At 31.9% G+C, this 57,671-nt stretch carries 34 protein-coding genes and 13 pseudogenes (2 of these 47 only partly in view); 14 read left to right on the forward strand and 33 right to left on the reverse strand.

Annotation, left to right across the window (positions count from 1 at the left end; translation table 11 throughout):
• From lgt to fakB1, 14 genes and pseudogenes are all read right to left on the reverse strand, one after another.
• Nucleotides 1-551, reverse strand: partial view of a prolipoprotein diacylglyceryl transferase gene (lgt, locus tag DYE57_RS09355; RefSeq protein ID WP_115313798.1) — the 5' portion only. 289 nt of this gene lie to the left of the window's left edge; only the first 551 of its 840 coding nucleotides appear in the window; its start codon is at nt 549-551; its stop codon lies beyond the left edge, outside the window.
• Between the two features lie 5 nt (nt 552-556).
• The gene (gene hprK, locus DYE57_RS09360; protein ID WP_115313799.1) at nt 557-1,489 is read right to left on the reverse strand and encodes an HPr(Ser) kinase/phosphatase; all 933 of its coding nucleotides are present in this window, start codon (nt 1,487-1,489) and stop codon (nt 557-559) included.
• A 305-nt stretch (nt 1,490-1,794) separates the two neighbouring features.
• The gene (uvrA, locus tag DYE57_RS09365) at nt 1,795-4,629 is read right to left on the reverse strand and encodes an excinuclease ABC subunit UvrA (RefSeq protein ID WP_115313800.1); all 2,835 of its coding nucleotides are present in this window, start codon (nt 4,627-4,629) and stop codon (nt 1,795-1,797) included.
• Between the two features lie 7 nt (nt 4,630-4,636).
• Complete coding sequence (uvrB, locus tag DYE57_RS09370) at nt 4,637-6,622, reverse strand: excinuclease ABC subunit UvrB (RefSeq protein ID WP_115313801.1); 1,986 nt, start codon at nt 6,620-6,622, stop codon at nt 4,637-4,639.
• Between the two features lie 290 nt (nt 6,623-6,912).
• Nucleotides 6,913-7,149: a CsbA family protein gene (locus DYE57_RS09375; protein WP_115313802.1), complete on the reverse strand. Its 237-nt coding sequence runs from the start codon at nt 7,147-7,149 to the stop codon at nt 6,913-6,915.
• Between the two features lie 5 nt (nt 7,150-7,154).
• Nucleotides 7,155-7,796, reverse strand: coding sequence for a YfbR-like 5'-deoxynucleotidase (locus tag DYE57_RS09380; protein WP_115313803.1), 642 nt, complete (start codon nt 7,794-7,796; stop codon nt 7,155-7,157).
• A gap of 163 nt (nt 7,797-7,959) precedes the next feature.
• A pseudogene (locus tag DYE57_RS09385) lies at nt 7,960-8,746 on the reverse strand (COG3942 and LysM peptidoglycan-binding domain-containing protein).
• A 335-nt stretch (nt 8,747-9,081) separates the two neighbouring features.
• Nucleotides 9,082-10,198, reverse strand: a protein-coding gene (gene prfB / locus DYE57_RS09390) for a peptide chain release factor 2 (protein WP_115313804.1) whose coding sequence is annotated in 2 segments (ribosomal slippage) — nt 9,082-10,125 and nt 10,127-10,198 — 1,116 coding nt in all. Because the reading frame shifts where the segments join, the coding sequence is not laid out codon by codon here.
• Nucleotides 10,199-10,411: 213 nt separating this feature from the next.
• Nucleotides 10,412-12,946 carry a preprotein translocase subunit SecA gene (gene secA, locus DYE57_RS09395; RefSeq protein ID WP_115313805.1) on the reverse strand — a complete coding sequence of 845 codons (2,535 nt, stop codon included), beginning with the start codon at nt 12,944-12,946 and terminating at the stop codon, nt 10,412-10,414.
• A 566-nt stretch (nt 12,947-13,512) separates the two neighbouring features.
• Nucleotides 13,513-14,292, reverse strand: a complete 780-nt coding sequence (locus DYE57_RS09400; RefSeq protein WP_115313806.1) for an N-acetylmuramoyl-L-alanine amidase — start codon at nt 14,290-14,292, stop codon at nt 13,513-13,515.
• 339 nt (nt 14,293-14,631) lie between these two features.
• The gene (gene hpf / locus DYE57_RS09405) at nt 14,632-15,207 is read right to left on the reverse strand and encodes a ribosome hibernation-promoting factor, HPF/YfiA family (RefSeq protein ID WP_115313807.1); all 576 of its coding nucleotides are present in this window, start codon (nt 15,205-15,207) and stop codon (nt 14,632-14,634) included.
• Nucleotides 15,208-15,269: 62 nt separating this feature from the next.
• A pseudogene (locus DYE57_RS09410) lies at nt 15,270-15,942 on the reverse strand (ComF family protein).
• Nucleotides 15,935-17,196: pseudogene (locus DYE57_RS09415) on the reverse strand (DEAD/DEAH box helicase family protein). The pseudogenes DYE57_RS09410 and DYE57_RS09415 overlap by 8 nt, the downstream one beginning before the upstream one ends.
• A 153-nt stretch (nt 17,197-17,349) precedes the next feature.
• Complete coding sequence (gene fakB1 / locus DYE57_RS09420) at nt 17,350-18,216, reverse strand: fatty acid kinase binding subunit FakB1 (RefSeq protein ID WP_115313808.1); 867 nt, start codon at nt 18,214-18,216, stop codon at nt 17,350-17,352.
• A 143-nt stretch (nt 18,217-18,359) separates the two neighbouring features.
• Here fakB1 and DYE57_RS09425 point away from each other — a divergent pair, with 143 nt between their 5' ends.
• Nucleotides 18,360-19,001 carry a YigZ family protein gene (locus DYE57_RS09425; protein ID WP_115313809.1) on the forward strand — a complete coding sequence of 214 codons (642 nt, stop codon included), beginning with the start codon at nt 18,360-18,362 and terminating at the stop codon, nt 18,999-19,001.
• Nucleotides 19,002-19,354: 353 nt separating this feature from the next.
• On the opposite strand, the gene DYE57_RS09430 is transcribed toward DYE57_RS09425, so the two are convergent.
• A complete protein-coding gene (locus tag DYE57_RS09430) occupies nt 19,355-20,440 on the reverse strand; it encodes a glycosyltransferase family 4 protein (RefSeq protein WP_115313810.1) in 1,086 nt (361 codons plus the stop codon).
• A 405-nt stretch (nt 20,441-20,845) separates the two neighbouring features.
• On the opposite strand from DYE57_RS09430, the gene gdpS reads away from it, so the two are divergent.
• From gdpS to pepT, 4 genes are all read left to right on the forward strand, one after another.
• Nucleotides 20,846-21,916, forward strand: a complete 1,071-nt coding sequence (gdpS, locus tag DYE57_RS09435; RefSeq protein ID WP_115313811.1) for a GGDEF domain-containing protein GdpS — start codon at nt 20,846-20,848, stop codon at nt 21,914-21,916.
• A gap of 217 nt (nt 21,917-22,133) precedes the next feature.
• The gene (locus tag DYE57_RS09440; protein ID WP_115313812.1) at nt 22,134-22,895 is read left to right on the forward strand and encodes a threonine/serine exporter family protein; all 762 of its coding nucleotides are present in this window, start codon (nt 22,134-22,136) and stop codon (nt 22,893-22,895) included.
• 15 nt (nt 22,896-22,910) lie between these two features.
• The gene (locus DYE57_RS09445) at nt 22,911-23,405 is read left to right on the forward strand and encodes a threonine/serine exporter family protein (protein ID WP_115313813.1); all 495 of its coding nucleotides are present in this window, start codon (nt 22,911-22,913) and stop codon (nt 23,403-23,405) included.
• Between the two features lie 21 nt (nt 23,406-23,426).
• Entirely contained in the window at nt 23,427-24,659 is a 1,233-nt protein-coding gene (gene pepT, locus DYE57_RS09450) for a peptidase T (protein ID WP_115313814.1), read from the forward strand.
• Nucleotides 24,660-24,741: 82 nt separating this feature from the next.
• On the opposite strand, the gene DYE57_RS09455 is transcribed toward pepT, so the two are convergent.
• From DYE57_RS09455 to DYE57_RS09465, 3 genes are all read right to left on the reverse strand, one after another.
• Nucleotides 24,742-25,860 carry a glycerate kinase gene (locus DYE57_RS09455; protein WP_115313815.1) on the reverse strand — a complete coding sequence of 373 codons (1,119 nt, stop codon included), beginning with the start codon at nt 25,858-25,860 and terminating at the stop codon, nt 24,742-24,744.
• Between the two features lie 257 nt (nt 25,861-26,117).
• Nucleotides 26,118-26,438, reverse strand: a complete 321-nt coding sequence (gene ytxJ, locus DYE57_RS09460; RefSeq protein ID WP_115313816.1) for a bacillithiol system redox-active protein YtxJ — start codon at nt 26,436-26,438, stop codon at nt 26,118-26,120.
• A 139-nt stretch (nt 26,439-26,577) separates the two neighbouring features.
• Entirely contained in the window at nt 26,578-27,468 is an 891-nt protein-coding gene (locus tag DYE57_RS09465) for an EMYY motif lipoprotein (protein ID WP_115313817.1), read from the reverse strand.
• Nucleotides 27,469-27,586: 118 nt separating this feature from the next.
• Between DYE57_RS09465 and DYE57_RS09470 the strand changes: the two are divergent.
• From DYE57_RS09470 to DYE57_RS09480, 3 genes and pseudogenes are all read left to right on the forward strand, one after another.
• Nucleotides 27,587-28,106 (forward strand): annotated as a pseudogene (locus DYE57_RS09470) (GrpB family protein).
• A 132-nt stretch (nt 28,107-28,238) separates the two neighbouring features.
• A complete protein-coding gene (gene murB, locus DYE57_RS09475; RefSeq protein WP_115313818.1) occupies nt 28,239-29,171 on the forward strand; it encodes a UDP-N-acetylmuramate dehydrogenase in 933 nt (310 codons plus the stop codon).
• Nucleotides 29,172-29,193: 22 nt separating this feature from the next.
• Nucleotides 29,194-29,500 (forward strand): annotated as a pseudogene (locus tag DYE57_RS09480) (CHY zinc finger protein).
• 155 nt (nt 29,501-29,655) lie between these two features.
• On the opposite strand, the pseudogene DYE57_RS09485 reads toward DYE57_RS09480, so the two are convergent.
• The 7 genes and pseudogenes from DYE57_RS09485 to nrdI form a co-directional block, all read right to left on the reverse strand.
• Nucleotides 29,656-30,669: pseudogene (locus DYE57_RS09485) on the reverse strand (ferrated catecholamine ABC transporter substrate-binding lipoprotein SstD).
• 103 nt (nt 30,670-30,772) lie between these two features.
• A pseudogene (locus tag DYE57_RS09490) lies at nt 30,773-31,558 on the reverse strand (iron ABC transporter ATP-binding protein).
• Nucleotides 31,555-32,515, reverse strand: a pseudogene (locus DYE57_RS09495) (iron chelate uptake ABC transporter family permease subunit). Before DYE57_RS09495 ends, DYE57_RS09490 begins: the two co-directional pseudogenes overlap by 4 nt.
• Nucleotides 32,499-33,467 (reverse strand): ABC transporter permease, encoded by a 969-nt coding sequence (locus tag DYE57_RS09500; protein WP_115313819.1) that lies wholly within the window; start codon nt 33,465-33,467, stop codon nt 32,499-32,501. Before DYE57_RS09500 ends, DYE57_RS09495 begins: the two are co-directional and overlap by 17 nt.
• A gap of 250 nt (nt 33,468-33,717) precedes the next feature.
• Entirely contained in the window at nt 33,718-34,689 is a 972-nt protein-coding gene (gene nrdF / locus DYE57_RS09505; protein ID WP_115313820.1) for a class 1b ribonucleoside-diphosphate reductase subunit beta, read from the reverse strand.
• A gap of 117 nt (nt 34,690-34,806) precedes the next feature.
• Nucleotides 34,807-36,912: a class 1b ribonucleoside-diphosphate reductase subunit alpha gene (gene nrdE / locus DYE57_RS09510; RefSeq protein WP_115313821.1), complete on the reverse strand. Its 2,106-nt coding sequence runs from the start codon at nt 36,910-36,912 to the stop codon at nt 34,807-34,809.
• Nucleotides 36,875-37,273, reverse strand: coding sequence for a class Ib ribonucleoside-diphosphate reductase assembly flavoprotein NrdI (nrdI, locus tag DYE57_RS09515; protein WP_115314138.1), 399 nt, complete (start codon nt 37,271-37,273; stop codon nt 36,875-36,877). The genes nrdE and nrdI overlap by 38 nt, the downstream gene beginning before the upstream one ends.
• Nucleotides 37,274-38,034: 761 nt before the next feature.
• On the opposite strand from nrdI, the gene DYE57_RS09520 reads away from it, so the two are divergent.
• The 5 genes and pseudogenes from DYE57_RS09520 (at nt 38,035) to adhE (ending at nt 45,313) form a co-directional block, all read left to right on the forward strand.
• Nucleotides 38,035-38,901, forward strand: a complete 867-nt coding sequence (locus DYE57_RS09520) for a DMT family transporter (RefSeq protein ID WP_115313822.1) — start codon at nt 38,035-38,037, stop codon at nt 38,899-38,901.
• 13 nt (nt 38,902-38,914) lie between these two features.
• Complete coding sequence (gene queF / locus DYE57_RS09525) at nt 38,915-39,415, forward strand: preQ(1) synthase (RefSeq protein WP_115313823.1); 501 nt, start codon at nt 38,915-38,917, stop codon at nt 39,413-39,415.
• Nucleotides 39,416-39,734: 319 nt separating this feature from the next.
• The gene (locus tag DYE57_RS09530) at nt 39,735-41,240 is read left to right on the forward strand and encodes an S-Cys-Gly-3M3SH uptake peptide MFS transporter (protein ID WP_115313824.1); all 1,506 of its coding nucleotides are present in this window, start codon (nt 39,735-39,737) and stop codon (nt 41,238-41,240) included.
• 213 nt (nt 41,241-41,453) lie between these two features.
• Nucleotides 41,454-42,385, forward strand: a pseudogene (locus DYE57_RS09535) (diacylglycerol/lipid kinase family protein).
• Between the two features lie 318 nt (nt 42,386-42,703).
• Entirely contained in the window at nt 42,704-45,313 is a 2,610-nt protein-coding gene (gene adhE, locus DYE57_RS09540; protein ID WP_115313825.1) for a bifunctional acetaldehyde-CoA/alcohol dehydrogenase, read from the forward strand.
• Nucleotides 45,314-45,386: 73 nt separating this feature from the next.
• Here the strand turns inward: adhE and DYE57_RS09545 are convergent.
• The 6 genes and pseudogenes from DYE57_RS09545 to DYE57_RS09570 form a co-directional block, all read right to left on the reverse strand.
• Nucleotides 45,387-45,897: pseudogene (locus DYE57_RS09545) on the reverse strand (5' nucleotidase, NT5C type).
• Between the two features lie 128 nt (nt 45,898-46,025).
• Nucleotides 46,026-47,072, reverse strand: a pseudogene (gene hisC / locus DYE57_RS09550) (histidinol-phosphate transaminase).
• A 206-nt stretch (nt 47,073-47,278) separates the two neighbouring features.
• The gene (locus tag DYE57_RS09555; protein ID WP_115313826.1) at nt 47,279-48,793 is read right to left on the reverse strand and encodes an ABC transporter permease/substrate-binding protein; all 1,515 of its coding nucleotides are present in this window, start codon (nt 48,791-48,793) and stop codon (nt 47,279-47,281) included.
• Complete coding sequence (locus tag DYE57_RS09560; RefSeq protein WP_115313827.1) at nt 48,786-49,763, reverse strand: ABC transporter ATP-binding protein; 978 nt, start codon at nt 49,761-49,763, stop codon at nt 48,786-48,788. The genes DYE57_RS09555 and DYE57_RS09560 overlap by 8 nt, the downstream gene beginning before the upstream one ends.
• Nucleotides 49,764-50,003: 240 nt before the next feature.
• A complete protein-coding gene (recQ, locus tag DYE57_RS09565; protein ID WP_115313828.1) occupies nt 50,004-51,785 on the reverse strand; it encodes a DNA helicase RecQ in 1,782 nt (593 codons plus the stop codon).
• 10 nt (nt 51,786-51,795) lie between these two features.
• Nucleotides 51,796-53,682, reverse strand: a pseudogene (locus tag DYE57_RS09570) (ABC-F family ATP-binding cassette domain-containing protein).
• A gap of 121 nt (nt 53,683-53,803) precedes the next feature.
• Here DYE57_RS09570 and DYE57_RS09575 point away from each other — a divergent pair.
• Nucleotides 53,804-54,613 (forward strand): annotated as a pseudogene (locus tag DYE57_RS09575) (ZIP family metal transporter).
• 234 nt (nt 54,614-54,847) lie between these two features.
• Here DYE57_RS09575 and ltaS read toward each other — a convergent pair.
• Together ltaS and DYE57_RS09585 are read right to left on the reverse strand one after the other, a co-directional pair.
• A complete protein-coding gene (gene ltaS, locus DYE57_RS09580) occupies nt 54,848-56,788 on the reverse strand; it encodes a polyglycerol-phosphate lipoteichoic acid synthase LtaS (protein ID WP_115313829.1) in 1,941 nt (646 codons plus the stop codon).
• 582 nt (nt 56,789-57,370) lie between these two features.
• On the reverse strand, nt 57,371-57,671 hold the 3' end of the coding sequence (locus tag DYE57_RS09585; protein ID WP_115313830.1) for a 5-oxoprolinase subunit C family protein. It continues 704 nt past the right edge of the window; only the last 301 of its 1,005 coding nucleotides appear in the window; its start codon lies off the right edge, out of view — the gene reads right to left on this strand; it ends in the stop codon at nt 57,371-57,373.

The following is a 57,671-nucleotide window of genomic DNA, read 5'->3' on the forward strand; positions in this document are numbered from 1 at the left end:
GATTCGTATAAAAATGTAGGATGATAGTATTGCCCTTCTATGTACATATTTCTAATAATAAAATCTGGCAAATGAAGATTATCCAGAAAAGTTTTAGAAACTGGCCCACCATGAGCTTCGTGATTCATAAAATTACCCCATCGTCCTATACCTTGGGCTAAGATAATGCTCGGAGCTACGATATCACCAATCTGTAAAGGGTGAAGGTTTTTCACTTTACACATGATAATTCCAGTAATAATTCCACCTATGAGACCACCATGAATGGCAATCCCTCCATGCCATATCTTAGGTATTTCAGCTAAATGGTGCATATAATACGGCCACTGGAATATTACAAAATATAATCGAGCAATAATGAAACCAAATATAGCACTATAAAAAATAATATCGACAAGCGTATCTTTATGTAAACCAACTTTTTTTAATGCTGCTTGAGCAATAAAATATCCTAATAAAATACCACAAGCAATGATAATACCGTACCAACGTACGTGTATTGGTCCAATACTAAAGGCAACAGGATCAATATATCTTATAGTTAAACCCATTCATACTACTCCTCACTTTTATAACTGTTTCGTACAATTTCTTCATTTAATCTCTCGTTAAATTCTACCGCTGTGTTAATTCCCATGATATTTAAACGATAATTCATTGCAGCGACTTCAATAATGACTGCAACATTTCGTCCTGGTCTAACAGGAATTGTTTTCTTGGTAATTTCGGTATCTAGAATTTTTAATGTTTCTTCATTGAGACCTACGCGATCATATAGTTTATTTTTATTCCAATTTTCTAGATTTATATTTAATTGAATTTGCTTTTCAGTTAAGATAGATCCTGCACCAAATAGAGTCATTACATTGATGATTCCAAGACCACGAATTTCTAACAAATGTTCGATAAGTTTCGGTGGCTTTCCGACAAGCTCATCTTTAGTAATCTCTTTAATTTCTACATTATCATCAGCCACGAGTCTATGGCCACGTTTAACCAACTCTAATGCAGTCTCACTTTTCCCTATACCTGAATCTCCAGTAATTAATACACCAACTCCGTAGACATCTACTAGTACACCATGTAAAGAGGTGGTCTTAGCTAGTTCATGTTCTAAAAAGGTAGTCAATCGGCTCATAAGGCTTGTCGTTGCATCTTTGGCCACAATAATAGGTGTATGTGTTCCTTTAGAAGCACTAATTAGTTCTTCAGGAGGTTCTAACCCACGTGTAACAATAATTGCAGGCGTTTCAGGTCGACATAACTTTCTCATTCTTCCTTTCTTATCTTCATCAGGAAGCAAATTATAAAATGATAATTCAGTAGTCCCTAATAATTGAATTCTATCAGATGCATAGTGTGAAAAATATCCTGCCATTTCTAGACCTGGACGTGAAATATCTGTATTTTTAATTGGTCTATGCAAACCTTGTTCCCCAGTTAGTAATTCTAAATTAAGCGTATTTACTAATCTTTCTGTTGTTAACATGGATTCACCTCAAATTTCATTAACCCTTCGTATCTATCTCTTTTCTATTATCATATCAAAAATCAACTCATAATTTATATTAAAATGATGGGTTGAATTTTAAAAAAACTTAAAAAACTATTAAACCTAACTCAAAACTAATTTTCAAAAAGTGAATTGCAAGACGACAAATTATCATAAAAGAACAGTAACATATTAAAATGATATAAAAAATATAGGTATACATTTCTATAAGTTGACGTAAAGAATTCGGACTGAAACCCATAGATTTGTCTCAGCCCGCTTAATTATATTTTATTTAATTATCATTCAACACAATCTCTCAAAAGAACAGGTTTTAAATATTTTCCAGTATACGATTCTTCGTCTTGCGAAATTTCTTCTGGCGATCCGGTAGCAACAATGGTACCACCGCCTTCTCCTCCTTCAGGTCCAAGATCAATGATATAATCTGCTGTTTTAATGACATCAAGATTATGTTCAATGATGACAACCGTATCACCATTTTCCACTAGTCGATTTAATACCTTTAATAAACGGCTAATATCATCTACATGAAGACCGGTTGTTGGTTCATCAAGAATATAAATAGAACGTCCTGTCGAGCGTTTGTGCAATTCTGACGCTAATTTAACACGTTGAGCTTCACCACCTGAAAGTGTTGTTGCCTGCTGGCCTAACGTAATATAACCTAAACCTACATCAACTAATGTTTGAAGTTTACGCTCAATTTTAGGTATATTTTCGAAGAAGTGCGTTGCTTCTTCAACAGTCATCTCCAACACATCTGCGATATTTTTACCTTTATATGTGACTTCTAATGTTTCACGGTTGTAACGTTTTCCATCACACACTTCACATGGAACATAAACATCGGGTAAGAAATGCATTTCAATTTTAATGATTCCATCACCTTTACAAGCCTCGCAACGTCCACCTTTAACATTAAAACTGAATCTACCTTTTTGATACCCACGAATTTTAGCTTCGTTTGTTCGTGCGAAAACATCACGAATATCATCGAACACACCAGTATAGGTTGCTGGATTAGAACGTGGCGTTCTGCCAATTGGCGATTGATCAATATCGATAATTTTATCTAATTGGTCTACACCTTTAATTTCATCATAGTCACCCGGTTTAACTTTAGATTTATTGATTTTTTGCGCAAGAGATTTGTAGAGAATTTCATTTACTAATGAACTTTTACCTGAACCAGACACGCCAGTTACTACGGTCATTACTGAAAGTGGAAAATCAACATTTACATCTTTTAGGTTATTACTTCTAGCGGCTTTAATACTAATCTTTCTATTAGTAACTTCACGTCTATGTTCAGGAATATTTATCCGTTTCTTTCCGCTTAAATATTGTCCTGTCAGTGATTTTTTATCTTTCATCACTTTACTTGGTGCGCCACTAGAAACAATTTCACCACCATGATTACCTGCACCTGGTCCAACATCCACTAAATAATCTGCTGCCCGCATCGTATCATCGTCGTGTTCTACAACAATAAGTGTATTACCTAAATCACGCATTTCTTTTAAAGTATTAATCAAACGATCATTATCCCTTTGATGTAGACCAATTGATGGCTCATCTAATACATATAATACTCCAGTAAGTCTTGAACCTATCTGAGTAGCTAATCGAATACGCTGAGCTTCACCACCAGAAAGCGTACCCGATGACCGATTCAATGTTAAATATTCTAATCCGACATTATTTAAGAAAGATAATCTTGAAATAATTTCTTTAAGAATTTGGTCTGCTATAGATCTATTTTGATCACTTAATTTAATATTATCATAGTGTCTAAGTGCATCTTTAATAGAATATTCCACGACGTCCCCAATATTATAACCACCAATATAAACAGATAATGCTTCCTGACTTAAACGTTTACCGTTACATGTTTCACAAGGTAGTTCAGTCATATACTTACTCATCATCTCACGAGTATATTCTGATGGAGATTCATGATAACGGCGGTCAATATTGGGTATGACACCTTCAAAGACCATTTTACGTTTTCTTGTGCCTCCGTTACGTTGTGTGAATGTAAATTCAATCTCTTTATCTCCTGAACCGTGCATTAAGATATTTTTTTGTCTATCTGTTAACTTTTTATACGGTTTATCCATATTAATTTTATAAACTTCACATACTCGTTTTAATAAAGTGGGATAGAAATCTGAACTTGTGGGTTCCCATGGCTCAATTGCTCCCTCATTCAATGTTTTGTTTTTGTCAGGGACAACTAAATCTAAGTCTACTGTTAATTTTTGTCCCAAACCATCACAAGTTGGACATGCACCAAACGGACTATTAAAACTAAACATTCTCGGTTCTAATTCACCTATAGAAAAACCACATATTGGACATGCATGATTTTCAGAGAACCTCAATTCATCTCCATCAATAACATCTACTGTCAGGTTGCCTTCAGCAAGTTCTAAAGCCGTTTCTATAGAATCTGCTAAGCGTGTTTCAATCCCCTCTTTAACAACCAGTCGGTCCACTACGACTTCGATAGTGTGATTTTTATTTTTGTCTAATTCTGGTACCTCATTAACATCGACGATTTCTCCATCCACACGTAAACGTACATATCCTTTTTTACCAATATCTTCAATTAACTTTTCATGACTACCTTTTCTATGAGAAATAATCGGTGCAAGTAACTGAATTTTTGTACGTTCCTCAAGTTCTAAAATTCTATCAACCATTTGTTGAACAGTCTGTGATTCGATTTCTATTCCATGATGAGGACAATATGGCTTACCTACACGTGCATATAATAAACGAATGTAATCATAAATTTCAGTCACTGTAGCTACTGTAGAACGGGGATTTTTACTTGTCGTTTTTTGGTCAATAGATATTGCAGGAGATAGTCCTTCAATTGTATCAACATCAGGTTTATCCATTTGTCCTAAAAATTGACGTGCATAGGCACTCAAAGATTCAACATATCGTCGTTGTCCTTCTGCGTAAATCGTATCAAATGCTAGTGAGGATTTACCTGAACCTGAAAGTCCAGTCATAACAATAAGTTTATTCTTAGGTAGTTCAATATCTACTCCTTTTAAATTATGTGCTCGCGCACCTTTTACTACTATTGACGGCCCTTTCATTTAATCGTCACCCTTCTGCTTTTAATTCAAATAGCATGTCTCTTAACTCTGTTGCTCGTTCAAAATCTAAGTCCTTTGCTGCTTTTTTCATTTCTTTTTCTATATTTTCAATCGTTTTTAGTCTTTCTTTTTTAGTCATTTTCTTAGGAAGTTCGGTTTGATGTTGCTCATTTGTTTCATCACTATCAACAGTGGCACTAATGACATCATGTATCTTTTTATTAATTGTTTTAGGGGTAATACCATACTTTTCATTATGTGCAGTTTGAATATCGCGACGTCTTTGCGTCTCATCAATAGCGTACTGCATAGAGTCGGTTATTTTATCTGCATACATAATTACTTCACCCTTATCATTACGTGCAGCTCGACCGATTGTTTGTATCAAAGAACGATCTGAACGTAAAAAACCTTCTTTATCGGCATCCAAAATAACCACTAATGAGACTTCAGGTATATCTATACCCTCTCTTAATAAATTAATACCGACAATAGCATCATAAGTACCCATACGTAAATCACGAATAATCTCTATTCGCTCTAAAGTTTTAATTTCTGAGTGCAGATAGTTTACCTTTATGCCTGCTTCTTTCATATATGTTGTTAAATCTTCACTCATTTTTTTTGTTAATGTCGTAACAAGTACACGTTCATCTATATCCACGCGTTCTTGAATTTCACTTAAGAGGTCATCGATTTGATTTTCTGTAGGCCTAACATCGATTTTAGGATCTAATAAACCTGTAGGACGAATGATTTGTTCTACCATTTCATCTGTGTGTTCTAATTCGTACGGTCCAGGTGTTGCAGATACATAAACTAGTTGTTTAGTCTTCTCTTCAAATTCTTTAAATTTAAGTGGTCTGTTATCTAAAGCACTTGGCAAACGGAATCCATGGTCAATAAGTACCTGTTTACGCGCTCTGTCGCCATTATACATACCACGAATTTGAGGCAGTGTCACATGTGACTCGTCTATCATCACAAGCCAATCATCACCGAAATAATCAAGCAATGTATAAGGAGTTGAGCCTAACGGCCTTAACGTCAAGTGAACAGAATAGTTTTCGATTCCTGCGCAAAATCCCATTTCTCTCATCATTTCTAAATCATAATTTGTTCGTTGTTCAAGTCTCTGTGCTTCTAATAATTTATTATCATCACGTAATTCTTTTAATCGTTCTTCTAGTTCTTTTTCGATACGTTCAATCGCAACTTTCATTTTTTCTTCACGCGTTACGAAGTGAGATGCTGGGAAGATAGCAAAGTGTTCACGTTCACGTATCACTTCACCAGTTAAATAATTGACTTCTCTAATACGATCAATTTCATCTCCAAAAAATTCTACTCGAATACACATTTCTTCTCTTGAGGCAGGAAATATCTCAACGACATCACCTCTTACTCTGAAAGTCCCACGTTGGAAATCTATATCATTTCGTGTGTATTGCACGTCTACTAACTTTCTTAACAATTCACTTCGATCCATTTCCATACCAACACGCACACTAACAACTAAATCTTTATATTCTTCTGGATTTCCCAAACCATAAATACAACTTACACTTGCAATGATAATGACATCATCTCGTTCAAACAAAGCACTTGTAGCAGAATGTCGAAGTTGATCAATTTCTTCATTAATAGAGGCATCTTTCTCAATAAAAGTGTCAGTTGATGGAACATAAGCTTCAGGTTGATAGTAATCATAATAGCTTACGAAATATTCAACTCTATTTTCAGGGAAAAACTCTTTAAATTCACTATAAAGTTGTCCTGCTAACGTTTTATTATGAGCAATAATAAGCGTTGGTTTCCCAACTTCTTTAATAACATTGCTCATGGTGAATGTTTTACCAGTACCTGTTGCCCCTAATAAGGTTTGATGACGTTTTCCTTTATTTACACCATCAACAATCTTTTTTATAGCTTGTGGTTGGTCACCCTGTGGTTCAAATTCAGAATTCAATTTAAATGGAACGTGTTCGACCATTCTGACATGCGCCTCCTAAAGTATTTATCGTTTTAAAAAGTGTAACATGATAGTTAACTCATTGTAGCTTAGTGTGTTTATTACGTTTTATTTTAACAAATATATATCACCAAAGACAAACATTTGTTCGCTTATGATTAAATCTTTAAAAATAAAAACAAACATAGCTACATACTATGCTTGTTTAAAAAGTTAATTAATTTAAGTCTTTATCGTGTAAATATACTATAAAACAAACGCCTCAAAGCTTCAATGAATTTGATTATACATGGTTCAACTTATACAACTATCTAACGCGAATCATCTTGATTCTTATGAAATTCTAATTTATCTATAATTAAATAACCTGCTAAAAGACTCACTACATCCAAAAATATAATCCATTCATTGTGAAAAAACCCTTTATAAACAGAAGTCCCTATTAATAAAAGCGTAAGTATTGTTCCTATCCATTTACTTCTTGTTACAACACTAAATAATACGACCAATATACAAGGAAAGAAGGCAGCACATGCGTACCATATCATTATCTTCACCCATTTCTTCTGTTTAAAATTGTCATTGTTGTTTCACGTAACTCGGTTCTAGGAATGAAGTTTTCAATCAGCATTTCCGGAATAACGTTTTCAATAAAATCTTTAACAGAATCTAAGTGATCAAACTGAATAATGGTTTCTAGACTCATTTCATATATCTCGAAAAATAAAGGTTCAGGGTTACGTTTTTGTATTTCACCAAATGTTTCATAGAGTAAATCAATTTTATCTGCTACGGAAAGAATTTGACCTTCTAATGAATCATCTTTACCTTCTTGCAGGCGTTCGCGATAAACACTTTGATATTGTACAGGTATTTCTTCAGTAATAAATGTTTCTACCATTTCTTCTTCAACATGAGAAAAAAGTTTCTTTAATTCTCCACTAGCATATTTAACTGGTGTTTTAATATCTCCAGTGAAAACTTCTGCGAAATCGTGATTTAACGCTTTTTCATAAAGACTTTTCCAATTAATTTCATTACCATGAAATTCTTCAACTGTTGCCAAATATTGAGCAATTTTTGTAACTTTAAATGAATGTGCAGCAACATTGTGTTCAAAATATTTGAATTTCCCAGGTAATCTTATTAACTTTTCTAAGTCTGATAATCTTTTAAAATATTGGTGTACGCCCATATCACGACACCTCCTTGTAATTGAAGTTATTCTATATACTTATTGTTATTATATCAATCAATTTTGTTAAAGAAAGTATATTCTCATGTTAAAAAATTTAATTTTAAAAAAGAAAAACCCTAAATCTACGTAGCATAGATTTAGGGCTATATAACATTGTTGTCTAGTGAATATAGTTATATGAACTAGGGCTATAAATCGTTCTATATGATTTGACGTTTACGCCACCATTCCAGTTCATTTCTGAAACAGTTACTGTTCCATTTGAATTAATAGATTCAACGACACCCACGTGTCCATAAGCACCTGCACCATTTTGACCCGGTCCACTTTGGAACACTGCTCCTACTTCTGGTGTATTATTCACATTAAAACCTAATTGGCTAGCTGATGCAGCCCAATTACTCGCATTACCCCATAAACTACCAATGAATGGGTTTACCTAATTCTGCACGACGGTCAAACGCATAATACGTACATTGACCTGTTGTATATAAATTGCCAGAATTTGAAGTACTTCTTAAACCACTATAAGAAGTTTGACTAACATATATAGGTGTTGAATCATTTTCGTAAACAGTTTCAATTGATGCTGACTCATTGTAATCCTGAGGCAATGTTGCTTCATAACTTTCTTTAGTAACTGTATTATAAGGTAGTTGAGATGCTTCTTCAGAAACCACAATTTCATCTCCAGGAAATATCAAGGGTTGTACTCCTGGATTTAAAGTATATAATTCATCTAAAGTGAGGTTATGTTCTAAAGCAATTTTATATAAACTATCACCAGGTTGTACGATATAAATTCCTAAGTCTGATTGGTCGGTAATTGCTATACCTTCTGAATTTACATTCTGTTGAGATGTTCCTGATTCTTGAGCGTTAGCTGCAGTGTTGATTGCAAAAAATGCTGCAATCGAACTTAAAGTTACAGTTAGAGTTTTTTTCATCTAGTTGTCATTCCTTTGCTAGTTTATTCTAAATTTTCAAGTCTAAATATAGCACATACTTTTTTTGCTATGTTAGATGTTATAACGATGTAATACAACAGTTAATAAGTGTATTTTTACTTTATTGTACATAAATCATATCTAAGTATTACAAGTACAATGATATAGAGGAATGTTCAAAAACTATTTAAATAATAAGAAGAACATGTTGGTAACATTATAAATTGCAGACTACATATACTTAGTAAAACTTTTTCAAATTAAATTGAAAAGCTAATTACAAAAACCGTCCATATTTGTCCGTTAATGAACGAGTATATTATAGACGATTATACTTAAGTCTCTTTATTATCCATTTCTTTGCGAAGGTATGCTTCAATAAAAAGACCAATTTCTCCATCCATCACTGAGTCAACCTTACCTGTTTCTTTATTTGTACGATGATCTTTTACCATTGAATACGGATGAAAGACGTATGAACGTATCTGACTGCCCCAACCAATATCTTTTTGTTCCCCGCGTATTTCAGCCATTTCTTGTTCTTGTTCTTCAAGTTTTAATTGATACAACTTTGATTTTAGCATTTTCATTGCTGCCTCACGGTTCTTAATTTGGGAACGTTCGTTTTGATTGTTAACAACAATACCAGTGGGGCGGTGCGTAATTCTAACTGCAGACTCTGTTTTATTAATGTGCTGACCACCTGCACCTGATGCTCTAAATGTATCAACAGTTATATCATCTAAATTAATTTCTATTTCAATTTCATCATTATCAAAGTCAGGAATCACGTCACATGAAGCAAATGAGGTATGACGTCTACCTGATGAATCAAAAGGTGATATTCTGACTAAACGATGAACGCCTTTTTCTGCTTTCAAATATCCATAAGCATTATGCCCTTTGATCAATAATGTTACACTTTTTACACCTGCTTCATCCCCAGGTAAATAATCAACAGTCTCTACATTAAAGCCGTTTTGTTCACAATATCGCTGATACATTCTAAGTAACATACTTGCCCAATCTTGTGATTCTGTGCCACCTGCACCGGGGTGAAGTTCTAAAATAGCGTTATTTGCATCATGAGGACCGTCAAGAAGTAACTGCAATTCATATTGATCAATTTTTTTTCTAAATTGCTCCACATCCTGCTCTAATTCGACCTTTATATCTTCATCATATTCTTCTTGAAGCAATTCTCTTGTGGCATTCATATCATCAACTTCATTCAATAAATTATAGTATTCGTTGACGATAGATTTTAAGGCATTATTTTTATCAATAGTACTCTGAGCCTTATTTTGATTATTCCAAAAATCAGGTTCTGCCATCATTTCTTCGTATTCTTGAATATTTGTCTCTTTATTTTCTAAGTCAAAGAGACCCCCTAATTTGATTTAAGTGATTTTGATATTCATCTATATTTCTTTTAATTTCTGATAGTTCCATTGATTTTCTCTCCTATTATCTAAATATTTATTTTCTCATATCGTTTAATATCATACATGAAATTCTTACTATTTAAAAATTCAACCTCAGCAATGGCCTTGACTACAACGTCCTATATATAAGTATTTTAAATTATTAAAGACTGAGTCATCCTTTTTTTGAATGTCTCAGTCTAAAATATAATCACACTTAGTATTTATTACATGAAAGATTTTATGCTTTACCATGACAATTTTTATATTTTTTACCACTACCACATGGGCATGGGGCATTTCTGCCAACTTGGTCTCCCTTAACAATTGGTTGTGGCTTAACTTTTTCTTTACCATCTTCAGCTGTTACATGTTTAGCTTCACCTAAATCTTTCGTTTTTTCACGTTCAATATCATCTTCAAATTGTACTACTGATTTTAAAATATATTTACATGTATCTTCTTCAATATTTTGCATCATAATATCGAAAAGTTCATGACCTTCATTTTGATAATCACGTAATGGATTTTGTTGTGCATATGAACGCAAGTGAATTCCTTGACGCAATTGGTCCATTGTATCGATGTGATCAGTCCAGTGTGTATCGATAGAACGTAATAATATCATACGTTCAAATTCACTCATTTGGTCACCTAATGTTTCTTTTTGTTTTTCGTATGCCTTTTCAATTTTAGCCCACACAACTTCAAAGATACCCTCAGAATCTTTACCTTTAATTTCCGCTTCTTTCAAGTCGCCTTCTTGTAAAAATACATCGTTAACATAGTTGATAAATGGTGTGTTATCCGGATTATCATCCTCATCATGAACAAAATAATTGATGGCACGTTGTAAAGTTGAACACAAGATCGCATTCACTACTTGGGAACTATCTTCACTATCAATAATTTCATTACGCTCATTGTAAATAATTTCACGTTGTTTACGTAATACTTCATCATATTCAAGTATACGTTTACGGGCATCAAAGTTATTACCCTCAACACGTTTTTGCGCTGATTCTACAGCACGTGATACCATTTTTGATTCAATAGGTGTTGAATCATCCATACCTAAATGATTCATCATTTTCTGTAAACGTTCTGAACCAAATCGTACCATCAATTCATCTTGGAGTGATAAATAGAATCGGCTATCTCCTCTATCACCTTGACGGCCTGAACGACCGCGCAATTGATCATCAATACGACGTGACTCATGACGCTCTGTACCGATAACAGTTAATCCACCTAATTCTTCCACGCCTTCAGCTAGCTTAATGTCGGTACCACGACCTGCCATGTTTGTTGCAATCGTTACTGCACCTTTTTGACCAGCGTTAGATACAATTTCTGCTTCACGTTCATGATTTTTGGCATTAAGCACGTCATGTCTAACACCACGTTTTTTCAGTAAGTTAGAAATGTATTCTGATGTTTCAACAGCAACAGTACCTAGTAAAACAGGTTGTCCTTTTTTATGCTTTTCAACTACATCTTCAACTACTGCATCAAATTTACCTTTTTGACTGATATAAATTAAATCTGATTTATCAACACGTTGAACAGGTTTATTTGTAGGTATTTGAGTTACAGTCATATTATAAATATTACGAAATTCTTCTTCTTCTGTTTTAGCTGTACCAGTCATACCTGCTAACTTATTATACATTCTAAAATAATTTTGGAATGTAATAGAAGCCATTGTTTTAGATTCATTTTGAATTGTTACGCCCTCTTTGGCTTCAATCGCTTGGTGTAACCCTTCAGAAAAACGACGTCCAGGCATAGTACGACCTGTAAACTGGTCAACAATTAATACCTCGCCATCAACTACCATATAATCTACATCACGTTGTAACGTTACATGAGCTCTTAATGCAGTATTAATATGACTAATCACTTCTACGTTTTGAACATCATAAAGATTATCTACTTTAAACATGCGCTCAGCTTTATCAGCACCCTGTTCTGTTAAATGAACAGCTTTTGTTTTTTCATCATAGTTATAATCATCTTCTACTTTAAGCATTTTTGCAAAAACATTCGCTTGAGTATATAAAGAGGTAGATTTTTCAGCTTCTCCTGAAATAATTAATGGTGTTCTTGCTTCGTCAATTAGTATAGAATCGACCTCATCAATAATCGCAAAATGTAATGGACGCATTACCCGTTCTTCAGCATAATTCACCATATTATCTCTTAAATAATCAAATCCAAGTTCATTATTTGTGCTATAAGTAATATCCTGAGCATAAGCTTCTCGTTTTTCTTCAGTAGACTTACTGTTTAAATTAAGCCCAACTGATAAACCTAAGAAATTGTATAATTCAGCCATTTCTTCACTTTGGAAACTTGAAAGATATTCATTGACTGTAATAACGTGTACACCTCGACCAGCTAATGCATTCAAATAAGTAGGCATTGTTGCAGTCAACGTTTTACCTTCACCAGTTCTCATTTCTGCTATGTCACCTTTGTGAATAGCAATACCACCCATTACTTGTACTTTATAAGGAATCATGTTAAATACACGTTTTGATCCTTCACGCACAAGTGCATATGCTTCAGGTAATATTTTATCTAAATAATCATTTTGTTTTTTTACATCTTCAATTTCTGATAATTCTTTTTGAAACGCCTTTGTTTTTTCTCGAATTTCTTCATCAGTAAATAATGCAGTATCTTCCTCGAGTGCAAGTACTTTATCTGCTAATTTACTTAAGCGTTTCGTTTCTTTTTTATTGCCGTCAACAATTTTCGATAAAAATCCCATTACATGTGTCGCTCCTTTAGCTAAAATTGTTTAGCTTACAACAATTTATCTTATCATTTATAACGTTAAAATAATACTTATATACTCAATTGTCTTAGTTAAATAAGATGATTCCCCTTCACAAATATATCATTAATCATGGACATTTTAATACTTCATTTGTTTTGATTGATACACAATATAAATGAAATCATTCTTCAATTGAAATCCTATCAATTAGCAACATATTTATTTTAACACGTTACAAACAATTTTTTCTCGTGATAAATAAATAATTTACTAATAAATTATTTATAGCCCAATTTAACTATTATAAATACAAATAATTGAATTTAATCGTCAAGTCACAGTAGCACATCATTGTTAATGTGTCTATCAATTCTTGTTAAACAGAGTTTAAAAACGCTCTTTGAAGAAAGCCATTATTCATAAAGTTTGGTGGACTTGACTCAGTATATAATTTTGCACACAAAAAAGAACTAAATTAGAAGTTTGTAATTACAATTTCTAATTTAGTTCTATATCTATTTTAAATGAAAAATGGTTATGTAAAATAAAATATATTTCTACATATGGTTATAATGATATTTGATGAGTTCTAACATCTGATGCATGTCATAACCCCATCTTGCATAATAAGCAATAGGATCAACATGGTCTGTTCCGCCCCAATATCTACTTACACCATTATGGCTTATTACAGATCCTTTACCTTCATTATCATCAGCAAGAATTGGTGGTATACCATTTTGTTTTAACATATAAGCTGCTAACCACGCTTGATTATTAACTGATTTTGCAAAATCTTCAAACGTGTACATACGTACAACTTCTATTTGATAAAAATATGGATTAGCTTTTGCTCCACACCCCCATACGTAATATTCAGAAGGTGCTGTGATATGGATTTCATTATTGTCGACAAACGCATGCACAAAAGCAGTTGTATATGTTTTGTACATATTATCTACCCATTGCTGTAGTGATTGGTGATCTACTCCTACTTCATGGATAACTACACCCATATAAGTACCGTGCTTATATGCTAATTTAGGTAAACTATCCATACGTGGATCTTTCACAACTTTAGAATGAGGAAGATGGTGATCAATAATATACTTATTGACACTTGGAAAATGAGACGGAATTGGATCATTTGGATTAGTTGGATCATCACCTGGAGTGGCACTACGATTACCTAATTGAGGCGAAAGATCTGAATGGCTCAAGATTGCTGATTCAGGTTGAGAAGGTGGTGAATTTTTGGCATGAGTGACGGGCGCAAAGCATAATGCCACTGACATTAAAATAATAGACGTGGAAAATGTAGTAAACATTTTCATCATGGTAAATCACTCCTTTCAAAAAATTAATACTTAAAAAGTATATAATATTTGTTTACATCTTTAATATGTATAAAAATTAATTTAAAGTCAAGTGTCATATTACTATAAAAGTGAATTATTTGTGTACTTTATTTCCCTTAACTACTTAATTTAAATAGTAAATAGGTACTATTCTTAATTATTTTCATTTTTATATAAGTGAATGAAATTAAAAAAGTACACTTACGTTGTAAATATTTACCAAAACCAATAAAAAAAGAGATTTCTACCCTAATTTGATAGAAATCTCCTTAAACTACTGATGAGAACTCAATTCTTCTCTTATCTATTTAAAGATAATTATTCAGTTGTTTCGATAAGACCGTATTTACCATCTTTACGTCTATACACAATACTTGTGCCATCTGTTTCTCTATCGGTAAAGATAAAGAAATCATGTCCTAAAAGATTCATTTGTAATACCGCTTCTTCTGAATCCATAGGTTTTAGGCTAAATTGTTTAGAGCGAATAATTTCAATATCGCTATCATTTAGTTGTTCTTCGGCACCACTAACCTCTTCTGGCTGTGCTTCTTGAACTTCGGCTACAAATATATCTTGATCACCACGATCTCTATGTTTACGATTGACACGTGTTTTATATTTACGAACTTGTCGTTCTAATTTGTTAGTAATTAAATCAATACCTGCATATAAATCGTCATGTCTTTCCTCAGCTCTTAATGTGACATCTTTTAAAGGAATAGTAACTTCAATTTTAGTTGTTGAATTAGAATAAGTTTTAACTTTTACATGTGCAACAGCATTAGGCACATTATTAAAGTAACGTTCCAACTTACCAATTTTGTCCTCAATATAATTGCGAATTGCATCTGTGATAGTGAGGTTATCTCCATGAATTTCAAATCTAATCATAGCCATCTCTCCTTTAACCTCTTTGTATTGGTAATGCTTACTTATATTTTATCATGTTTATTCTATCGTGCAAACGCAAACACTTTGAATTTTCTGACTTTTGATGATAATAATTTACACCCAGCATGGTGTATTGTTAACCCGGTTGTATAAATATCATCAATGAGTAAAATTGTCTTATTTTCTAAATTATATTCTGTCTCTCTAATTTAAAAAGGATTAGGCGCTTGCGCACGTTCTATTTTACCTAATTCAGATTGTTTTGGGCGTAAATCTGTTCCAAGAATATTTATATAACTTACACTCATTTTATCTTGCGGTAACGGGATTAAATGTACTTTCAATATCACGTTCAATTGGTGAAGGAATAGGTACAATTATATCATAAGAAGTTTTAGGTAACTTTAACTTTTTTGCAAAAACTGTCGCTAAATCATAATCACGCATAAATTTAAATTGATGCAACAGCTCTTTCATTACTCCTTGATATTTAAAATCACAATGAAGTGGATCCATTAAATGGAACTTCTTTTTTAAAAACTGACAATCGAAGCACAGTGACTCAGACGATACTTTTATATTGAGACATTTTGGACATCTCTCTTCTTTATTTAAAAGACGACTCATTTCCCAATCTCCCTCACACTGATTACAAAACAATCGAGGTAGGTTAAACAAATTATAAACATTTAGCACTTCATGAATGGGTGTCATACATTGAATACACTTACGCATCTAACCATCCTCGTTCTTTACCAAGTTGATTCATTGAAACTATATCTTTTTTGCGAATATCATCGATAGACTAACACCTTCATGTAAGAATAGTACTAAACCTGTCGGAGCTACCTGTTTGCGCCCAACTCTCCCAGCAATTTGAACTAAAGATGCTTTTTCGAAAGTACCAGCGTTGATAACTATGACATCAAGATTAGCCATAGTAAAACCTCTTTCTAGTATCGTCGTTGTAAACACAATTGCGTGCTCACCTCTTCTTAAAGCTTCTACCTTTTCAAATCTTAGGGCACCCTCACTATGCACACATATTAAATTGTCTATATCATTCTTATAAGTAAGATAGGTTTCGTGCATTTCTTTAATATTATTAAAAAATACTAAGGTATACCGTTGATTAATAAGTTGCTTTTTAAAAATACTCAGTAATTGAGACTGCTTCCTTCGTCGATTCAATTTAAAGTATTTAAAGTTTGGAACAGGTAACGGATACCTATGAAAACGTGCAGGAAGTTTAATAATACTTTTAGTGGAAAAAGCATTTAACAAATGACGTGGAGGGGTAGCTGTCATATAAATATGAGTATGCTTACTTTTTGAGGCAAAGACAATCGCTTGTTGTAATTGCGGTCCATTGAAAGCGGAAAAGCATCTACTTCGTCAACAAAAATAGTATCAAAGTGATCTTTAATCTTTAAAACAGAATAATTGATGTACTGTAGCAATGACAAAATGGCCTTTATATTTTTGTGAACTCGATTGATGTAGAGTATCAATTTGCTCATTCATAAAAGCATCCTTAATTCGTTGACTAATTTCAATCACGACATCTACTCTTGGTGAGAGTATAGCTACATTATGTCCTTTTTGACATGCTATTTGAATACCTTCAAACATCATTTCAGTTTTACCTGCGCCTGTCACTGCATATAGTAATAAATTTTCAGCACGTTTTATTGCTTTTACAACAGCTTTTGAGGCGTATTGTTGTTGTTCAGAAAGTTGGAAAGGTAATTCGTAATGAGCACTCGAAGGTTGTTGAGCACTTTTAATAATTCGATAGTCAGTGATGCTATCCATTCTTTCTAAATGAATACAACGGCGACAATAAACAATATTTTGTTTCACAAATTCAGAATAGTATTTTATAAAGTATTGACTATCTTTATTACCACATTGGATACAATGATAAAAGTGAGCATTTATCACTACACCTTTAGAAACTCGTGCAATGTGTTCCTCGCTTAATTGTATTGAGGGATGAACAAGTTTGCCATAATATTTAATTTGGTATCACTACTTTCAAAAAATAGCCTAAAACATATGAATAAGCAAAATAGTGCTAATACTTTACTGTAAAAACACTACCTTCACTCTTATCATTGCTCCTGACTATCTTATATTGTATTAATTAATATCAATTTTTCTTGGGAAATAACCTAATCCTAAACCACCAGATCCTAAGTGAGAAGCAATAACCGGACCAAACTCACAATATTGAATAAGCACATTTGGATGCTCTTCTTCTAATTGCTTTACGAATGACTTACCGTCTTCAGTTTTATCTCCATTAATAACAAATACTGTGACTTCCTCCAAGTCTTCAATTTCTTCGAAAATATTAATTTCTAGAGATTTAAGCGCACGTTTTTTAGTACGTACCTTCTCTTTTGGATATATTTTCCCATCTTTTTCAAAGTAGAGAACGGGTTTCATCTTTAATAAAGTCCCGACCCAAGCTTGTGCTCCAGTAATACGACCACTTTTTTGTAAATTTTTTAAATCATCTACAATAAGGTGCGCACCTATCTGTTCTCTAATTTCTGTTAATTCATGAATGATATCATCAGGCGTACGTCCTTGTTCAATTAACTGACTAGCATAGATTGCAAAGCTACCTTCAATCATTGCAGCGAGTCGTGTATCAAATGTATGCACGTTCACACCCTCAACCATTTCGCCAGCTTGTGTTGCGGATGGGTAACTTCCACTAATACCACTAGATAAATTGATGACTATAATATCAGTGTATCCTTGGTCTCTTAACTTCTCGTAATTTTCAATCCATTCACCAATTGCAGGTTGACTAGTGGTAGGAATTGTTTTAGATGACGCCATTTTTTTATAAAAGTCATCGATTGAAAAATCATCACTTTCAGTAAAATTAACGCCATCATCAAAAGTAACACTTAATGAAGCAACAGGTATGTTATATTTATCAATAATAAGTTGCGGTAGATAACTTGTAGAATCGGTCATTACTGCAATCTTCATAGTAGTCCTCCTCAAATATACTCATTGCCATAATACAATAATTTTTTGAAAAAGAAAATCTTATTTAAAGGATTTAGACTCTGTAAAGTTATGTGTATAATATTATTATTGAAAATGAACGGAATTGTAGGTGACATAAACAAATGGAAAAAACAATTGTTACAATTAAACAAGCCCACTCCATCGAGAATGTGGTTAATAAATCTAGATTTATAGCTTATATCAAACCAGTTTATTCCGAAGACGAAGCTAAATCATTTATAGACGAAATCAAAACACAACATAAAGATGCTACCCACAATTGTTCCGCATATACCGTAGGTCCTGAAATGAACATTCAAAAAGCAAATGATGATGGTGAACCGAGTGGTACTGCTGGTGTGCCAATGTTAGAAATATTGAAAAAACTTGAGATACATAATGCTTGCGTTGTTGTTACAAGGTATTTTGGAGGTATTAAATTAGGTGGCAGTGGCTTAATAAAAGCATATAGAGGTGCTGTCAGAGACGTTATCTATGATATTGGGAGAGTTGAACTACGTCCAGCCATACCTGTCACTGTCACATTAAATTATGATCAAACAGGTAAATTTGAATACGAATTGGCATCTACTACTTATTTATTAAGAGATCAGTTTTATACTGATAAAGTAAGTTACCGAATAGATGTCGTCAAAGATGAATATGAAAATTTTATCAATTTTTTAAGCCGCATAACTTCAGGCAACTATGAATTAAATGAAGAAGAGTCTAAATTATTACCATTTGATATTTCTACGAATTAAGTCTTAAATCAAATATAAACTTAAAATTACACTGAATTTAGGACATATTCAGCCTAGGTCATCAAATAATTAAATTGTGAGAAATGCATTTATTTTCCAAACTATATTAGTATAAAATTATTTTTAGATGAGTAATATTTATGATCGAAGGCCTGAAATTACTGTGCTTATCTAAGAGCGAGGTTAATAAAGCATCTCAAGAACAAAAGGTCATTTAATATGAATAGATAAGTAGCAGTAAAAATGATTTTTAATTAAAATCACCTTACTGCTACTTTTCTGAGGAATTATGCTCCAATCTCTTATTATTGCGAATGAATGTCCAAGACTCAATATAGTACTTTTGCTATATCTTATGATTTTGGATGCTGTTGTTCATCATAGTGATGTTGTTTATGATCATCCTTTTTAGTAATTAAATTTAAAATTGGTCGATAACTATCGTCAATTAGACCAGTAAATTCAACGATTAATTCAATTGTAAACACAATAAGAATAAACATCATTAGAGCACCAAGCGGCTGAGATAAATAAAGAATAACACTTGATAGACTAAACATAATTGCTATAGCATAAATCAACAACACCGTTTGTCTATGCGTATAACCCAATGCTAATAATTTATGGTGTAGATGTGATTTGTCAGCTTGCATGATATGTTGACCATTTTTCATACGACGGATCATTGCAAATAACGTATCAATGAATGGAACTGCTAAAATAACTATAGGGAAGAATAAGGCAATAAATGTAATATTCTTGAAACCTAATAAAGATAAAAATCCTATTATAAACCCAATCATTAATGCTCCGCTATCACCCAAGAAAATTTTAGCTGGATGAAAATTATAAAATAAAAATCCTAAAAGTGAACCTAAAAGTACGCAACAAATCATAATAATAAAGATATTGACTTGTAAAATGGCAATAAATCCTATGGTCATTAGTCCAATTGCTGACACTCCTGATGCAAGACCATCTAAACCATCTATTAAATTAATTGCGTTAGTTATAGCTACAATCCAAATCACTGTTATCGGTATACTTAATATTCCAAAATGAATGGTTGGACCCATAGGTAAAGAAATAAAGTCAATCGTAATGCCATATAAAGTTACAATTAAAGCTGCAACGATTTGTCCTGCAAGTTTCATATAAGGTTTTAAATCATAAATGTCATCTATTAAGCCAACCGTGTACATCACAATTGCTCCCAAAATAAGTGGCTTAATTTCACGTTCAATAGGATGACCTAACCATATTCCTATTAAAAATGAGAATAATATGACTGTTCCTCCCATTACAGAAATAGGTTTAGTATGTACTTTTCTAAAATTAGGTCGATCTACCAAGTCTAATTTTTTAGATACAGCAATAATAATAGGTGTAATTATTAAACTGACTATCATAGTTAATGCAATAAGTAGTAGTGTATACATCAGTTCACCTTCATTAAATAAGTTATCAATACTGTTAAATCTGTCATTACATTTTCTTTTTACATTGATCTCATACCTTTAATTTAATTTCATTATGAGTTTATATAATAATTATACAAATTGTCGTTTAAAGAGAAAGCTTTTATTTGTAAAATTTCAACTCGAATGTTCGAAACATTCTTTCCAATCATTCACCTAATATTTAGTGTTTATTAATGACCGTTTCTTAAAAATTGTCATCTCCGTAGTCCTCTTTATCGGTATACATTTTTTCTATCATACCATTTAAGAAACTATTTTAACATCAAATACCATTGTTTGTATCGATTTTCTACTACTAAGTGATGACAAATTGTAAGTTTTCACTTACAATAGCTAATGGTTAATGAAGGAGTCGGTATAGAAATGTTTGAAGCAATCATATATAACATATCTGTCATGGTTGCAGGTATATATTTATTTCACAGACTACAGTATTCTGAGAATAAAAGAATGATTTTCTCTAAAGAATACGTAACAGTTTTAATGACACTCGTTTCTTTACTCTTAGCTGCATACCCTATTCCATTTCAAAATGCATATCTCGTACACTTAACATTTGTACCATTGTTATTTTTAGGGCGATATACAAATATGATTTACACATTAGCTTCTGCTTTTATAGTTAGCTTAGTAGATGTATTTATCTTTGGAAATTCAATTATTTATGGCATTACTTTGGTAGTGATTGCGGGTATTGTTAGTGCAATAGGACCATTTTTAAAGCAAAATGATATCATTTCCTTACTTATTTTAAATCTAATAAGTATCATTATATTGTTATTCCTTGCGTTATTCAGCCCTATTTATGACTTGATTGAGATACTAGTGTTAATTCCTATCTCTTTCACCATAACAATTGCATCTGCTATTACTTTTGTAGATATTTGGCATTTCTTTTCGTTAGTTAATCGCTATGAAAATGAAGATAAGTATGATTATCTTACAGGTTTAGGTAACGTTAAAGAATTTGACAGACACTTGAATGACGTTTCAAGTAAAGCTGAAGAAAAAAATCAAAGTTTAGCACTACTACTTATTGATATTGATGGTTTCAAAGATGTAAATGACAATTACTCACACCAATCAGGCGATGCTGTACTTAAACAAATGTCACAGCTTTTAAAAAATTATGTGCCAAATCAATTTAAAATATTCAGAAATGGTGGCGAGGAATTTTCTGTTATTATTAGAAATTACACATTAGATCAAAGTGTTAAATTAGCAGAAAATATACGATCTGGTGTTGAAAAATCATCTTTCCATTTACCTAATAAAGAAGTTATTAAACTTTCTGTATCTATCGGCGTTGGCTACCTAACACAAGATGATCGTAAATCTCAACGTAAAGTGTTTAAAGATGCTGATGATATGGTACATGTTGCTAAAAGTGAAGGACGAAATAAAGTCATGTTTAACCCTATTGTTAAATTATAAAGTAAGGAATCTAACTGCTATCATTAATGTATAATTAATCACTTTTTGATTACGTTACATTAACGTATAGCAGTTTTTTACTTATTTAAATATTTATTTTCAATAATCATTCAATATTATCTTTTGTCAAAATAATAATGTCTATTGAAAGTTAAGTAATCAAGTTGTAAACTTCAATTGTTCATAAAAATAAAATTGTTATTGGAGGTGAAGTGGGGTGTCTGATTCAATCACTATCATTGATGAGAATAAGGTGATTGATGTAGTTTTAATTGCTGGGCGCATCCTACTAGAAGCGGGTGCTGAAACGTATCGTGTTGAAGATACCATGAATCGTATCGCACACAGTTATGGCTTACATGATACATATAGTTTTGTAACATCGACAGCAATTATTTTTTCATTAAACGATCGTACGAGTACAAGGCTTATTCGAATCCGTGAACGTACAACAGACTTAGAAAAAATTGCTTTAACTAATAGTCTCTCGCGTAAAATTTCTAGCAATCAACTTACTATCGATGAAGCCAAAAATGAGTTACTTCACCTTAAACGTGCATCTCTTCAATATTCTTTCTTAATGAATTTACTCGCTGCATTCATTGCATGTGGTTTTTTCCTGTTCATGTTCGGAGGCGTCGCATCTGACGCATGGATTGCTTGTATCGCCGGAGGTGCTGCATTTTTAACTTTTAGTTTTGTTCAAAAATATATTCAAATTAAATTCTTTTCTGAATTTGTAGCATCTGCTGTCGTGATTAGTATTGCGGCAATTTTTATTAAACTCGGAATCGCTAAGAACCAAGATATCATTACCATCGCTAGTGTTATGCCACTGGTACCTGGAATCTTAATTACCAACGCGATAAGAGATTTATTAGCAGGTGAATTATTGGCTGGTATGTCCCGTGGCGTTGAGGCTGCACTTACTGCATTTGCTATCGGTGCCGGTGTCGCAATTGTATTACTATTATTATAAGAAAGGCTGTTCAAAATGTTCATTTATTTAATACACTTTATCATTAGTTTCATTGCCACAGTCCTTTTTTCAATTATTTTCAATGCGCCTAAAAAGCTACTACTAGCGTGTGGTTTTGTAGGAGCAGTAGCATGGACGATTTACCAAATGACTGTGGGATTGGACTTAGGTAAAGTAGGCGCTTCTTTCTTAGGAAGTTTAATCTTGGGACTAATGAGTCATACTATGAGCAGACGATATAAACAACCTGTAATCATTTTTATAGTTCCAGGAATTATACCTTTAGTACCTGGTGGTGCAGCCTATGAAGCAACTCGTTTTTTAGTATCAAATCAATATACTAATGCTGTTAATACTTTTCTAGAGGTAACACTTATTTCAGGTGCGATTGCATTCGGTATACTCGTATCTGAAATCGTCTACTTTATCTATACACGTATTAAACATCAATATGGTAAAATTAAAGGTAAAACTTATAAAAAATCCTATAACATGAATAATAGAGTATAACTATAAGGGGGATGTCTTCTTATGAAACAACAAATTATCGACAGATTAACAAGATATGTAAAAATTGATACTCAATCAGACCCAAAATCTCAATCTACGCCATCTACAAATAAGCAATGGGATTTACTGCGCTTACTAGAAAGTGAACTTCAAGAGCTTGGGCTTACGACTGATGTAGATGAGTATGGCTATTTATTTGCAACTTTAGAGAGTAATATTGAAAATCATGTGCCTACGGTTGGTTTTTTAGCACACGTTGATACATCACCTGATTTTAATACTTCAAATGTCAACCCGCATATTATCGATAATTATGATGGACAAGCTATCAAACTCGGTGAAACAAACCGCATACTCCACCCAGATGTCTTTCCAGAATTAAAGCAAAATGTCGGTCATACACTAATGATTACTGATGGCACTTCATTATTAGGTGCTGATGATAAAGCTGGAGTTGTAGAGATTATGGAGGGACTCAAATATTTAATTGAACACCCTGAAATTAGTCATGGCCCGATTCGAGTCGGTTTTACTCCTGATGAAGAAATTGGAAGAGGTCCTCATAAATTTGATGTAGCACGTTTCAATGCTGACTTTGCTTACACAATGGATGGAAGTCAATTTGGTGAACTTCAGTTTGAAAGCTTTAATGCTGCTGAAGCTACTGTCACATGTCACGGTGTTAATGTTCATCCCGGTTCTGCTAAAAATGCTATGGTCAATGCTATTAGCCTAGGCCAACAATTTAACAGTTTGCTACCTGCTCAAGAAGTCCCTGAACGTACTGAAGGTTATGAAGGCTTTTATCATATAATGAAATTTGAGGGTAATGTTGAAAAAGCAACACTTCAATATATTATTCGTGATCATGATAGACAGCAATTTGATATAAGAAAAAAACGTATATTGGAAATTCGTGATGATATCAATAATCACTTTGGAGATAATCCAATTAAAGTAGATATACACGACCAATACTATAATATGGCAGAAAAAATTAAGCCTCTCCCACATATTATTGATATCCCTAAGCGCGTTTTTGCCCGTTTAAATATTGAGCCTAATACAGAACCTATTCGAGGTGGTACTGATGGCTCCCAATTATCATTTATGGACTTACCTACACCTAATATCTTTACAGGTTGTGGCAACTTCCATGGTCCATTTGAATATGCATCTATCGATGTTATGGAAAAAGCAGTTCAAGTTGTCGTTGGTATCGCTGAAGAAGTAGCTAAAAAATATGATTCATAAAACATAATAAAAAGAAACCATTGTAAGTATATATACTAGATGTACTTACGATGGTTTTTTCATATTCTTTCAAATAATTAAGTTAAAGATTAAAGTTGGTTTTTAATAGCTTGAGTGCTTGCACAGTATAGTGTCTAATTTGAATACCCATTTTAAAATCAGTATATGTTTCAGGCATATCAATAAAAGTATTAAACATTGCTGTCACTTTTTGCGATTCAAATAAATCAAATTTATCACTTGTAGCACAAATTGCAATAGAAGGCTTGTGATGTTTTTGTGCTAAATCAGCAATACGTAAAGTCGTCGTTTCAAGAATTTGATCTTTTTCCTTTAAACCTTCTCCAAAAATAATTAAATCTGCTTGCTGGATTAAATGCTCTAAATGAGTGATTTGATTGACTAACTCATGGCTTGTTAAAATTTCAGCTTGATATAAGCTGTGTAATACAGCGGCTATACCACCTCCGGCACCACCACGTTCGATTGGTCCCATTGCCAATTTAAGTTCACTTTTAAATAATTCACTAAAATACCAAATTAAATTATCGATTTCAGCAGCTTCATTGTAAGTTATACCATATGTTTTATATGTTTGCATGATTTCACTTTGCTTACCATATAAACGACTAGAGAAATCAGACATAAGTTGAATATGAGCATCTGACAGTTTAGGGTGTATTCCCGACAAATCGATGCGTCTAATATATTTAATTATGTAAGCACCTTTACTCACATCAACAATTTGCGCCTCATCGTCATAAAATTTTGCACCCAGAGCTTGAAGCATGCCTGCCCCACCGTCAAAGCTATCAATGCCTCCAAGTGAAATGACAATATGTTGCGCATGATTGTCTAACGATGTTTTTATGATTTCACCTAATCCATAACTTGAGTGTTGTTCAATAGGCTTGTCACCATTTAAAAACAAGTTACCTTCAATAACAGTCATACCGCATTCTGTCTGACCATACACCGCTTCAACCTTATTCATATCAGCATCATGAACAGTCACGCGATACTTACTTCCTGATTGCCAAAGAAATACCGAATCCATTAATTCATGACGTCCGTTAAATAACGGAACTTGTACAATATCTGCGTGTTCAATTTGACTCGCTACCGCTTCCTCAACATATCTATTCGCTTGATAACTAGAAATAATTCCATTGAACTCATCCATGGCTACTAAAACTTTCATTGTCTTAACCACCTTATATTTTTCTCTTTAACAATAATGAATTTTTTACTAAATACATAATAATGATAAGTCATTTTTTAGATTGGGACTCATCTCGACTACTTATATAATATTAATAGATGTTTTTAAGTTAACAACTTACTCATTACCACATTATACATACATTCATTAAAATTTTCATAGCATACGAAAAGCTTGCCACAAATGGTCTTTTACTGACATCTATGACAAGCTGTGTTTAAATTTTAAGTTTTAAATTATTCCTCAGCTTGAGCAAGTTGAGAAACGTTAATATCATCATGATCGGCATTCCACTTCATTTCACCGTCTACAAAGTAGAAGGCTTGTGGAGATTCATGTTTTACATTTGTTTTTTCTGCAATATAGTCCGATAATTTACGTTCTTGTTGAATGATTAAATAATAACCATCAATATCTCTTTCATATAAAAACTTATTGAATTGATCATACGCATTTGCAGAAATTGGACAAGTTTCACTGTGTTTTAATACAAAAACATATTTGTTTTCTTCTAAGACTTGTTCAAACTGGTCAATTGAACTCAGCTTAATAGCCATTCTATTCACCTCTAAAATAATTATCACATTTATGAGCATATGCGTGATATTCATATCCCAAAATCATATCAGTGGGTATAATTATACACACTCTTCTGTGTAATGTTAACCATCATTTTTTATTTTATTCAAATACCATCTAATTAACATTTTGTTTTAACTGTTTAAAATCTCTATTAAATGATTTATCCATTTTAGAGATATCTTTTCCTTCTTTTGGCAATTGATTAACATCAATTTTAGATAATTTTTCACTCACTTTAATTGTATCTACTCTTGTATCATAATAGTTTTGTAAACTGTAATACATCTCTATAGCATTTTTTCTAGCATTATCGACATTTTGATCAGAGATATTTGTTTGGTTAATTTCGGTAATTTGCTTTTCTATAAGTGGTGAAATATGATTTTTAATTGCTTCTTGTGCCGAATCAGAATTCGTTGTTGAAGAATCTAAATACTTTTTCGCAGTTGCTTTTAACTGTTTATTGTTATCTTCTAATTTAGATTTTAATTGATTCGCATCATCCCGGTTTGTCGCTTTATTAATATCAGATTCGACTTCTGATCTATTCTTTTCAAATAGCTTCGTATAATCTAAGATATCTTCGTTATCTTTTATAGAACGATTACATAAATCAACAAATAATTTTAAATCTTTAATTGATGCTTCTTTGTCCTTGACAGTATTTAAGTATTTGGCTCTTAAATCTCTAACTTCATTTGTTTTAGCTGGTAAATGTTTTGTTGAGTTTTTATATTTTTTAAATTCCGGCATCAAATAGTTATTAATATCCTTTTGAAGTGCAATAAATTCCTTTTTATTTTTATCAGTTGTATCAGTTTTACTTAAATTATCTAATTCTTTTAAATGTATTTTATCCATAATTTCTTCTACATTTTTTTGTTTCTGTTTTACGTCTTTATATGTATTAGAAAAATCATGAAAATCCTTTTTAGTTTCATTACCGCAAGCAGTCAAAGCTAACATAAAAGTAACAATTAATGTGATAAATAGTAATTTCTTCATATTTGCACTCCTTATCACTAAACATTATACATAAACGTATTTATTATGAAAATAAATTATGTTATAGTATGGTGGATTTTATTGTGAAAAATTATCAAAATGTTTTAAGGAGTTTCACATGTACCCATATGTCCAACCATTAATCCAAAAAAAAAGCTATAGAACCTTTTATTAAAGAGTATGAAAATATTAAAAACGTTTTATTTAATTTGTTAGATTCTCCAGTGAAATATACTCAACATATTGGTGGAACTCGTCATTTCAATTATGACACTGAGCCAATTATAGATATTCTCGTAGGTGTCAATAATTTACATGACATCACATCCTTAGATGAAAAACGTTTAAACTATGCTGGATTCTATCGCTTGCATCACTCCTATAATAAAAAAGTAGTCATGGCTCGTTTCAATAACTTGCATGACTTAAAACAAGAGGTACGACTACATATTATTCAATTAAACACACCAATTTTTAGACAGTATCAAAATGTAGATAATTTATTATCCAATGATAACAATATCGCACAACGCTTTTTAGCTAAGAAAAAAAGTATTTTAGAACATGTACAATACATTCGTGCGTATGAGAATCAGAAGCAAAGTTTTTTCGAAAAACTTAATAAGCAATCAAGTTAATTTGGTTTTTCATAACTATTATTAAACAGAGTCACACTTAAAGTATATATAATGGTTATTTAATATATTCAAATTTCGCAAATAACTTTTAAAGTTGATATAATAATAGTGATATTAAGAAGATGAGAAAGGATGTTCAAAACGTTGAATAAAAACGACATCTTAAGCGAATTAAAATCAATTATCCCTAGTGATATTATTAAAGTAGATGAGCCTCTTAAACGTTACACTTATACAGAAACTGGCGGAGAGGCAGATTTCTATTTATCACCTACTAAAAATGAAGAAGTACAAGCTATTGTAAAATTTGCATACGAAAATGAAATACCTGTTACATATTTAGGTAATGGATCAAATATTATTATTCGTGAAGGCGGTATTCGAGGTATCGTTTTAAGTTTACTTTCACTTAATCACATTGAAACTTCTGATGATGTCATTATTGCAGGAAGTGGCGCTGCCATTATTGATGTTTCAAGAGTTGCGCGTGATCATGTTTTGACTGGTCTAGAATTCGCTTGTGGCATACCTGGCTCGATTGGTGGCGCTGTGTTTATGAACGCAGGCGCTTATGGTGGAGAAATTAAAGATTTCATCGATCACGCTTTATGTGTAAACGAAAAAGGAGAATTGTTAAAACTCACTACCGAAGAATTAGAGCTCGATTATCGCAATAGTATTGTACAGAAAAAACATCTAGTAGTATTAGAAGCAGCTTTCACATTAGAACCTGGACAACTAAAGGATATACAAGCTAAAATGGACGATTTAACAAAACGTCGTGAATCTAAACAGCCTTTGGAATTCCCATCTTGTGGTAGTGTATTCCAACGACCACCAGGTCACTTTGCAGGTAAGCTAATCCAAGATTCTGATTTACAAGGACATCGAATTGGTGGGGTGGAGGTATCAACTAAACATGCTGGTTTTATGGTTAATGTCGATAATGGTACTGCCACAGATTATGAAAACTTAATTCATCACGTACAAAAAACAGTGAAAGAAAAATTCGATGTGGAGTTAAACACAGAAGTACGCATTATTGGTGAACATCCTAAAGACTAATCTCATCAAGGAGGTACTTCTTATGGCAAAGGTATATGGTTCATTCATTGATAAAGATACTATATGTAAACATTACCATTCACCTTCAGATATTATAGCTATCAAATTCAAATGCTGTAATAAATATTATCCTTGTTATAAATGTCACAATGAACATAAGTCTCATCCAATACAAAGATGGGCTGAAGATGAATTTGATGAAAAGGCTATTATGTGTCAGTATGAAATGAGTATTTATGATTATATGATGTTCGAAAGATGCCCACCCTGTGGAGCCCAATTTAATAGTAGATGTAAATTTTCACTACCATTTATACTTCGAAGTATAGAAAAATATGCTGATACGTTTATTATAGTATGATAGCTACTAAACTGAATTTCATAAAAAATCAGTTTAGTAGCTCTTTTTATATCAATGGTCCATTCACTTATTTAAAACTTTCGTTCAATCTTATTTTCTCTTTTTATAAAATTATTTTTCAAATTAATGAATTACTTTATTGAATTCATTAATTTGTTTGATAGTAGTTGTTGAAGAACCCGAAGAGAAGTACCATAGTTTTGGATCTAATTCATAAACATTTTTACTTCTAATTGCTTATACATTTTTAATAACTTTATTTTTTAGAACTTGATTAATTGTTGATTTACCACCTACAACTGAACCACGATCCATAGCTAATATAACATCCGAATTTTGTTTGTTAATATATTCATTATTTATGTTTTGACCATGCGGACTATTGCTTACCTTTTTATCAGCAGGTTTAAACCCTAATAAGTCAAATAATAAACCACCAAATCGTCTCCTCCTGGGCCATACGTTGATAATTCACCTTCATTTACCAATAAGTACATTACTTTCTTATCAAAGCTTTTAGTTTTATCTTTCATTTCAGAAATCTTTTTGGCTTTATCTTCTTTGTCATAGATTTTATCTAAATTCTCTGTATTTCTTTTCATATAATTAACTAAGTTATCTTCACTTGCACCTACATATACTACTTTGGCATTTTTTGCAGCTTTTTTAAATTCATCTAAATTTTTTTGATTAGCTGTTCTTCCTGAAATGAAGATAACTTCCACTTTAGCTGACGCAATTCTATCAAAGTTCACTTCTTTTAAATTCCCTGTATTGATATACTTATAATCTTTAAACTCATCTAAAAATTTAGGCAAAGATTGATTATTTTCTCCTTTTGGCAAACCTTTTACTTTATTTGCAACACCTAATTCTTTTAACACATCAAGTGCACCATAATCTAATACTACGGCATTTTTAGGATTCTTTGGAATTTTGACAGTATTACATATTTCTTTAGCATCACTACCATCACGTTCTTTACCGCTTGCTTCAAAATTATTCTTGATTTTTACAGTATCTCTTGAATCACTATTTTGATATTTAGAATCTAAACCATTTTTATTCAAACTATTACTACAAGCAGATAAAACTTAAAACTAAAGATAATAATAAAAATAAGACAGTTTTATTAATTCGTACTACTCCTTAATAAAACTTGACCTAAATGCAAAGTTACATTTAAACTTTTCTTTTTATCTTTTGTATGTATCACCCCTTTGACTATACGTCTAAATATCTAAAACTCAACTGAGTCAAAAGTAGCTTCATCATAATAAAGACAAATACGTTGTCCTATTATCTCTTCTACACGAACTTCCATTTCATATAATTTTTTCAATATGTCAGGCTGAATAACATTATCTTTAACATCAGCTTTGACTGTTTCACCTTGTTTAAGCGCGACAATATTGTCTGAATAATAAGAAGCAAAATTAACATCGTGTAATACAATAATGATTGTTTTATTTCATTTACGACACAAATCTCGTAACGTTTGCATTATTTGTACTGAATGTTTCATATCTAAATTATTTAAAGGTTCATCAAATAATATATAATCAGTATCTTGTGCTATCGTCATAGCAATATATGCACGCTGTCACTGCCCTCCAGATAGTGTTTTTATATTACGACTTTTAATTTCTTGCGGTTGTAATAAATCTAGAGCATACTCTACTTTGTCGTAGTCTTCTTTCTTCATTCGACCTTTTGAATATGGAAAACGACCAAAGTTAACCAATTGCTCAATAGTAATATTCATTTCAGTGTGATTGGATTGCTTTAAAATACTTAATTTTTTAGCCAAATCATCAGTTTTATAATCTGAAAGTACTTTGCCTTCAATCGAAATTGCGCCGTTTTCATAGTTACATAAACGACTAATAGCAAATAATAATGTATTTTTAACAGCACCATTAGGTCCTATTAATGAATTCCGTTTTCCCTTTTCAATATCAACGCTAATATCTCTTAAAATAGGTTTATTGTCTATCATTTTGTCTAAATTTTGAATTTGAATCAATTTGCACTTCTCCTTTTAACAAGTAAGTAAATGAAGTAACTACCACCAACTAAATCCACTATCAAACTGAATTCAGTTGTTGCTTCAAATAGATTTTCAATTACCCACTGTGCCATATATAAACTAATCCAGCTGAATAATATTGTTGCCGGTAAAATAAATTTGTGTTCATACGTCTTCATAAATTCGTGTGCTAAGTTGACTGTTAATAAACCAAGAAATGTTACAGGACCTATTAATGCAGTAAATATAGAGACAAGTAAAGCAACCAAAATAAGTAATAACCGCATCATATTTTTATAAGATACACCTAAATTAATCGCCTGCGCTCTTCCTAATAAAAGCACATCTAAATAAGGACGAAGTACAATTGTTACAGCAATTAAAACCACTAACAAGATGCCTAATACAATTACTAAATTAGAATTTGATGCATCAAAACTAGCAAACATGACATTTTGAACCGCTAAGAAAGATTCCGGGTTCATTATGAGTTGGAAAAAACTTGTAATACTACGGAAGAATGTTCCTAATATCACGCCGACTAATAGTATAAAATAAACTGAAAAGTGACCAAGTTTAAATATGACTTGAAATAATAGTAATGAAAATAACACCATTGCAATCAAAGTTATTAAAAAATTAAGATAGATGTTTGTGACTACGGTTGCTTGCTCACCTAATAAAAAAATGGGTAACACTTTGACAAATAAATATACTGAATCGAGTCCCATAATAGAAGGTGTTAATAATCTGTTTGTAGTAATAGATTGAAAAATAACTACTGAGGTTCCTATCGTTGCACCTACCAATTAGAATAAGAATGAATTTTTTTAAACGACTTTGGAATTGATATTCAAATATATTAAAATCTAAACCTACTAACAAATAAAATATAGCCATACAAATTGCAATAACGACTAGCATACTTATTTTTTTGTTAGAGCTCATTAGCATAATTTTTCCTACCTTTCATTAGCAAGATTAGGAAAATAATTGTGCCAAATACTCCTATCGTTAATCCAATATTAATCTCATAAGGATAAACAATTATTCTGCCAATAATATCAGCAATTAAAACAAAAATCGTACCAAACATGTGTGGTAATGTATTTTTTAAATGATCACCTCTATAAATAGAGATAATATTCGGTACAATTAAACCTAAAAATGGTAAAGTCCCCACTGTAACAACTACTAAAGCTGTTAGCATTGCTGTTATAAATAACGCGATATTAATGATTTTTTCATAACTTACACCCAAGTTATGACTAAAGTCTTTTCCCATACCTGCAATTGTAAAATGATTTGCAAAAATAAACGCTAGAATAAGTAAAGAGATAGTGAGATACAACACTTCATAACGACTACTCGTTATAATGGCAAAGTTACCAGTTAACCAGTTCCCAATACTTTGTAAGGCATTTGTTCTCAACGCTACAAATGTGGTAAAGCTGGATACAATTCCACCAATCATAATACCTAAGAGTGGAACAAAAATGACTTCTTTTACACGTATAAGATTAATTAATCGGACAAATAAAAACGTTCCAATAATACCTAAAGCAACAGCAAACAATAATTTGATTAAAATGTGACCATTTGGAAAGAATAAAAGTGACATTAAAATACCTAATTTCGCCCATTCTATAGTGCCAGCTGTGGTTGGACTTACAAATTTATTTTGCATCATCTGTTGCATAATTAATCCTGCTAAAGCGAGTAAACTTCCTGAAAGGAGGATACTAACCGTTCTAGGGATACCGCTTGAGAACAAAATATTCTTTTGCTCATCATTTAAAAGGAAAATATCTAATATAGAGAGCTGACTCACCCCTATAAATAAAGAGACAACAATTAAAATCACTAATAAAATAAATAAGGCATAACCTTTAAATATAAATTTCATTAGTCATTCTCCTTGCTAAATATGATTGATGCGGAAGGTAATAACCTAACTTAAATGATAATGATTATCATTAATATTATAGATAATACTATCTTTTTACAATATCTTTTCATGTTTTTTGAAATTTCTTTAATAAGTATTTATATATAACCATTCGTAATACATGGCTGTTATTCATATTTATAACATTTCACACAAAAAGAAGACTCCTATCAATTTTAATAGGAATCTCCTTTTAAATGAATGTCATCTATTTATCAAAGATAAAGTCTTCGTCTTGTAAAGCCTCAACGTTTAGCGCTAACGTATAGCCATCACCTTTGACTGAGAAGAAGTCATGATTCTTAGTAGATGTGTCCAATGCATTTTCAATAATAGGATTAAGTTCACGTTCTTCGAAATATGGTTCAAATCCTAAGTTTGATAATGCTTTATTACCATTATAACATACATAGTTTAGAACATCTTCAGTTAGACCAATATCATCATACAATAAGTGAGTATAAGAAACTTCATTATCGTAAAGTTCGTTTAATAACTTATACATTTCTTGATCAGCTTTTTGCTTTTCACTTTCGGATAATTCATTACGTAAACTTTGTGCATCTAAACCAGTAAATACACCGTGAATAGACTCATCTAATAATAGAATTTTACGTATAATCTCACCAGATGTAGTCATTTTACCTTGACCCGCAAGATAAAGGGGATAATAGAAACCTGAATAGAACAAGAAGGTTTCTAAAAAAACACTTGAAACTCTCGCAATATATTGATCGAAAATCGACGCTTCTTTACCCCAAAGTTTGTGATAATTTTCAATAATTTTATCTGATTTATATTTTAAATGAGGTTGTTCAATAACCCATGTATCTAACAAATAGTTTGTTTCACTAGATGGAAGTAATGTGGTAAAAATGTGTGAGTAGCTTTTAGCATGTATTTGTTCCATCATTGCCATAAACGAATATACAGCTTTTTTTCTTAAGTCTGTCGTGTGGAGCATGATCAATGGCATACCATCATCTGCTTGATGCGTATCTAAACCTGTTAACCCTGCTAATGCTTTTTTAAACGTTTCTTTTTCAGAATCTGATAAAGTTTTCCAACTTGCTATATCTTTTGAAACTTTAAATTCTGTTTCTACCCACATTTGTGAGATATTTTGACGCCAGAACATATTCGTCATATCTTCTTGGGTATTCCAGTTAACTGCTTTCATTAAAATCCTCCTGTCATATACGTAAGTTATAGAGAATTCAAACCAATGAGCAATAAAATTTAAAAACGAACTCATTGGTTAAAATCACAATGTTTTAGTTTGATTTTACTAACTTAATTAAATTGCACAACTTGTACATTCTTCAACACTTAATAATTTATTACGTGTGTAGTAAAGAGACTTTAAGCCTTTGTAGTGAGCATAAACATATAATCTTGAAAGTTCACGTGTAGAAATCTCTGAATTCACATATAGAATGGTAGAAATACCTTGGTCAACATGTGTTTGAATCGTTGACACTAAATCAATCAATTTCATTTGATCCGTGTTAAATGCAGATTTGTAATACCACATTGTTTCTGGTGATAAGAAAGGCATAGGATAGAACGTTTCTGCATTACCATACGTACGACGTTCGATTTGATCAACAATTGGCATCACAGAACTTGTTGCATTTTGGACATAAGAGATGCTTTGTGTAGGCGCAATTGCAAGTCTATATGCATGATAAAGTCCATAATGTTCTACTTTTTCTTGTAATTCTCTCCAATCTTTAGATGTTGGAATGAAGAATCCATCAAACAGTTGACATACCTTTTCAAATTTAGGTTGGAATTCCTGAGAAGTGTAGAATTCAAAATATTTACCATTAGCATAATCCGATTGGTCAAAGCCTTGGTATTTTTCTCCACGTTCTTTAGCAATTTCCATTGAACGTTCAATGGAATAATAATTCATCATCATAAAGAAGATATTTACAAAATCTTTAGCTTCTTCAGATTCATAACCAATTTTATTTTTAGCTAAATATCCATGCAAATTCATGACACCTAAACCAACTGAATGTAATTCACTGTTTGCCTTTTTAACGCCTGGAGCATTCTGAATATTAGCTTCATCACTTACTACTGTTAGTGCATCCATACCTGTATAAACAGAGTCTCTGAACTTTCCAGATTCCATTACATTCACGATATTTAATGAACCTAAATTACAAGAAATATCTCGTTTAATATCATCTTCAGTGCCATAGTCATTAATAATTGATGTTTCTTGTAATTGGAAAATTTCTGTACACAAATTACTCATTTTAATTTGACCAATATTAGAGTTTGCATGAACTTTATTCGCATTATCTTTAAACATGAGATATGGATATCCTGATTGTAATTGAGTTTGTGCAATCATATTTAACATTTCACGTGCATCTTTTTTCTTCTTCTCAATATTTGAATTAGCAACCATATCTTCGTAATACTTTTCTAAATCAATATCATCTAACGTTACGCCGTATTCTTGCTTTACAGTGTGCGGTGCAAACATGTAGAATTCTTTACCCTCTTTAGCTAAATCAAAGAATTTTGAAGGAACAATCAGACCTGTTGAAATTGTAGATAAACGTAATTCTTCATCTGCATTTACTTTTTTAGTATCTAAAAATTCTTCAACATCGTAATGGAAAATATTTAAATAGACTGCCCCAGCACCTGGACGTTGACCTAATTGGTCTGCATAACTAAACCCACCTTCTAACGCTTTAGCTACAGGTAATACTCCTTTAGCAACACCTTTAATACCTTTGATTGCCTCACCACGAGCACGAAGTTTAGATAAATTGATAGCAACACCGCCACCAATTTTACTTAATTGTTTAGCTGTTGAATCAATAAAGTTAATAGAGTTTAGACTATCATCAACTTCTAATAAGAAACATGAAACAAGTTCCCCTCTTCTCGCTCTACCAGCATTTAAAAATGTAGGTGTGGCTGGTTGGTATCGTTGTTCAACCATTGCAGAAATAAACTGTTTGGCTTGTTTCATGTCACCATTAGCTAAATAAAGTGCAACAATTGCTACGTGTTGGTTGTAGTCCTCTAAAAATTGACGCTTGTCATTCGTTTTTAAAGCATAATCTTTGTAAAACTTACTAGCAGACATATAGCTAGCAAATCGAAAATGAATGGACTTAGCAAACTCAGTGATTTCTCTTAACTCAGCTTCACTATACTTTTCAAATACATCGAAGTAGAAATGGTTATCTACTAAATAATGAAGTCTTTCAATCTCATCATCAAAGTAGATCATTTTATCATGAATTTCTTCAAGATAAACTTTAAGAGACTCTTGATCTTTTTCTAAATTAAAGAAGCCATTATCTTTTCTTTTTGTAACTTCATTATTCAGCTCAATATGATTGTATTTCTTCTCTTCCATGGTTTTCATTGAAATTACCCACCTTATCCTTAAATTCAATAACGTCCTTATTTGTGCCTTGTACTTCAAATTTCATTAGTAAAGGAACTTGATAGTCCTCTGAGATAGTATGACCTGCTTTAGCGAAATTTTGTCCCCAATTTCGATTTCCACTAGCAGCTACCGCTTGTAGTTGAGAGTGGTTTACACGCAAAAAAGATTGAACCGGTTGTGGCACTTCACCAAATCCGATAGTGCCAGTAACTAAGATGTATGGTTCATTAACTGGTTCTGTGCAATTATCTTGAGTAATTTCTAGTGTATCTTGAATTTCTGCACGATGAATAAAACGTCTAACATTTCCAGAAAATGAATAATATACTACTTTCATTGGATCACCTTCTTTCATCAACCTTCTCAATACCGTTAAACAATAGTGCCCAATTATCAGTTAAAATATAAGGCTCTACTATTATTTTAGAAGTGTAGACTTTTCAATATACTAAACCCTTTAAATATTTTAAAAAAGTCTGAATTTGATACTATATCTATAAATAGATAACGACAATATATAGTGATTAAAACTTAAATTACACCAAATGATAAATTCTATTTTTTGTAACTGTTTACTTCAATTACAGTTATTTATTATCAAATGTAGTGTCATATTGCATTAAAATGATTATATTCTACAGCATCAATTTTCATACCAAACACTATATATAGTGTTTGGTTTTTAAAATCAATACTATATTCTGTGTTTCATTATACATAAGTCAAATGTTTAATGAAAGTTAAAAATTAATGACGAAAATGAAGATATTAATTAGAAAGTGCATCACTACGTCATTAAAGTCATTTATTCTGAATAAAAAAATTTTTTTCAAGCTTCTTTGCTTGCTTTTTAGTCAAAAATAGTCATTTACGGTTTATTAGCGATTTACAAGACCACTGCGTTTATTTATAAATAAACTATATTTATATAAAATATTCATATTGTAGTCTAAATGATTCTAGATGTAAACTTTAAATCGAACGTTTGTTCGCGTTTTTATTTTAACTGCTCCCCTGATACTTTGCAAGGATTTATGCATATCTTTTATTTATATGCTAATATAATTACGTTAATCATATAGGATCGAGGCGATAATATTGAATCCAAAAGTAAAAGGTATTATTGCTATTTTAATTTCTGCTGTAGGTTTTAGTTTTATGTCAGTATTTTTCAGACTAGCTGGAGATCTGCCTGTATTTCAAAAATCACTAGCTAGAAATTTTGTAGCCATGTTTATACCATTATTTTATATATATAAATATAAGCAACCTATGTTTGGAAAATTAAGTAGTCAACCATTACTTATTACACGTTCAACCCTAGGTCTTATAGGTGTTTTACTTAATATTTATGCTATTGATCATATGGTATTAAGTGATGCAGATACGTTAATGAAGTTAAATCCATTTTGGACCATCGTCCTAAGTTTAATATTTTTACATGAAAAAGTTCATAAATACCAAATTTCAGCGATGATTATTGCAATATTTGGAATGCTTCTCATCGTTAAACCAGAATTTTCTTCTTCAGTCATTCCATCAATTGCAGGATTATTTTCTGGTATATTTGCCGCATCTGCTTATACATGTGTAAGAGCATTAAGCACCCGTGAAAAACCATATACAATCGTATTTTATTTCTCACTCTTTTCTGTTATTGTACTTATACCATTTTCAATCTTTACCTTTACACCTATGTCAACTACTCAAATTATATTTCTACTCGGTGCAGGATTATCAGCAGCTGTTGGCCAAATTGGTATTACACTTGCTTATAGTTTCGCCCCCGCTAAAGATATTTCAATCTTTACGTATGCTTCAATTATTTTCACGGCAATATTTGGGTTCATACTCTTCGGAGAATCACCAGATATGTTAGCAACAGTAGGATATGTAGTAATTATTAGTGCAAGTTATTATATGTTTGAAAAGGCACGACGAGAAACAACTATAAAACAAAAGTAGAGGAGCAAAAATTATGACACAAGGACGTCAAAAAGGTGAATTAAATGATATCAGCTTATTAGGCAATCAAAATAATCAATATGACTTTGACTATAGACCTAATATATTAGAAACTTTTGATAATAAACATCAAGGTCATGATTACTTTGTGAAATTCAATTGTCCTGAATTCACATCATTATGCCCTATCACAGGACAACCTGACTTCGCTACAATTTATATTTCATATATTCCAAATATAAAGATGATAGAATCTAAATCTTTAAAACTTTATCTATTTAGTTTTAGAAACCATGGCGATTTTCATGAAGATTGTATGAATATTATTATGAACGATCTTATCAACTTAATGAATCCACATTATATAGAAGTTTGGGGGAAATTCACGCCAAGAGGTGGCATATCGATTGATCCATATACTAACTATGGTCGTCCTGGCTCTAAGTATGAAAAAATGGCTGAACATCGACTTATGAATCACGATATGTACCCTGAAAATATTGATAATCGATAAACATTAATGCGTTCTCCGCTGATGAAAAAGTCAGCGGATTTTTTCTGCTTAGCCTTATTTATTCATAAAAAAAACAGTTGCACTTTGTCGTGTTAAAGCGTATTTTATTAATAGTGCTTTATTTATTCAATTGAGTATATTAAATAAACAAACTTAATAGCATTAACACCTTTACTCAAATGTTGTTAAAGATAAAATCGACAGAATATTCTTATTATTTTTATTTTTTGAAAATTATTGAAACTTTTTAATTACAATAGTAAAATCATTTTTAAACAATTTAATATGGTTATTTGGGCAAGAAAGGTTGGGATGATTTATGACTTCAAATAAATCCCATGAACAAGCAGTTCAAGAAATACCTCAACAAGGATTCTTCGGACATCCTAAAGGGTTAGGCGTTCTCTTTTTCGTAGAGTTTTGGGAGCGATTCAGTTACTACGGTATGAGAGCAATGCTTATTTTTTATATGTATTTTGCAATCCAAGATCACGGACTAGGCATTGATAAAACAACAGCAATGTCAATCATGTCCGTATACGGAGCACTCATTTATATGTCTTCTATTCCAGGTGGGTGGATAGCAGATAGAATTACAGGAACACGAGGGGCAACACTTATTGGTGCCGTACTAATTATCATAGGTCACATCTGTTTAAGTTTACCTTTTGCAATGGTAGGTTTATTCACTTCCATGTTCTTTATCATAGTAGGCTCAGGTTTAATGAAACCAAATATTTCAAATATTGTTGGTCGACTTTATCCAGAAAATGACGTTCGAATGGATGCAGGATTTGTTATATTTTATATGTCAGTCAATTTTGGTGCATTAATTTCACCAATTATATTGCAAAATTTTATTGATATTAAGAATTTCCATGGTGGCTTTTTAATCGCAGCTATCGGTATGGCACTTGGATTGGTTTGGTACGTCTTATTCAATCGCAAGACTTTAGGTAATGTGGGCATGAAACCAACTAACCCATTATCATCTGCTGAAAAGAAAAAGTATAGCACTATCATTGGTATTATTGTCGCAATTATTGCTATAGTTTTAATTATTTCTTATATCACTCATACACTATCCTTTGATTTAGTGAGTAATACAGTACTTATTTTAGGTATTGCTCTACCTATCATTTACTTTACAACTATGATTCGCAGTAAAGAAGTTACTGATACAGAACGTTCAAGAGTTAAAGCGTTTATACCACTATTCATTTTAGGTATGTTATTCTGGGCTATTCAAGAACAAGGGTCTAACGTTTTAAATATATATGGAATTGAACATTCAGATATGAAAGTGAATCTTTTCGGTTGGAAAACAAATTTTGGAGAAGCTATTTTCCAATCAATTAATCCATTATTTATCTTACTATTTGCGCCTGTCGTTTCTGCTATATGGCAAAAATTAGGTAAAAAGCAACCTAGCTTACCTATCAAATTTGCTATCGGTACATTATTAGCAGGTTCGTCATATATCCTTATAGGTATTATTGGTAATATATATGGTGACACACATTTCTCAGTGAATTGGGTTATTCTTTCATATATTATTTGTGTTGTTGGTGAATTATGCTTATCTCCTACAGGTAATAGTGCAGCTGTTAAGTTAGCACCAAAGGCATTTAACGCACAAATGATGAGTTTATGGTTATTGACGAATGCTTCTGCACAAGCTTTAAATGGTACTTTAGTTAAATTAATTAAACCACTCGGTCAAACAAATTATTTTATCTTCTTAGGTGTAACTGCAGCTGTGATTACTCTAATTATTTTAGTTTTCACACCTAAAATTACCAAAGCTATGAAAGGGATTCGTTAAACCATATATTTTAAACTGAAACTGTCGACAGATGTCGGCAGCTTTTTTATATCCACTTATCAAAACACTAACCCTATTTATCGTCAATTTTAGCACAATTTTGTTACAATAATCCAACTTTTTATTTTATAATAATGATTAATTATCATTTAATTTCTAAAAAATCGGGTAATTCTATCACTAATAGATTTTTATGAAAGTGGGCATACATTTATGAAAAATAGATACAATCATGGTGTTCTTTTCTATCATGAACATAGTGGGTTAAAAAATATTTATGATGGCCTTGGTGAAGTCACCAAATCTTTAAGCTCCATGTACAAACGTCTCTCTATTCAGTTAAGTGAAAAAAAAGGAGACATTATAAAATACTGTGAAAATATTAAACATCACAATTATGATTCAGATACAGATATTTTATTTATTTTAGGAGGAATGGTACTGTTAATGAACTGGTTAATGGTGTTATGCAATATGATTTAGAATTACCTATTGGAATTATTCCTGGAGGTACATTTAATGATTTTACTAAGACATTAAATCTTCATCCTAATTTTAAAAATGCGAGCGAACAATTATTAACTTCACAAGTGCAACCTTATGATATTCTTAAAGTCAATAATAGATATGTACTTAACTTTGGTGGTTTAGGGTTAATCGTTCAAAATGCAGAAAATGTTCAAGAAGATTCAAAAGACATTTTTGGCAAACTCAGTTACATTGACTCTACTGTTAAAACGTTACTTAATCCTAGTAAATTTGATTTTACACTTAATATAGATGGTAAAGAGAAGAAAGGAAATACCTCAATGATACTTATTGCTAATGGACCTAACATTGGTGGTGGACGAATTCCTTTAACAGATTTATCTCCTCAAGATGGTGAAGCAAATACTTTTATTTTCAATGATCAAAATGATCAAAGCTTTAGTATTTTGAATGATATTTTCAAAAAACGTGATAGTATGAATTGGAATGAAATTACAGAAGGTATTGATCATTTATCTGGCAAGCACATTTCACTTTCTACAGAACCGACTATGAAAATAGATATTGATGGCGAAATAAGTTTAGAAAAACCAATTGAAATCAAAGTGTTACCAAAAACAATACAACTTCTTACTGTCACTGAACTCAACGATTAAATACAATCGACTTCCAATATTTATTCAAATTACAATTAATTTAAAAAATAAATCAGTTACGATTTTTTATTTCGTACTTAATTTTTTTACCACAAAAATTTTTCTTCCTCCAAAAATGAATTTTTTAAAATTACAAATGTTCCTCTATACTATTAAATATGCTGTTTCTCTATATTTACGATATAACAGATAATATAACTAGTTGTTCATATAAAAATCACATTTACACATCTATCATTCTAAATTTTCTTTTAATTTAGAAAAAGGTGTACTATAATATTTGTGAAATAATTCACAATCTCTAAGGAGTGGTTGTATATGTTAGCTATATCAGAAAAAAGTAATCATGAAATGAACAAAGAAGAAGTCGCAAAAATGATTAATTCATTAGCAGAAAAAGGACAAAAAGCTCTAAAAGAATTATCTAAAAAATCTCAACAAGAGATTAATCAAATCGTCCATCATATGAGTATGGCCGCTGTTGATCAGCATATGCATCTAGCTAAACTAGCTTACGATGAAACTGGTAGAGGTATATATGAAGATAAAGCAATTAAAAATTTATATGCTTCAGAGTACATATGGAATTCAATTAAAAAAAACAAGACTGTAGGTATTATTGGAGAAGATAAACAAAAAGGATTAACATATGTTGCTGAACCTGTAGGTGTCATTTGCGGTGTTACACCAACTACTAACCCTACGTCTACGACAATTTTCAAAGCAATGATTGCTATCAAAACGGGTAATCCAATCATTTTTGCCTTTCACCCAAGTGCACAACAATCATCAAAACGAGCAGCTGAAGTTATATTAGAAGCTGCCATTAAAACAGGAGCACCAAAGGATATTATTCAATGGATAGATGTACCATCAATTGAAGCAACTAAACAATTAATGAATCACAAAGATATTGCTTTAGTACTTGCAACTGGAGGATCTGGAATGGTTAAATCTGCTTATTCAACAGGTAAACCTGCGTTAGGAGTTGGTCCAGGTAATGTCCCTACTTATATTGAAAAGACTGCACACATTAAACGTGCAGTTAATGATATTATAGGTTCTAAAACATTTGATAATGGTATGATTTGTGCCTCTGAGCAAGTCATGGTTGTTGACAAAGAAGTTTACACAGAGGTCGTTAAAGAATTTAAATTACATCAAACATACTTTGTTAACAAAAACGAACTTCAACAATTAGAAGATGCTATCATGAATGAAGATAAAACTGCAGTTAAACCTGATATTGTAGGTAAATCTGCAGTTGATATTGCCCAACTCTCAGGTATTCGTGTGCCACAAAACACTAAATTATTAGTAGCAGAAATTGATGGTGTTGGAAAAGATTATCCATTATCACGTGAAAAATTATCACCAGTACTTGCATTGGTGACAGCAAAATCTGCAAAACACGCTCTCCAAATTTGTGAAGAAACTCTAGAATTTGGAGGTTTAGGTCACACAGCCGTTATTCACACAGAAGATAGTCAGTTACAACAAACCTTCGGACTTAAAATGAAAGCTTGTCGTGTGTTAGTAAATACACCTTCAGCTGTTGGAGGAATTGGAGATATGTATAACGAATTAATCCCATCACTCACATTAGGTTGTGGTTCTTATGGTAGAAACTCTATTTCTCATAATGTAAGTGCAGTAGACTTATTAAATATTAAAACAATTGCTAAACGTCGTAATAACATGCAATGGTTCAAACTTCCACCTAAAGTTTATTTTGAAGAAAATTCAGTTATGTATCTGAAAGAGATGGAAAATATTGAGCGTGTAATGATTGTATGTGACCCTGGAATGGTAAAAATTGGTTACTCAGATATAGTTGAAAGTGTTTTAAGACGCCGAGAAAACCAACCTCAAATCAAAATATTTAACGAAGTTGAACCAAATCCATCAACTCAAACAGTTTATAAAGGGTTAGAAATGTTTATTAATTTCCAACCTGATACAGTTATTGCTCTAGGTGGCGGTTCTGCAATGGATGCAGCCAAGGCGATGTGGATGTTCTTTGAACACCCAGAAACATCATTTTTTGGAGCAAAACAAAAATTCTTAGATATTCGTAAACGTACCTATAAAATTGGAAAACCTGAAAACGCTAAATTAATATGTATTCCTACTACATCAGGTACCGGTTCAGAAGTAACTCCATTTGCAGTTATTACTGATAGTGAAACACATGTAAAATATCCACTAGCAGATTACGCTTTAACACCTGATATAGCTATTGTCGATCCACAATTTGTATTAAGTGTCCCTAAAAGTGTCACTGCTGATACAGGGATGGATGTTTTGACACATGCGATAGAATCTTATGTTTCTGTAATGGCTTCTGATTACACAAGAGGCCTAAGCTTACAAGCAATTAAGCTATCATTTGATTACCTAAAATCATCAGTATATGATAATGACAAATTATCAAGAGAAAAAATGCATAATGCTTCAACAATGGCTGGTATGGCATTTGCAAATGCGTTTTTAGGAATTTCACACTCTATTGCACATAAAATTGGCGGAGAATATGGCATTTCACATGGTAGAACGAATGCTATTTTATTACCACATGTTATTCGTTATAATGCTAAAGATCCTCAAAAACATGCTCTATTTCCTAAATATGACTTCTTTAGAGCAGATACTAACTATGCAGATATTGCAAGATTTTTAGGACTTAAAGGAAACACAACTGAAGAATTGGTAGAAGCTCTAGCTAATGCAGTTTACGATTTAGGATGTTCAGTCGGTATCGATATGAATTTAAAATCACAAGGCGTCACTGAAGAAGTGCTTAATTCTACTATAGATAGAATGGCTGAATTAGCTTTTGAAGATCAATGTACAACTGCCAACCCTAAAGAACCATTAATAAGTGAACTTAAAGGCATTATTCAAACAGCTTATGATTATGAAAAATAATTTCACAAATTGATAACATAATAAAAAAGTCATAGGTCATCCTAAAATGTAACCTATGACTTTTTATTTTTCATTACTCTTTAATAGAATTAAAATAATTTTCGACATCTCTCCAACCGCTTACGCGATCAAATCTATGTTCATTCACATTATGATGGTAAACATTATAGATTTATCTTCAAAAATTTCTAGTTGTTTTGGATTATCGTCAATAAGAAAATCTGCATTAATAATATTCTTTCTACCACAAAAGACAAAGTGTTGAGGCTCTAAGAAAGGAAAGAATTCTAATAACCACTCAAATGAAGTCAGAACGTCCATAGCTGCAGTCGCAATATAGATATCGTACTGTTCATTTAACTTTTTAACAACTTCCTGTGTATGAGATATGACATTTAAATGTCTAGTTCCCTCAATATCTCTGCAACTAAGCCTTCATGCTCGGGCATCATATGCTTTAGTTTTTTACCATTTAAAGATTCAACTGTGATACCTAAATCCGTTCGCTTATTCACTACTTCAATCACTGCGCCTAAAGTATCAGCAAGAACTTCATCCATATCTATAGCAATTTTTTGTCGCATCTAACTCTTTACACTCCCTATTTATGTTGTCAGTATATAGTATAATAACTATATTTATACAATTGAACTTACTTATATATGGTATAACGTCTTTAAAAAATCAAAAAATGATTTCATAATCATATGTTTTAATATTTAAACTGCTTCAATACTGCTAACATTTTCTCGTTTTGTTCTGGAAAACCGATGGTAATTCTTACTCCATTTGTAAATTGTCTTGTAATACATCCGACGTTTAATAATTCATCATATAATTCTTTACTCCTTGTTGTTTGCACAAAAACAAAGTTAGTTTAACTTGGTAAAAAATGCTCACTTTGTGGAATTTGATAGAATTTCTCACGCTCCTTCGCATTTATTTGAGTAATCTCATTTAAATATATTTGATCTTCTAAAGCTGCTATAGCTGCGTATTCCGAGAGTCTTGTCACATTAAAAGGTGGTCTGATAATATTCCATTTCTCAATAGCATCCGATGAAGCCACCACATATCCAACTCTTAAACCATATGCTTTTGAAAACGTACGTAATAAGAATGCATTGTTAAATGCTTCTTGTAATTTTAATGTGTCTGGAAAATCATTAACTGTCACAAATTCCACATATGCTTCATCAATAAGAACAGGAATGTGACTTGGAACACGTTCTAGAAAATGATGTAATTCATCGTGACTAAAATAAGTACCTGTAGGGTTATTTGGATTACACAACCAAACTAATGCCGTAGTATCTTCGATATGATTAAGAATACCTTCTAAATCATACCCCCCATTTTTCAACGGTACTTGAATGACTTCCGCAGATTCTACTATTGCATTATGATAATATTGGTCAAATGTAGCCTCACTAGTGACAACTGTATCGCCTTTTGTCAATACTGCCCTAGAAATCATAAGGATTACTTCATCTAAACCAGCACCAAATAAAATTCGAGAAGCATCAACATGAAGATGCTTGCTGAGTACCTCTTTTAGTGCTGGTGACCCTGACTCTGGGTAATAATAGAGATTATCCAATTGAGCCTTAATCACCTCTTTTACTTTAGGAGTAGGACCATATAAATTTTCATTAGAAGCTAACTTATATAACTCTCCCTCAATACCATATTTCTTTTTTAAAGTATCAGGAGAAAGTCCAGGTCCGTATGCTGATAATTGATCTAACTGTTTCTTCATCGATAAATCATTCCTTAAATTGACTGAAATTTTAAAAAACTCAGTACTTATTATAAACAATAACTTCCCTTAAAATCAATGAGACATTGCATTAAGTTCATGATTGCTCACATTAAATATGTTTTACTATTTAAAAAGCTATCCGATGCACTTGTTATAACATCGAATAGCTACTCATAATATCATTAATTATGTTCTCACTATACTTATTTAATTAGATTTTCTTTTTTTAGATAATCCATTGCAACTTTGTATGGATCTTGCTTCTTCACTGTAACTTTATAATTCATTTCTTGCATTTGTTCATCAGTAATCTTATTTGCGAGTTTATTCAATGGCTTTTTAATTTCAGGATGATTCTTTAAGTATTTCTCTTTAAACAACGGTGCGCCTTGATAAAGAGGGAAAACATGCTTATCATCTTTTAAAACCACCATATTATATTGCTTCAATTCAGCATCTGTAGAATAGGCATCAATTAAATTAATATCACCTTTTTTAACTGCCGTATAGCGCAATTTAGGTTCCATTGTTTTAACGTTCAAAATATTAAGATGATACGCCTTTTTAACTGCTTTAAAACCATCTGGTCTATCGTTAAATTCTAAAGTAAATCCTGGTTTAAGTTTATCTTCAATTTTTCGCAAATCACCAATCGTTTTTATATTATTTTTCTTTGCAAAGTCACGTTTCACAGCTAAGGCATAAGTGTTGTTATATTTCATTGGTTTAAGCATCGTCATATTATATTTGTTTTCTAAACTAGATTTTGCTTGTTGGTACATTGCACTTTCCTTTTTGGATTTTAAATCTTCTTTAGTTAACTCATCTAACACCGTACCAATAAACTCTAAGTAACCATCAATATTATCTGATTTTAAAGCATTAAATAAGAATGATGTTTTTCCCATTCCATCCTTAACTTCTACAGTATCATAGGTTTCATCTTCGATTAAAATTTTATACATATTCGTAATAATAGAAGGTTCTGAACCTAATTTACCTGCAAGCATGATTTTATCACCTTTGTGTGCCAGTAGTGGTATAACTATTGCTAGCACGATGACTATGACAATTGCACTTAATGTTAGGAGTAACTTTTTATAAGACAGTCTTTCCATGTATCTCAAAATGAAATCGAAAATAATTGCTAATAATGCTGCTGGAATAGCACCTATCAGTATGAGTGAACTATCATTACGATCAATTCCTAACAAAATTAAATCCCCTAAGCCACCTGCACCTATCAAAGCAGCTAATGTAGCTGTACCGATAATAAGCAACATAGCTGTACGTATTCCCGCCATCATCACGGGCATTGCAATTGGCAATTCAACCTTTGTTAAACGTCTAAGCGGCTTCATCCCGATACCTTTAGCCGCTTCAATTAAAGATGAATCTACTTCTTTAATACCAGTATATGTATTACGCAAAATTGGTAATAATGCATAAACAACTAAAGCGATAATTGCTGGAAGTCTTCCAATTCCAAATATAGGAATCATCAAACCTAGCAATGCTAAAGATGGTATTGTTTGCAATACAGCTGCAATATTCATAACAATTTCAGAAAGCTTCTTTGTCTTAGTAAGTAAGATAGCTAAAGGTACTGCAATAATCGTTGCAATAAGTAATGCAACAAACGAAATTTGAATATGCCCAATAATTGTTAAAAGAAGTTGATCTCTTCTATCACTTAGTGTATTGAAAAACTCATGCATGCGTCATATCCTCCTTACTCTCAGATAAATAAGCAAATATATCTTCACGTTTAAGTAAATATTGGCTTGTATTTTCTGAGGAATTAACAATCACTGCATCATGTTGCGCTAATGCCGAATAAATGTCGGCTATCTTTAGCGTATCGTTGACTTCTGGATAATTTGTCATTGCTGAAGTCTCATCAAGAGGTCGTTGTATGTTTAAATCTTTAATCTTAACTTGATTTTGAGCATTGTGATTAGATGAATCGAGATGGCTCCCCATAAATTGCTTTACAAATTCACTTTGAGGGTGTTGTTTAAATCCTTCGGGTGTGTTAATCTGTTCCACACGTCCATTATTTAACAGACAAATTCTATCTCCCAATTTCATTGCTTCTTGTATATCATGAGTAACAAAGACTATCGTTTTTTTGATTTTAGTTTGTAACTCAATCAAATCATCTTGCAGTTTTTCTCTATTGATTGGATCAAGTGCACTAAAAGGCTCATCCATAATAATAACAGGAGGATTTGCTGCAAGCGCTCGTACAACGCCGACACGTTGCCTTTGACCCCCAGACAATTCATCTGGCTTTCTATGTTTAAATTGTTCGGGTTCTAATCCGACTATTTCCAATAATTCATCAACGCGTTGTTCAATATCTTTATCTTTCCACTTTTTCATTTGAGGTACTTGTGCAATATTTTCTTTAATTGTCATATGAGGAAATAGTGCAATTTGTTGAAGTACATACCCAATATCCCAACGCATTTCATATACAGGATAATCACTTATAGGTTTGTCTTTAAAGTAAATATACCCCTCACTTAATGGAATTAAGCGATTAATCATTTTAAGTGTTGTTGTTTTACCACAACCTGAAGGCCCAATTAATACAAAAACCTCTCCTTCCTTAATATTAAAACTTACATTATCAACAGCAACATTCTCCCCATATCGTTTTGTTACATTCTTAAACTTAATCACATTCTCACCTTCATTCACGCTACTTAAAGTAGACCATTTTAATCTATATTACCTATTAAATCATTTTTAATTGAAAATTGACATTTTATTGATATCTAAGTTTTCATTTAATTTAAATTACATATAATCTTTACAGGTTCCAAAAAATTGCTGTAACAATCATTGTGTTTAAAATCATTTAAGTTGTTAGAAAAAATTCCAAATAAAAAACGACAAAATCTATTTGTCGTTGTAAAAATTTTAAATTCTAGTTTTGTAGCTTTGTATTTTTTTCATAAATTTAGGGCAATAATGCTTTAATTTATAACTACCCACACCATCAATTGCTATCATGTCTTGTTTCGTCTCCGGCTTACGTTTAGCAAATTCTTCAAGTGTATAGTCAGAGAAAATACTTACAGGTGCAATACCTAATTTTTGACTTAATTGCCTGCGAACTTCAACAAGTTCACTGTAGAGTACTCTGTCAACACCTTCTGCTGTATTGATAAAGACCTTTTCTTTACTCTTTCTTTTAAATGGCGTTGTATATACCTTTATGCTATCGTTAAGAAGTTTTTTAACGGAATCATCACAAATCAATATTTCATCATTTTCATTAAGATATCCTTTAAAACGTAACTCATCAATGAGATGCGCTAACTCTGAAGTAGTATAATCCTTCATTAAACCATGCTTTGTCAACTGGTGATAGTCATTGTATTTAATGTAATCAGTCATTTCCCCACGCAATACTTGAATAATAACGCTATAGCTTTCTTGTTGTTTCATACGTGCAATACAACTAATAATCATTTTTGCCTCTCGTGTCATATCATATGTTTTATTTTCTTGTACACAATTACTACACTGATGACACTCTTCTAATTTTTCGTTAGGCTCAAAATAATGCACAATAGTAGCTTCTAAACATTTTTTTGTTTTAGTATATTGAATCATTTTAGTGAGCTTCTCACCCATTTTGTCTTTATAATCATCATCTGCTTGAGACACTGTTATAAAGTATTCATGTAATCCTTTGTCACGTTCGCTAAATAAAAGAATGCATTCACTTTTTAAACCATCACGTCCCGCACGACCTGCCTCTTGATAGTAAGATTCTATGTCACCTGGCATATTATAGTGAATAACGTAACGCACATTAGATTTATCAATACCCATACCAAATGCATTAGTTGCCACTACTACATCTACATGGTCATATAAAAAATCATTTTGAGCTTCTTCACGTTCCTTATTAGTCAAACCGGCATGATAGATAGTACTTTTCACTTCTTCATTTTCAAATGCTTCATTCAATTCTTCTACTTGTTTACGTGTAGAACAATAAATAATTCCTGACTGTCCTTCATGACTCGTTACATAGTCAACCACAAACTTTTGTCTTTGATACGTAGTATTAACTCTAAAAATTAAGTTTCGACGTTTTGTACTTGTTTTAATTTCATCATTCTTAGCTATATTTAGTTTCGCCATAATATCTTGTTGAACTTCAACAGTCGCTGTGGCAGTTAACGCCACTACAGTATAATTTTGAGGTAGCGAATATACTTTATGAATCACACTCTGATAGCTAGGTCTGAAGTCATGACCCCACTTAGAAATACAATGAGCCTCATCAAATGCAATAAGATGTATATCAACTTTTCTTAGCAAACTTAAGAAATATGAATTTTCAAAGCGTTCAGGTGCAACGTATAAAAATTGAATCTGTCCTTGTATGAGCCTCTCCTCTATTTCCATTTGTTGTTTCTGAGTTAGACTGCTATTTAAATAAGCAGCTTGAATCCCCATTGCCTTAAGTTGATCTACTTGGTCTTTCATTAAAGATATTAGCGGGCTAATAACAATAGTTGTACCTCCAAGCATAAGACCTGGCACTTGATAACATATGGATTTACCACCACCAGTTGGAAGAACTCCAAGAGTATTATGATGATTAAGTATTTTGGATATGATCTCCTCTTGCCCTGGTCGAAATGTTTTGTAACCAAAATAATGCGATAAAGTTTCTTGCATGATTACATTCCCCTCATTTTTCTAATATTTCTTCAAGTTCACTCCATCTCATGATGTCTTCTTCATATGTTTGTTCAAGCTCTTGTTTTTCTTTATTAAGTTCTTTGATTTTAGCATAATCTGCACTTGCGTTAACCATTTCTTCTTCAATTTCTTTTAAACGAGTTTCAGTCGTATCGATACGTGACATTATCATTTCATATTCTAACTTTTCTTTATAAGAAAGCCCAGATTTTTTCTTAATTGTGACTTTTTTTAGACTGTTGATTCGTCTGCCTAGCCATTGTTACTTGACGTCTTTGTCTTTTTTATAAGCTTCATAATCTTCAAATGAACCAATAATTTTCTCCATTTGACCATCATGAATAAACCAATATTCTTGTGCAACCTTATTAAGAAAATAACGATCATGACTCACTGTAACGACAGATCCACCAAAATCATCAATATAATCCTCTAGTATAGTAAGTGTTTCCGTGTCTAAATCATTAATTGGCTCATCTAATAACAAAACATTGGGTTTATGAACAAGTAATCATAATAAATAGAGACGCTTTTGTTCACCACCTGAAAGTTTATATATCTTTTTACCATGGGTCGAACTAGGGAATAAAAAGCGTTCTAACAATTGCGTAACAGAAATTAACGTTCCGTCTTTTTCTCTAGCCATTTCACTTTCTTCACGAAGATAATCAATCATTCGAATATCTCGATCTAATGTCTCTTCAGTTTGTTTAAAATATGCAACTTTAACTGTTTGACCAACCTTTAATTCACCTTCAAAATCTTGATTCTCTTTACTTAAAATATTCAGCATGCTCGTTTTACCAGCACCATTGGGACCTACTATTCCTATGCGTTTTCCACTTTGGATGATTCCAGATATATTTTCAAATAACACTTTGTTATTGACCTTTTTAGTGAGATACTTCAACTCATAAACTTGCTTGCCTAATCTGGAAAATGCAATATTAAGCTCGCCCTTATCTTGAAAATGCTGTCCCTTAACTTCTGCTTCAAGATTATTAAAACGATTAATACGTGCTTGTTGTTTAGTTGTTCGAGCCTTAGCACCTGCACGCATCCATGCTAATTCTTGTTTGTACAAAGCCTTTTGTTTATCTTGTTGTTTTTGTTCAATTAACTCATGTTCAGCACACATTGCTATGTAATCTTCATAATTACCTGGATATGTTTTTAATTTACCTCTATCCAGTTCTATAATTCGCGTTGATACCTCATTTAAAAAGTAACGATCATGTGTTACAAACAAAACAGTATAAGGATATTGTTTAACATAATTAATCAACCAATTAATTGATTCAAAATCCAAATGGTTCGTTGGTTCATCTAGTAATAATAAATCTGGTTGTTCAATTAACGTTTTTGCTAACACTACACGTTTCTGTTGACCACCAGAAAATTCCCATACCTTCTTTTTCATATCATTAATTCCTAATTTAGACAGAATAGTTTTAATTTCTGCATTATAATCCCATGCATCATGTTTATCCATAGCCTCTTGAGCTTCCATCATGTTATTAAACTTAGTATCGCTTTGCTCTATTGCGTATGCATTTACCGCTCGGTCATAATTCTTAATAATGCTTAATGTTGTCGTGTCAGAGTTAAATACAGTTTCAAAAACTGTTTTATCACCATCTAAATCTTGCTTTTGAGATGAATAGCGAATTCGATAATGGTTGGGATGTGTAATATTCGCAGTAAAATCCTCATCTAGACCACCAATAACTTTAAGAAGAGTACTTTTCCCTGTTCCATTTATACCAACTAAGCCAATCCTTTCGTTTTCAGATATGGACAAGTTGAGATTATCGAAAATGACTTTATCTGCATAGGATTTATTTAAATGTTCAATTTTGTATGCTTCCATGCTTATCTTCCTTTTTAAATATCGAATATTATCAACTATCGAATTTTCAAAATAATTTTGTTAAACTTAATTCAGTTCTATATATTATACACCTTTTTAGGATGAAATGATACAAGGAGCGCTAGATATGTCAGAATTATTCCAAAATCTACCACCTTATATTCAATCTCTTATAGCTGGTATAATTACGTGGTTACTTACTGCTTTAGGAGCTGCAGCAGTGTTCATATTCAAAAAAGTGAATGATAAAATTTTAAATTCTATGCAAGGATTCGCAGCAGGAATAATGATTGCTGCAAGCTTTTGGTCTCTATTACCAGCAATCGCGTCTAGTAAAGGAAGTACAATGCCGTGGCTACCAGCAGCTATTGGATTTATACTTAGCTGTGTATTTATTAGAGCCTTAGATCATATTATTCCTCACATTCATCAAAATGCCCAAGACAAAAGTCAGCAACAAGAAGGCGTCAATACTTCGCTTGGTAAAAATACTTTACTTGTATTAGCAATTACACTTCATAATATACCAGAAGGTTTATCCATAGGTGTTGCATTTGGAGGAGTTGTTTCTGGTAATAGCCAAGCTACTTTTTTAGGTGCACTTGGACTGGCAATAGGTATCGGAATTCAAAATATTCCTGAAGGTGCCGCATTGTCAATGCCAATTCGTGCGGCAGGAGCATCACGTTAGAAATCATTTAATTATGGTCAAACATCTGCAATAGTCGAACCTATTTTTGCAACAATCGGTGCAGCAGCCATTTTAGTCGTTAATCCTATCTTGCCATATGCCTTAGCCTTTGCTGCTGGAGCAATGATATTTGTCGTTGTTGAAGAATTACCAGATTCTCAATCAAGCAATAACACAGATTTAGCAACATTAAGTTTGATGATTGGTTTTACAATTATGATGATTCTAGATGTTGCACTTGGATAAGAAAAAACAGTATTATCTAAATCGTTTATTACAAAGAGCTTAAAAGTTGCTTCATTATTTCCAGCTTCTTAATGTAATTAGCCTATTAAAAATTTTATTTATAATCTATATTCAAATGACTCTCAGTTATTTTGACGTAATTTGTAAAAGAATCTGAGAGCCGTTTTATGTAAAACTAAAAAACTGGAGTAAGTAGCTTAGAATAGCACACTTACTCCAGTTTAATATTCAATATTATTTTTTCTCATTACCTTTGGGCCCGGCTTTGTATTCATACTTAGACGGATTAATTTTCTTGAAATCAGGATTTTTATAGAATCTGAACAAGTCACCGTTAAGCACACTGTCACTCATTTCGAGGTCTTTCTCAACTTGTTTCTTATTCTTATCAAAATCTTTAGGTTTCTTAGTTAATAATTCATTATCTTTATTTGAATAAATCTTGCCATTAACGTATTTATAATCTTTAGTAATAAAGTCACCATTCCTGAATGGTACAACATCATTATGCTGTTTAGAGAACATATCTGTACCAAACATTAAATAGTTTTTAAAATCAATACCAGCTAAATGTAAAATTGTTGGCATTACGTCCATTTGACCAGCATATTCTTTATTCACACCACCTGATTTACCAGGTACCTTAAGCCAGAATCCAGTGCGATTTAAATCAGTAAATTTAGCAGGAGTGATTTTTTCTCCTAATAATTTTTCCATAGCATTATTATGATTTTCAGAAATACCATAATGGTCGCCATAAATCATAACAACAGAATTATCATAAAGACCTTTTTTCTTAAGATCAGTAATGTATTCCTCTAGAGCTTGGTCAAGATAATGCGCTGTTTGAATATAACCATCCACTGTAGAATCGCCAGTATTTGGCTTATCAATAGATGCATCTTCTTCATCTAATGTGAATGGATAGTGATTTGTTAACGTAATCATATGTGAATAAAATGGTTTTTTCATTTTAGATTGATAATCCGCTGATGCTTTAAAGAATGGTTTATCTTTAAGGCCTAAGTTAACAATATTATCATCAGACATATCATAATAAGTTGCATCGTAGAATTTATCAATACCAAAGTGTTTATAAACTTGATCACGGTTCCAGAATGTTTTGTAGTCACCGTGCATAACATTAGAAGTGTAACCCTGTTTTTGATCTAGAATAGCCGGTAATGATTGATACGTATTATCACCTTTCAAAGAATATGCAGATCCTTGCGGTAATCCATATAAACTGTTATCCATTGTAAATTCAGCATCTGATGTTTTACCTTGACCAGTTTGATGGAAAAAGTTAGGGAAATAAGTAAAATCTTGCTTTCCACTAGATAACTTGTTTAAGAAGGGCGTAACTTCCTTACCATTAACCTTTTTGTTGATTAAGAAAGTTTGGAAACTTTCTAAGTGAATCTTAATAATATTTTTCTTTTTTGCTACACCATAGTACTCTGGATTAGCTTCAGTACGCTTTTGCTTCGTATAATTTAAAACTTTAGTTAAATCGTCTTCAGAAGCAAGTGCTTTTTGTTGATTATTCTGTATCGTTTTCACACCGTCATAAACAGTAAAATTATATGGTCCTAAATACTTAACAAGATATTTATGATCAAATGTTCTAGTCAATAATTCTGGTCGATCAGTTTCAGCAAATGCTAAATTCAAGAAGAACAATGCTATTGAGGCTGCCATAACAACCGGTACAAACTTTTTACTAAATGCTCTAGTATCTAACCAATTACGTTTAAAAATTAAAATAAATAAGTAGATAATTGTATCAATGAAGTACACAAAGTCATACCATTTGAAAGATGCACCTACTGCACCACCCATTGACTCAACATTTCCTGCTTGGTTAAGTGTACTAAAAGTTAAGAAATCTGAAAAGAATCTGAAATACACTACGTTAGCATATAATAAAAACGTTAATAAGAACCCTCCAATAAAGATGAACCAGAAAGCTTTCTTACCTTTAAAGAATAAGAATACACTTAGAATAAGCGCAATTAAACTATAAGGATTCATAAGTAATATTAAGTTTTGTACAAGACCCTTTACACCTAAAGAAAAATCAACATAATATGAAAAATACGTCTTCAAAGTTATGGTAAATACCGTTAATAAGAAGAACATAAAAAGATTAATTTTCTTCTTGGGTAAACTCATGTTTGGTTCCTCCATTAATAGTAATAAATCATTTATACATAGTGAACACAATGCATGATTATCAAATAAACATTTCTTCGTTGGTTTACAGAAATTATTTATAAAACATAACACCTTCTTAGATGCTCATTATTTAATAATCTAAATTATATACTGTTTTCAGGCAATTCAAATATTTGTTGGTTGTCTTTCAAATTGCTTTATATATCGTTAAATCAAGTGAATACAGTTCTTTTTTACTTGTATATGATTGTTATATTTAATGAGTTAAACTCGTATCTTAATGAATAAATAGTATGTTCGTTCTTTTAATGATGTTAACTTTTTATTAAGAAACAACGATGTTTGTAATCATATTGTAATAATGATACATAGTTCAATTAATAAATATATAGTATTATGAGTTAAATATCAAGTGAAAACACGCTTTATAAGTAAGTTGTCAATACCATCAAACGATTGGTCTAATAATTTTTACACAATTCTTATATAAAACATTTCATTATTATAGATATTTATAAACTTCTTTACATCAGTCTAAAGAATGATTGCGCAAAGCTTTTTAGATTTAATAGCCATATCTTACTTTAACATCTCCAATTGCATCCTATATTCAATTCCATGGAACAATTGATTCAGCCAGTTGCTATATTTGATTAGATTTTTCTCAGCAGTTTCAACATCAATAAATTGAAACTTTAGTTTTGACCCCTGTGGTTTTTGAGCTAGTTTAGTTAAATGATAACTAGCGATTGTGCCAATTTGGGGATAACTCCCTAGAGTATAATGATCGTTCAATAACACAATGGGTGTCCCGTCTCTTTTAACTTGAATCGTTCCTCTTTTAACGGATTGGTGTGCAGGCATATCATCGTAATAGGCT

The organism is Staphylococcus saccharolyticus (assembly GCF_900458815.1).
Classification (GTDB): domain Bacteria; phylum Bacillota; class Bacilli; order Staphylococcales; family Staphylococcaceae; genus Staphylococcus; species Staphylococcus saccharolyticus.

Coding starts and splice junctions, on each gene's coding strand:
- hprK (WP_115313799.1), bottom strand. CDS start 1,489: ATGTTAACAACAGAAAGATTAGTAAATACGCTTAATTTAGAATTACTA.
- uvrA (WP_115313800.1), bottom strand. CDS start 4,629: ATGAAAGGGCCGTCAATAGTAGTAAAAGGTGCGCGAGCACATAATTTA.
- uvrB (WP_115313801.1), bottom strand. CDS start 6,622: ATGGTCGAACACGTTCCATTTAAATTGAATTCTGAATTTGAACCACAG.
- DYE57_RS09375 (WP_115313802.1), bottom strand. CDS start 7,149: ATGATATGGTACGCATGTGCTGCCTTCTTTCCTTGTATATTGGTCGTA.
- DYE57_RS09380 (WP_115313803.1), bottom strand. CDS start 7,796: ATGGGCGTACACCAATATTTTAAAAGATTATCAGACTTAGAAAAGTTA.
- secA (WP_115313805.1), bottom strand. CDS start 12,946: ATGGGATTTTTATCGAAAATTGTTGACGGCAATAAAAAAGAAACGAAA.
- DYE57_RS09400 (WP_115313806.1), bottom strand. CDS start 14,292: ATGATGAAAATGTTTACTACATTTTCCACGTCTATTATTTTAATGTCA.
- hpf (WP_115313807.1), bottom strand. CDS start 15,207: ATGATTAGATTTGAAATTCATGGAGATAACCTCACTATCACAGATGCA.
- fakB1 (WP_115313808.1), bottom strand. CDS start 18,216: ATGAAGATTGCAGTAATGACCGATTCTACAAGTTATCTACCGCAACTT.
- DYE57_RS09425 (WP_115313809.1), top strand. CDS start 18,360: ATGGAAAAAACAATTGTTACAATTAAACAAGCCCACTCCATCGAGAAT.
- DYE57_RS09430 (WP_115313810.1), bottom strand. CDS start 20,440: ATGTATACACTACTACTTATTGCATTAACTATGATAGTCAGTTTAATA.
- gdpS (WP_115313811.1), top strand. CDS start 20,846: ATGTTTGAAGCAATCATATATAACATATCTGTCATGGTTGCAGGTATA.
- DYE57_RS09445 (WP_115313813.1), top strand. CDS start 22,911: ATGTTCATTTATTTAATACACTTTATCATTAGTTTCATTGCCACAGTC.
- pepT (WP_115313814.1), top strand. CDS start 23,427: ATGAAACAACAAATTATCGACAGATTAACAAGATATGTAAAAATTGAT.
- DYE57_RS09455 (WP_115313815.1), bottom strand. CDS start 25,860: ATGAAAGTTTTAGTAGCCATGGATGAGTTCAATGGAATTATTTCTAGT.
- ytxJ (WP_115313816.1), bottom strand. CDS start 26,438: ATGGCTATTAAGCTGAGTTCAATTGACCAGTTTGAACAAGTCTTAGAA.
- DYE57_RS09465 (WP_115313817.1), bottom strand. CDS start 27,468: ATGAAGAAATTACTATTTATCACATTAATTGTTACTTTTATGTTAGCT.
- murB (WP_115313818.1), top strand. CDS start 28,239: ATGTTCAAAACGTTGAATAAAAACGACATCTTAAGCGAATTAAAATCA.
- DYE57_RS09500 (WP_115313819.1), bottom strand. CDS start 33,467: ATGAAATTTATATTTAAAGGTTATGCCTTATTTATTTTATTAGTGATT.
- nrdF (WP_115313820.1), bottom strand. CDS start 34,689: ATGAAAGCAGTTAACTGGAATACCCAAGAAGATATGACGAATATGTTC.
- nrdE (WP_115313821.1), bottom strand. CDS start 36,912: ATGAAAACCATGGAAGAGAAGAAATACAATCATATTGAGCTGAATAAT.
- nrdI (WP_115314138.1), bottom strand. CDS start 37,273: ATGAAAGTAGTATATTATTCATTTTCTGGAAATGTTAGACGTTTTATT.
- queF (WP_115313823.1), top strand. CDS start 38,915: ATGACACAAGGACGTCAAAAAGGTGAATTAAATGATATCAGCTTATTA.
- DYE57_RS09530 (WP_115313824.1), top strand. CDS start 39,735: ATGACTTCAAATAAATCCCATGAACAAGCAGTTCAAGAAATACCTCAA.
- adhE (WP_115313825.1), top strand. CDS start 42,704: ATGTTAGCTATATCAGAAAAAAGTAATCATGAAATGAACAAAGAAGAA.
- DYE57_RS09555 (WP_115313826.1), bottom strand. CDS start 48,793: ATGCATGAGTTTTTCAATACACTAAGTGATAGAAGAGATCAACTTCTT.
- ltaS (WP_115313829.1), bottom strand. CDS start 56,788: ATGAGTTTACCCAAGAAGAAAATTAATCTTTTTATGTTCTTCTTATTA.